Origin of the sequence: Corallococcus sp. AB032C, from assembly GCF_003668935.1 — a bacterium.
Taxonomy (GTDB): domain Bacteria; phylum Myxococcota; class Myxococcia; order Myxococcales; family Myxococcaceae; genus Corallococcus; species Corallococcus exiguus.
Window position 1 is genome coordinate 57,173 of record NZ_RAWP01000023.1, and the last position, 45,963, is coordinate 103,135.

The following is a 45,963-nucleotide window of genomic DNA, read 5'->3' on the forward strand; positions in this document are numbered from 1 at the left end:
CCGCGTCAGCGCCGCGCTCCTGCCCACCAGTCCGTCGATACGCTGTTCGTCATTCGGGGCCTCGGAGGCCTCGGCGAAGACAAACAGCGTGTCCCCCATTCGAAGGACATCCCCCCACGCGAGGGGGGCGCGTCCCGTGAGCTGTCGTCCATTGAGACGGGTTCCATTGTGGCTTCCCAGGTCTTCGACGAACCAGCTCCCCTCGACGCGTTCGATGCGCGCATGGCCACGGGAGAGCCGGGCGTCGTCCAGGGCGACCCGGGAGAAGAGTGGTGCGCCACGCCCCAGGAGCGTCGAGCCGTTTGCAAGCCCATGCCGCTCATCCCCGATGAACGCGTTCCGCGTATAGGCAAGGACGAGCGCCGCCGCTCCAGTTCCGCCTTCAGCAGAGGGCGCGCGCTCGGCGCTGAGGGTGTCGTCGGTCATCTTGGCCGCCACCCATCATATTGCAAGGAGAAGGAATCCGGGAAAACCTGCGCATGCTGTATTCTCCCGTCGGAAAAATCGGGTCCAGTACTACGCGTGCGTCAGCGAACGCGTCAGTGCATGCACGCGACTGAGAGGGAGCTGCCCATGTTGGGTTCATCTCGCTCCGTATTCTTTGGCGCCACTGCCGCGCGGACCGGACACTTCGAGGGAACGGGGCCGCTCGTGGTCAAGCGATCCCGCTGGACGGCCATCCGCTGGAGCGTCTCGTGCGGCTCCGAGGCGACCTCCTCGCCAAGGGTTGTCGACGACGACGTCTACGTGGGAACGCGGCGCGGTGGGGTGGTTGCCGTCGACGCGCGCACGGGAGCTGAGCGAAGGCCGGTGAAGGCCGGTGCGATGGCGGAGCGCCCGCGTTCGAAGGCAGCACGGTCTATGCCCTGTCCGGCCTGGGGAAGCGACTTCGCGCGCTCGACCTCGCCTGCGGCAAGGAGCGCGGGTCCCATGAGGCGGGCGCTCCCCACGGCGCGCCGCCCTCCTCATGGGACCCACTGGATTCCCGGGTGAGGGATTGACTCCCGGTGCCTGCGCTAGAGGCAGGTTTTGAGAGGGGATGACGTGTCAGCCATTCGTTTTGACGTGTCGGTTATTGCCAGAATGGCGTCGCCCCTGCGTATGACTACCGATGCAATCGCAGCAGGTAGTCTGATTGTGGCCAACCTGGAGTCTCGACAATCCGGTGCGGTACTGTTGTTGCCTTTCCGCCAGGAATCAGCGCCGCGGAGACATTGACTCGACTGAAGCACGCGAATGTCAGGGGGGTGGTTCATGTCAGGCGTGAAGGCGCAAACCACTCGGGAAGCGGTGCATGCCCCGTCCACATCGTCCGTGGGCCCTCGCTTCGATTCGCGGCAGGACCTGGAGTCCGAGCGGGCGAAGGTGCGGGACATCCTCGCCACCGGGCAGACCCTGGCGCCCGCCACGCGCCACTCGATGGAGTCCGCCTTCGGCACGGGCTTTGGCGACGTGCGCGTGCACACCTCACCCGAGGCGGGGGCCGCGGCGCGGGCGCTCGGTGCACGGGCCTTCGCGGTGGGGACGGACATCGTCTTCGGCGCGGGGAACTACCTCCCCGGTGTTCCTGCGGGAGAGCGCCTCATCGCGCATGAGCTGGCGCATGTGGTGCAGCAGCGCTCGGCCGGCGTGAGCGGGCTGGCGGCCTTTCCGGAGTCCGTGTCCACGCCCTCGCACCCGGCCGAGGTGGAGGCGGAGCGGGCCGCCTCGCTCGCGGTGCGCGGCATGCCGGTTCCCCGGCTCACGCCCAGCGCCGGCGCGGTGATGCGCGACGTGAGCATGAACCTGGACGCCGGGCCGGAAGCGGACGTCGTGCCCGTGCGTCCCACTGCGCGCACCAACAGGCAGATGGTGGCGGAGGGGCGGGAAGCCGTCTCCAATGCGCTGGACCCGACGCAGCGCCATCTGGTGGCGGACCTGACGCACCTCATCGTCTCCGGGCAGGACATCCTCTGGCTCGATGCGAACGGGAAGCGCAAGGGCACGTTCTCCATGCGACCGGACGCGGTCATCTGGGCGACGGGGTACTACCTGGCCATGGAGTCGGCGCTGGTGCGCCTGGTCGAGCAGAAGAACGAGCGTTGGTGGGCGCCCTGGTCCTTCGAGAAGGACGAGACGGCCTTCCTGACCCACTGGCTCCAACCGGCGGAGGCGAAGCGCTTCCAGGCGGAGGTCGCCTCGGTGGGGTCGTTGGTGGCGCTGGTGGGCATTCCCGAGACGAAGCCCGTGGACGACTCCGGCTCGGGTGATGTCGCGACCGCCGAGCGGCTCGTCGCGAAGGTGCGCGAGCGCATCGCCCGGAGCGTCGCCACGAAGGACGGGGACGAGGAGACCTCCACTCCTGGCGGAGAGGGGAAGGGCGTTCCGGATCGGTTGGTGGTGTGGTCCGACGAGCGTGGCCCCTTCGTCAACGTCTGGGCGGACGGGGTCTGCAAGGCCCTGCCCCTGTCGGACGGCGAGACGGAGGAAGCGCTCCAGTCGCGCGTGGAAGAGGCCACCGAGGAGCTGCGCGAGTCCCGCGACGCGGCCAACAGCACGCAGGTCGCGAAGGGGGCGAAGCAGACGGGATTCACGGGCAAGGACGGCCAGTTCGTGGGGGGCGCATTGCCCGCGGACGTGCCTCGGCTGGCGGGCGCCCGGAATGTCGCCAACACGCTGCCGTACCCCTCGAAGATCGTGAACTACGGCCAGGAGATCACCGTCACCGGCTCGAGCAGCCGCTTCGAGATGACGCTGGATTACGCGTCCGCGGGCTCGACGACCCTGGACCAGGTGGGCGCGCGGATGCAGCCCATCACGTACTTCTGGGACATCTTCGACGTCACGGACATGCAGCCCGAGAGCCGGGGCGACATGCGGAACGCGGCCCTGAGCTCCGACAACCAGCTCTCGCGCACGGACTCCATCGCTCGCGACTTCGGGCGGAAGATGGGGGACATCGCGGAGGACACGGCGGCGGACGTGGACGACGCCACGTCCGGTTCGGCGCTGTCCGTGGTGGCCACCTGGCCCGCGCGCAGCGCGTGGTTGGGGGTGGTGGGGCTGAGCAACGTGGTGCGCTTCGGGAAGGCGAGCATCAGCAGCTACATCGACCTGGTCACCACGCCTCGGAGCGAGCAGGGCGTGGGGTGGGACCGCGAGGGCGAGTTCCTCGTCCGCTGCGTCGCTTCGCCCCAGTTCGACGACGACTCGCCCGTCCGTCGTGCCTCCAGCGTGGCCGCGGTCGTCGTCAAGGTGATGGACGTGAACCGGCGCGCGACGCAGGTGAACGACCAGAACCTCAAGAAGCTCCGGCGACTGGAGGCGCTGCGCGACGAGGCCACGGGGGAGGAGCGCGACGGGCTCGACGCCCAGATTGTGGCCCTGCGACGGGTGGAGACCGCCAGCGTGGCGGAGCTGGGCGGCGATGCGCGCACGGCGATAGAGGAGCGCATCGCGGTGGCGAACCAGCTCGCCGCGGATCGCAAGGGGAGCGTCGCCAGGGACTCGCGGACACCGGCGTCGCGATTGCTGGATGCGCAGCTCGAGCTTCAGGGCATCCCGCTGGAGGAGTACCAGCAGCAGCTCGCCCAGCAGAAGGAGCAGTTGGGCCAGCGGCTCCAGCTCATTGGCAAGGTGGGCGCGCGCATCCCGGGGGCCAACTTCCGGCCGGCCGTGACGCTGGTCTCCGAGGAGAACGGTCAGGCCCACGAGCTCGTCATGATGCTGGGCGAGGCGGAGGGCTCGCGCGAGGGAGCGCGTCACTACCTGCTGGCGGACGTCACGGCGCCCTCTCCGAAGGACCGCTACGTCTTCGAGGGGCGCAGCGGTCAGGCGGGGACGAAGGGCCATGCGGAGGCGGTGCGCAAGGCGTTCGTCGACTTCCGGGAGAACAACGGCTACGGGCGCGGCACGCTGGCCCTCCGGTTGCCCAAGGCGCTGGAGGACGCGGCGGGCGGCCCCCTGGGGCTGGAGCCTCGCATGCGCAGCGCCCCGGGTACGCGCGGCCGGGTGATGCAGCGCCTGACGGACCTGGCCACCGTGGCGGAGATCGCGGGCCTGTTCCTCACCGGCCCCGCGGGCCTGGCGGTCGGACTGGCCGGCGGCGTGGCGGGGGCCATCGTCGCGGTGGACAGCCTGTCCCGGCGGCACTCGGCGGGCGCGCTCAAGTGGGACTTCCAGACCCTCATGGACGTCTCGGCCATCGTCGGCGGCGTGGCGGGGGTGGCGGCTCCCGCGCTGTCGGCACTGCGCAACGCGCCCCGCTGGGCGAAGCGCGTGGAGCGGCTGCAGGGACTCCTCCACATCTACGGCGTCACCCAGCTCGGCGCGACGGTCATCATCATTCCGTACCAACTCGAGATGGAGCTGGCGGAGCTGGAGAAGTTGCAGGGGCAGCTCAGTCCGGGCCAGCTGGCGGCGCGGCGGGCGGAGGCCATCCTCGGCGCGGTCCGTTCGGGGTTGATGACGGCGGGCTCGGCCGTGCAGATGCTCCACCCGCCCGACGCGGGCGGCTCGCCTCATCCTGCGGACTCCGAGGACGGTCTCTCCACGCGACCGGCGGAGGGGGAGCCTCGGGTCTCCACGCCGGACGAGGTCATGGAGCCGGTGTCACGTGAGGCCCGTGCTCCAGGCGACGAGGGGCCGCTGCCCGTGGATGCCGCGGGGCCGACGACGCGTCAGCCCGCGAAGAGCGAACGCGTCACGGCGCTGGAGCTCGAACTGGGCGACCTCCAGGGCAAGGTGGCCGTGGTGGAGGTGGGCCCCCCGGAGTTGAAGGGGCGCTCCACGCGGGTGCGCTACCGCAAGGGCCGGGTCCAGATCGAGGTGGGACCCGAGGCGGGGCCTCACCAGATCCGCACGCACGTGGAGACGGCGCGGCTCCTGCGCCGCTACGAGGGGCCCATCGGCCACATCCGTCGGCTGCTGAGCCGGCTCGTCCAGGCCCTCACGCGCATCCCCGGCTACGGCACGCTCGGCTTCGAGTCCCGGCTGGAGGTGCGCAAGCTGAACGGCATCATCAGCGAGCTGGAGTCCCTCCACGCGGGCATCGACGAGCGCATCCAGAGGGTCGGAGACAAGGAGGGCTCGGCGCTGGCCCGTGAGAAGGAGTCCGTCCAGCGGGACATCGCGGAGCTGGAGATCCAGCTCGAACACTACGAGCGACTCGTCGACTCCCTGGAGGCCGGGCGTGGCTATGTGGCCGCGGAGTATCAGGCGGCGACCGAGACCACGCTCTCCACGGTGAAGGCGGACCTGGGGACCCTCCGGACCGTGCTCGAGATAGATGGGAAGCTGTCAATCACCACGAGGATCATCGACCAGGCGGCGCTCCTCCAGCATCAGGGCCGGATGACGGGGGTCGAGGCCTGGGTCCAGGACGCCGCGAAACGCGGCACGACGCCCCGGTTGCTGGAGCATCGCCTGAGCGAACTCTCCGGGGCCGTGCTTCAGGCGTCCTCGTCGCCCGCGGATCTCGTGGCCCTGGTTCCGCCGGCCTCGGGTGGCACGGCACCGTTCACGACCGCCGTGACGTCTGGCGGCGGGAAGGCCCGCAGGCAGATAGGGGACCGCGAGAAGGCCGCTCGCCTGTGGTTCTCGGGAGACAAGGTTGCTGCGTTCGACCTCTGGGCGGATCTTCAGGTGAGCAGCGGCCGCGATCTCGAGAAGGCCCTGGACACCAGTGGTGGGAAGGGATTGAAGGAACCCTTCGTGAGGGCCGTCGTCGATTCCACGGCGAACACGGTGGTGGCCAAGTTGGATCAGGCCCACCGGCATGTCGCAAACCTGGTGGGAGATCCTCTCCGTCCCAACCTGCCGCATGAACGCACTGAGATGGGTGTCCGAATCATTTCGGGGACTGCGAAGGCCAGGATGGAAAAGCACGAGGTCCAGCAAGCCTCCGAACTCCAGACGCACTCCAAGGAGGCGGTCGTCCTCTTCGCCAGCGACGCCGCGGGGAATTCATTTCCGGGCATCGACGGCACCATCGCCTCACCGCCACGCCCCATACAGCTCAAGTATCTCAAGCCGACCTTCGAGGACTCCGCCTCGCGAGGCACGGCCATGGGCGCCCTGGAAAGGGCGCGCAACGCCGGAATCAACCATGTGGAGGTCTACATCAAGGCGGATGGCAAGAGCATGGAGGCCGTTCAGGCCGGCTGGGGCGGCCCCTTGAAGTCGGACACGAAGGACCCCCGGCTGGTGGGGGACGTCTTCGAGAATCAGATCATCAAGCTCATCGAGATCCATTGTTCCGATGGGGTAATGCAGGTCGAGTTCGTGAACGGCACGTACGTCTTCAAGGAGCAGTGATGGCGGGACTCTTCATCAAGGCTTTTGCGCCGGGCGTGGGGACCGAGGCCGCGGACCGGCTCGAGGAGGCACTGGCGAAGACTGGCAGGGCCATCCACTCGCGGCAGTGGGGCGGCGGGGCCAAGCTAGCCGCCGGGAGCGGCCCCAGACCGTTCTCCTGGCAGGTGGTCCGCGCCACCGCGGGAGGCGGCACGGTGTTGACCCTCCATGACGGACCCGCCGAGCGCTGGGACCTCGACTTCTTTCGGGCGCTGTCCTCGGTGGTGGATGGCGTGGTCGTGGGCATGGAGCTGTATGACCTCCTGTCTCGCCAGGGGCTCGCCAGCTTCTTCTCCGGGCGCACGATGGAGGTGGCCCTCGAAGAAGCCAGCAGCCCGCGCATCGCGCTGGGCGGTCCTTCGCTCCACCTGCTCCTCGGTGGCGCCTCCCTGGAGGACGTGTACGAGGAGCGCTTCGGTGCCCTCTGCTTATCCGTGCCCGCCCTCCTGCACGAGGGAGAAGTCCTTGAAGAGGGACACTGGGAGGTGGCGCCTCCCGCCACGGACTATGTGCGGGAGACCCTGCCACCCGAGAGCCTCCTGGTGTTGTCGAATGTCGAGGCGTCGGACTGGAGCGCCGTGGCCGGACGGCTCGCCCCGGGTGGACGGTGGCGCGCGGGACGGACACCGACCCTGAAGACTTCCTTCGTCGAGCTGCGTCACCCGGGCGTTTTCGACGAAGCTCGCATCATCGCCATCTCCGAGGCACTCGCATGTCCCGTCGCGGCCATCGAGCTGGTGTCGGGCGGTTCGCCCTTCCTGTGGGCCGAGGCGAACCAGGGGACCCTGGAGTCGGTGGGCCTGAGCATGACCGGCGTGGATTTCTTCAAGGCACTCACCCGCTCCGTCTTCTTCCTGGGAGAGGGGCCCGGGCTGGTGTTCGGTCGTGGCTCCGGCGGGTGGCACGCAATCACCGGATGAATCCAGGTGGATTCAAACCCTGGGTCCAGGTCGAAAGACAGACTCGATGGGGCTTGGAAAAAAATCGCCGCGATATTGCCAAGGCATAAAGGCCGTTACGTATAGTTGATGGTTTGGCGGGGGCAATGAGAGTCACATGTCAGTCCCCCCAGGTATAAGCCTCAACGACACACGGACCCGGCGCCAATCGCGCCGCTCGAATCGCGTCATGACCTGATGGGTCGGGCGTCTGATATTCATTTCAAGGAGAGGTGGCATGGCGACCTATCTGCATCCAGGTGTCTACCTGGAGGAGATTCCGAGCGGTGCAAAGCCTATCGAAGGAGTCGCCACGTCGCTGGCTGCCTTCGTGGGCGCGGCGACGCGGGGTCCTCTGGGCACGCCGGTGCTGGTGCACAGTCTGGAGGAGTACGAGCGCACCTTCGGGGCCATCAGCAGTGAGCAGGATGTGATGGGTTTCGCGGCGCTGGCCTACTACCAGAACGGCGGCAAGGACGCGTATATCGCCCGCGTGGCGGACCCCACGGGGGCCGTGGCGGCCACCGCGACGCTGAACAACGCGGATGTGTCGCCGGACCCGGTGCTGAAGTTGAGCGCCACCAGCCCCGGAGCCTGGGGCAATGGCCTCCACCATCGCGTGGTGCGCTCTGCTTCCACGGCGGCGCCGACCTTCACGCTCGAAGTGGGCCACATGGAGCTGGTGGACGGGCTGCAACGCTTCAAGGCGGACCTGTCCTTCCCGAACCTGTCCATGAACGAGCGCTCACCGAGCTACGCGCTGTCGGTGGTCAACGGCGACTCCTCGCCGGTGCGGCTCGAGTTCGCCAACGGCACCGTGAAGGACCTGGCCGACTTCGGCAAGCTGACGGGCGCGGCGCTCCACGCGACGGCGGTTCCCGCCAACTACTTCACCACCTTCGGCCTCCCGGAGGAGCTGTCGTTCAGCATCAACCTGGACGCGCTGGGCACGCGCAACTTCACGGTCCTGAAGACGCCCCTGGCGCTCGGCGGGACGGACGCGGCCGCGGACGCGGACAAGGTGGCCGCCGCCATCCAGCAGGCGGTGCGAGGCATCTCCGGCACGGACGCGCCCTTCAAGGACTTCACCTGCACCTACGAAACGGCCACGCGCCAGTTCGTGCTCTCGTCGCCGAAGTCGTCGTACGCCTCCGTGGAGGTCTACGACACGGGCTCGGGCCCCACGCTCGCCAAGGCGATGAAGCTGGACCCGGCCTCCAACCCCACCGCGGCACACGGCGCCGTGATGCTGACGCCCGCGTCGATGGAGGCCAGCTCGACGGCGAAGCTCGCGGGCGGAGCGGCCAACGCGCCCCGCCCGGAGGACTTCCAGGCCGTCTTCGGTGGCGCGCTGAGGAAGATCCGCGACATCACCACGGTGGTGCTGCCGGGCAACACGCTGCCGAGCACCGGCGCGGGCAACGGCGCCGTCGCCGCGGCGCTCGCGCACTGCGAGGAGATGCGCAACCGGGTGCTCATCGTCGACCCGGAGCCTGGCTTCGAGCTGACGTCGGCCTCGCGCGTGGACCAGCTCAAGCTGCCGACGTCCACCTATGCCGTCGCCTACTACCCCTGGGTGAAGGTGGCCAACCCCTTCTACAAGGCGGAGTCGCCGGGCACGAAGAGCCCCACGGTGAAGGTGGCGCCCTCGGCGTTCGCGGCGGGCATGTGGTCGCGCGTCGACGCGCGCCGGGGCGTGTGGAAGGCGCCCGCGGGTGTGGAGACGGGGCTGACGGGCGTGGCGGGCCTGGAGTTCGGTGTGGATGACGGCGTGCAGGACCAGCTCAACCCGCTGGGCGTCAACGCGCTGCGCGCGCTGCCGAACTTCGGCTCGGTCCTCTGGGGAGCGCGCACGCTGGCCACCAAGGTGGACCCGGAGTGGCGCTACGTGTCCGTGCGCCGCACGGCCATCCTCATCGAGCAGAGCGTCTACAACGGCATCCAGTGGGCGGTGTTCGAGCCCAATGACCACCGGTTGCACGCGGCGCTGCGCACCAACATCGGCTCGTTCATGGACGGCCTGTTCCGGGCCGGTGCCTTCCAGGGTGAGAAGGCCTCCGACGCGTACTTCGTCCGCTGCGGTCTGGGCGACACCATGACCCAGGGAGACATCGACAGGGGGCAGGTCATCGTCGTCGTCGGGTTCGCGCCGCTCAAGGCCGCCGAGTTCGTCATCGTCCGCATCCAGCAGAAGCTCCAGCAATAGGTCCACGACCGAGGTGATGAGACATGGCCGCACCAATGTTCACGGTGAACACGCACCGGCACGACCCGTACCGGACCTTCAAGTTCCAACTGCTCATCGACGGCCGTCCGGTGGCCGGGCTCAAGAAGATGGGCGCCCTGAAGAAGAAGACCGAGGCCATCAAGTGGCGCACGGGGGGGGACCCGTCGCACGAGCGCATCCTGCCGGGAGGCACCAGCTACGACCCCATCACCCTGGAGCAGGGGCTGACGCATGACCCCGTGTTCGAGGCCTGGGCCGCCCTGGTGAACAACGTCGAGGGTGACGCGGCGATGTCCTTGAAGAACTTCCGCAAGGACCTGGTGATCAACGTCCTCAACATGCAGGGGCAGGTGGCCATCTCCTACAAGATCCTCCGGGCCTGGGTGTCGGAGTACCAGGCGCTGCCGGACCTGGACTCGCAGGCGATGAACACGGTGGGCATCCAGACGCTCACGCTCCAGCACGAGGGCTGGCAGCGTGACACGAGCGTGCCCGAGCCCGCGGAGACCTGATGCTGCTGCCAGGTGGACTCCTCCGCGCCGGAGCGCTCCGGCGACAGTTCTCCTTCCGCGAACCGGACGGAGTCCTCGAACTGGAGCTCTCGGAGCTGGCGCGGGGGCGCGGGTCGCTGCCGCGCAAGGTCTCGCGGGTGTTGGCGGCGGCGCTGGAGCACGTGGGCGGTGCTCCGGTGGACGGGGTGCTCGCCGGTGAGCTGTGTGTCGCGGATCGCCAGTTCCTGATGCGAGGACTGGAGCGGCTGCTCGGCCTGGAGCGGTCGTGGCACACGGTGGTGTGCGGCGCGTGCGGCGAGCGGTTCGACTTCGAACTGCCGGTGTCGCGCTTGCCGGTGAAGCAGGCGGGGGAGGGCTTCCCCTTCGCGGAGGTGGAGACGGGGCAGGGGCGGGTCCGGGTCCGCGTGCCCGCGGGCGCGGATCAGGAGGCCGTCGTGGAGGAGGGGCGGATGGACGCGCACGCGTTGCTGGCGCGCTGCGCGGAGCCGTTGGACGCCTCCACGTGGGACGTGACGCGGCTGGATGCCGCGGACGTGCAGCGCATCGACGAGGCACTGGAGGCGGTGTCTCCAGCGGTGGTGACGCGGGTCCGGGCGCCCTGTGCCGCATGCGGGGATGTGCGGGAGGTGGAGGTGGATCCGTATGGGTGCCTGTCCATGGACCCGGAGGTGTTGCTGGAGGAGGTCCACACGCTGGCGTCGACGTACCACTGGAGCGAGCGGGACATCCTCGCGCTCCCGAGGCACCGGCGGCGGCGGTACCTGCGTCTCGTGGAACGGGGCGCGGGTGTGACGACGTGAAACGACTTTGGAGTCCGCGATGGGGTTTCTGGCTGACATCCTTGCCGATGCGCTCCCGCACCGGGTGCCCGAGGCACCGCTGGAAGAGTGGGAGGACACACCTGTGTCCGAGGTCGTCGGGGAAGCACCACCGGCGTGGGGCGGAGAGCCCGCCCCCCGGTCCGCGGACCATGACTGGGAGGCCAGGCCTGACTCCGGAAACGGAAGTCGAGGTCTGGGAAAGGTGGCTAGCGCAGTGGTCCCTCAGGGGCAGGGCGGCATCCTGGCAGGTGCCGTCCGAGTTCCAGTGGAGGCTGGTGGGGAACCGGACCGGGCGACCGGCGAGGACCCCGACAGCCTTGATGTTCTACCCGACCCGGTCCTGGTGAAGTCACGTGGGGCGGGTGGGTTCGAGGTGCCTGAAGTCGTGACCGGACTGACGTCGCTTCCTCGTGGAGCGGGGTTGGAAGAAGGCACGACCCAGGACACCGAGAGCTCCTCCGTTCCGCCTCTGGCTGCGACAGGCCTGCTCAGGAGAAAGCCACAGGGGTCCGCCACCCCTCCCGCCTTTGTGCCGTCCGTGCCTCCGCGTGTTCCGGAGGCTCGGGGGCCATCGATGCCCGCGTCCCAGGAGGCCGCGCCTGGCCGGTCCTCGGGGCCGGCGGCACCGGGGGCCTTCGTACTAGAAGCCCCAGCGCCGAAGGGACGGGCCGTGCCAGGGTCCGCTTCGTCCGGGTCCGCCGCGTCCGAGACTCCCTCTCGTGCCCCGCGCCCGGTGCCGGGCTCGCCCTCCGCCGAGCGGGAGGCGCGGGCGATTCCCCGGGACGTCGCGCGACAGGCTCCGCCGCCAGGGGAGGCCGCGCGAGGGGCCGCTCCGGCGTTGCCGCCAGGGGAAGCCACGCGAGGGGCTGCTCCGGCGTTGCCACCGCGGCGCGAGCTCCAGGAGCCCCGTGTGCACATCGGCGAGGTGCACGTGGTCATCACCGCGCCGGCGCCCGCGCCCGCGTCTTCCTCCGCGATTCCGGGCCAGGGCTCGGACTTGCTCAACCGTCACTACCTCCGGAACGCCTGAGATGGCCCTGCCTGAATCCTCGGTCTCCGTGGCCTGCCGCTCGCTGGCGGACTTCGTTCGCGAGAGCTTCCGCCTGCAGGGGCAGACGGTCCGCGTGCCCATTGGCACGCCCGCCGCCGCCGCGCCCGCCACGGGTGACACGGACCACCGGGTCAACCTGTTCTTCCACCGCTTCGAGCCACCGCCCATGGGCGCGGACGTGCTGCCCGGTCAGTCCTGGTTCCTGCGCGTGCACTGCCTGGTGACGGCGTTCGCCGCCGCCGAGGACACGGTGAGCGCGGGGGAGAACGACCTGCGCCTGCTGGGCGAGGTCATCCGCTTCTTCCACGAGAAGCCCGTCATGGACGCGCTGGACGCCTCCGGCGAGGTGGTCCGCTTGCAGCTCATCTTCCAGCCGCTGAGCCTGGATGACATCAACCGCCTCTGGTCCACGCAGAAGGACGTCGTCTACCGGCCGTCCGTGGCCTACGAGGTGGCGCTCGTGCCGGTGGTGCCGCGCACGCGCACGCGCGAGGCGCCTCGCGTGGTGTCCGTGGGGGCCCACGTACAGCCGCAGACGCAACGCGGGCCGGTGCCGGCGGTGCCAGCCTGGACGCCGCCCCTGGCGCGGTTGAGGGTGGACCCGCGGTTGGAGGACTGGGCGCCGCAGGTTGGCTTCGTGCGCGCGGGGACCTGCACGCAGAGCCTGGTGTTCGAGGTGGGCAGTCCGGAGCTGGCGGGCTTCACGCCAGAGGTCGTGGTGGCCGGAGCGGCCGGGGCGAGCGTGCACTTCCGGTGGGACGTCTGGGATCAGACCCTGGGGTGGCGCACGGTGGACACGGCGGTCGACATGACGCCGGCCGTGCTGGAGGTGGATCCGGAGCAGCCGCCCGCCGAGTCGCGTGTGCCGGTGCCGCTGCCCTTCTCGGACCATGCGGGACAGGCCGTGCTCTATGCCGTGCGCCGCTACCGGCGCGCCGCGGACGGGCCGGAGGGCGTGGAGCTCGAGGTGCGGGGCAACCCCGTCTTCGTCACCTTGCATGGAGGTGGCGCATGAGCACGGAACCCCTGCGGGCGGAGGTGGAGCGGGTGGAGTTGCTGGGGCAGTGCCTGTCGCGGCTGCGGCAGGGCGCGTCGTTGGAGGATGCGGTGCTGGAGCGGCTGCGCGAGGCCCAGGCGCGGGTTCGGGGGGCCCGGGAGGATGGCTCGGCGTGGCGCCTGCTCCGCGCGAGCCAGCTCGCTCCCGTCGAGTACGACGTGCTGGCCTGCGCGGTGGCGCCCGAGATGGAGCCTCGCGTCGGCTGGCTCTTCCAGCAGCTCCAGCCCGGTGCGGCGCAGCCGGTGTACCCCACGGCGGCGCTCATCCAGGAGCTGCTCGCCTTGCAGCCCGCGGACGGCGCGAGGCTGTCGTCGGTGCTGTCCGAGGACGCGCCCCTGCGGCGCCTGGGATTGCTGGATCGTGATGACGGAGGCCCCTACTCGCCCATCCGGCCGAGCCGTGGTCTCACGCCGCGCCTGCTCGGAGCCCCGGAGCCGCCCCTGTCGCTCCCGGGCGCGTTGCGGGTGCCGGGCACGGCGCGCTGGGAGGAGCTGGTGCTGCCGGAGGCGAAGCTGGCGCTCCTGCGGGAGTTCCTGTTGTGGCTCCAGCATCGCGAGACAGTGGTGGAGCAATGGGGCGGCCGCGCGATGGGAGGCCCCGTGGCGTTGTTCTCCGGCCCGTCCGGGACGGGGAAGACGTTCGCCGCCTCGGTGCTCGCCACGACGATGGGCTGGGAGCTGCACCGCGTGGACCTGGGCGCGCTCGTCAGCAAGTACATCGGCGAGACGGAGAAGAACGTCAGCAAGCTCTTCGACGCGGCCCACGGGCGCGACGTCATCCTCCTCTTCGACGAGGCGGACAGCCTCTTCGGCCGCCGTGGCGAGGTGCGCGAGGCCCGCGACCGGTACGCCAACCAGGAGGTGAGCCACCTGCTGGCGCGAATCGAGCAACACACGGGGCCGTGCATCCTCACCACCAACCTCAAGGGCAACCTGGACCCGGCGTTCGCCCGCCGCTTCCAGGTGGTGGTGGAGTTCCCCCGGCCGGACGCCCGCGCGCAGGCGAGGTTGTGGCGGGGGCTGCTGCCGCCGCGCGCGCCGCTGTCGCCGGAGGTGGACCCGGAGGTGCTGGGCGCGGCGGTGAGCCTGTCCGGTGGCGGCATCCGCAACGCCGCGCTGCACGCGGCCTATCTCGCCGCGGGCGCGGGGACCCCCATCGGCATGCGGGAGCTCGCGCTCGCGGTGTGGCGCGAGCTGGGCAAGGAGGGGCGCGACGTGTCCGCGTCGGAGCTGGGGCCCTTGCGCAAGCACCTGCCCAAGGAGCTGGCGCCATGCTGACCATCGACGCGTTGCACCTGCGGCTGCCAGCGGGCTTCGAGCGCCGCGCGGACACGCTCGTCCGGCTCGTCGCGCGCGAGCTGTCTCGCGTGCACGTGGTGAGTGAGGGGACGCACCACGTGCCTTCCGCGCACCTGTCGCTGCACGTGGACCTGTCGCTGCCGGATGGGGAGGTGGCCTCGCGCATCGCCCACGCGCTCGTCTCCCATGTCAGGGGCGCGGTGGATGCTGGCCGGGTCGAAGAGGAAGGAGGCCGTGGATGGTGAGGGTGAGCCGGGGCGCGCTGGTGGAGTACGGCCTGTCCGTGCCTCCCCTGGCGCTGGTGTTCGACTTCAATCCGCGCACGCTCTCGCGCACGCGCACGCTCACCTTGCGCACGCCGGGGACGCCAGGGCTGCGCGGGGCCTACGATTTCGCGCTGCCCACGGAGACGCCCCGCGTGGCACAGGGCGTGTCGGTCGAGCCGGAGTCGTTCACGCTGGAGATCCTCCTGGACGCCACCGACCGCATGCACGAAGGCGACGCGGTGGCCGCCACGCTGGGCATCCAGCCGGAGCTGGACACGCTGCGCACGCTGGTCGAGCCGAAGTCGCAGGGGCCGGGAGGGCTCCAGCTGCTGGCCAGCCTGGGGCTCGGGTCGGAGCGGGCCTTCCAGCGCGAGCAGTTCGCGTCGGTGCTGCTGTTCGTCTGGGGCGGCCAGGTGCTGCCCGTGTTCCTGACGTCCGTCCGGGTGGAGGAGACGGACTTCCTGCCATCGCTGGTGGCCTACCGGGCGACGGTGTCGCTCACGTTGCAGGTCATCGAGGGCAACAACCCGTTCTACCTGCGGGAGAAGGCCCGTCAGCTCGTGGGCGCGGCGGTCAACAGCGGCCGGCTCACCGCGGACCTGCTCAAGGGGGTGCTGTGATGTTCCCGCGTGACTCGCGGTATGCGAAGGCCCGTGCCTTCGACGAGGACCCGGTGTTGGGGGAGGTGTTCCGCGGCGTGAGGCCTCGCGCCATCGGCCCGGCCACCGGCGTGTTGGAGCACGTGGTCCGCTCCGGTGAGCGCCTGGATCTGCTGGCGCGCCACTACTACAACGACGCGAGGCTGTGGTGGCGCATCCTGGACGCCAACCCGGGCTTCCTCTTCGGCGGCGACCTGACGCTCGACAGCTTCGTGGGCCAGGTCATCCTCATCCCCCGGGCCACGGAATAGCGCCATGCTGGCCGACCTGTTCAGCGAGCGCTTCCGGGAACCCGTCGAGTGCGCCATCGAGGTGCGAGGCCGTCCCATCACCTCGCTCTATCCGTTCCTCCGCGAAGCCAGGGTGGAGGTGAGCCGCGACCGGGTCGGCGTGGCGACGCTCGTCTTCGACACGCGCCGCGATGAGAGCGGGCGCTGGACGGTGCAGGACGCGGAGGTCCTGGCCCCCTGGGAGCCCATCCTCATCGAGGCCCGCTTCGGTCAGCACACCGAGGAGGTGCTGCGGGGCTTCGTGCGCGAGGTGCGCGCGGACTACCCCGAGGACATGGGCACCGCCCGCGTCACGGTGTCCTGCCAGGACGAATCGCTGGCGATGGACCGCGAGCACGTGCGACGCGTGTGGGGCGCGGAGGTCCCGACGTCGGACGGCGTGCTGCTGGCGGAGATCGCCGCGCGCCACGGTCTGGCGGTGGACCCCACCAGCGGCGCCGGCCTGAGCGGATTGGTGGTGCCGCAGGACTCCACCGACATCCGGTTCCTGCGTGCCCGGGCCGAGGCCAACGGGTACGAGCTGCTCATCAGAGGGGGCGTCATCTACTTCGGCCCCATGCGGCTGGACGCCGAGCCCCAACCGACCATCCGCGTCTACGCGGGCCTGGACACGCACTGTCGCGCGTTGAGCGTCACCACGGACGGGCACCGCCCGAACACGGTGGCGGTGGACCTGGCCCCCTTGTCGGGCGCGGAGCCACGCCGGCAGGAGGTGACGCCGGATCTCCCGCTGCTCGGGACCCAGCAGGCGCACGGTGGACATGAGGGGCGCGACTTCACGTGGCTGCTCACCCGCGAGGGGGCCGTGGACGAGGAGGAGCTGCTCGCCCGGGCCCGGCGCAAGGTGAACGACTTCTCCCTGCGCGTGCGCGCGGAAGGGGAGCTGGACGGCACGGCCTACGGTCATGTCCTCAAGGTGGGCCAGCCCGTGGGCGTGGACGGCGTCGGTGAGTGGCTGGGCGGCATCTACTACGTGGACGCCGTCACGCATGTCTTCTCACACGACGGTTACCGGCAGGGGCTGCGCCTCTTGCGCAATGCCTATGGGGACAACCTCGGGGGCGGGGCGCTCAACGTGCTGGGAGGACTCCTGTGACGCCAGAGCTGCTCACGGAGCTCGTCCGGCAGACGCGCGACAAGTACTTCGGCAAGTACCGGGGCTTCGTCGCGGACAACCAGGACCCGGAAGGATTGGGGCGCCTCAAGCTGCGGGTGCCGTCGGTGCTGGGCTCCGAGTCCTCGCCCTGGGCGCTGCCCTGCGTGCCCTTCGGTGGCGCCGCGGGACATGGCTGGTTCGCCATTCCGGAGGTGGATGCCCAGGTGTGGGTGGAGTTCGAGGAGGGGGACCTGCGCAGGCCCATCTGGACGGGGACGTTCTGGCAGAAGAAGGAGGACGTGCCGGAGGACGCGGCGAAGACGCCCCCCACCACGCGCCTGCTCCGCACTCCCGCGGGCCACGTGTTGCGGTTCGACGACGCGAAGGACGAGGAGGCGGTGCTGCTCCACCACCCGAAGGGGGCGCAGCTGAGCATCGACCCGAAGGGGACGGTGGCGCTGACGGACGCCAAGGGCGCCACGGTGGTGCTGGACGCGGAGGGCGAGGAGCTGCGCGTCGAGGACAGCCACGGCAACTCGCTCGTCCTGTCCTCCAGCGGCGTGCGGGTGGAGGACTCGCACGGCAACACCATCGAGACCGCGTCCTCGGGGGTGAAGGTGAAGGGTCAGCAGGTGGTGGTGGAGGGGACGCAGGTGCTGCTGGGCGGCAGTGGCGGGGAGCCCGTCATCAAGGGGCAGAGCTTCCTCACCCTGTTCGCCACGCACGTGCACACCTCGTCGGCGCCGGGGGGGCCCACGTCGCCGCCCATCCCCCAGGGCGAGATGAGCACGCTGTCGACGTCGGTGATGACGAAGTGAGGGAAAGGGACGAGGGATGAGCGAGCCATTCGATCAGCGTCAGCGCCTGGGGGACCCACCGTGCCTGGCCTTCCCGTTCCGCGTGGAGGCGCAGGGGCCGGCCATCAGCCGGCGCGGCCAGCACGTGCGGGAGCAGATCGAGCAGGTCCTCTTCACCACGCCCGGGGAGCGGGTGTTCCGCCCGGACTTCGGGGGTGGGGCGAAGATGCTGGTGTTCGAACCCAACGGCACGCCGCTGTGGGACGTGACGCGGCGGCGCATGCAGGCGGCGCTGGCGGACGCGCTGCGCGGAGAGGTGGACCCGGGCAGCCTGGAGCTGGAGGTGACGGGCGAGGAAGAGAAGCTCCAGCTCGTCGTGCGCTACCGCCTCACCACGCTGGGTGTTCCCCAGCAGCAGCTCTTCGCGGTGGGAGGCGTCGGTGGCTGACACGCCCGTCCCTGAAATCCTCTTCGAGCCCGGGCTGCCGGGGTGTGGCCGCCGCGTGGTGCGGGGACTGCCCCGGCCGCTCCCCGACGTGGGCAACGACTTCGACTGGCAGGTGCGCGACTTCGACGGCTTCCGCCGCTTCATGATGGAGGAGCTGGCGGCGCGCATCCCGGAGCGCCAGCGCTGGACGGCGGCGGACATCGAGGTCGTCCTGGTGGAGGTGCTGTCGGCGGTGCTCGACCAGCTGTCGGACATGGCGGACCGGGTCGCCGCCGAGTCCTTCCTGGAGACCGCGCGCCGGCCGGAGTCCGTGCGGCGGCTGTCGCGGCTCATCGGCTACGACGCGGAGCGCATGGCCTTCGCCGCGGGAGACATCCGCACCAACCCGGCGGCGGATGAAGAGGCGGCGAGGGCGGAGCTGGAGCAGGCCTGGGCGGCGAACCCCTTCCTGATGGAGGCGGCGCGGCGCGCGGGGCCTCGCGAGCTGCACGTCCAGCGGCGCATGGTGACGGTGGAGGACTACGGCGGGATGTTGGAGGAGCACCCGCTGGTCCGCCACGCGCAGGCCTCGCTGGAGTGGGGCGGCTCGTGGACCGTCGTGCGGGTGGCCATCATCGGGGGGAATGACCGGGTGCTGGATGCCGTGGAGGGCACGAGCGCGGCGGCCACCACGCCCGCGGACCTGCGCAAGCGCGTGGAGCGCTTCCACATCGAGCGGGGGCTGGATGCGCCGCACTGGCCGGACACCTCCCTGCGCACGTTGCTGGGCGGCTACGTGGAGACGTACCGGATGATTGGCCAGGAGGTGCAGCTCCAGGACGCGGTGCCGGTGGGCATCCAGCTGGCGTTCACCGTCCAGGTGGGGCCGGACTACTTCCAGTCCGAGGTCCGCGCCGCGGTGGAGCAGGCCCTCGGGCGCGGCCCGGGAGGGTTCTTCGCGCCGGGCCGGCTGCGCTTCGGCGAGGACGTCAACGCCAGCGACCTCATCCAGACGCTCACCGCGCTGGAGGGCGTGGAGACGGTGCAGTTGGATCAGCTCAAGCGTTTCGGCGCGCGCTACCTGGACCAGGTCGCCACCGGCCGCATCCTGCTCCAAGGCATCGAGCTGGCCACGTGTGACAACGACCCGGCCCATCCGGAGCGGGGCTCCTACACGTTGAACCTGCGGGGCGGGAGGCGAGGGTGAGCAAGTCATCGGACATCACCCGGTGGAACCGGGCGGGGTTGCGGCGCATCCGCTACGTGGACGCCAACGCGGCCACGCTGCTCGAGGAGCTCCGTGCGCGATTGGACGAGCGCTTCAACCGGCCGGAGGAGTCGGTCCGCTGGCCCGGGATGCAGGCTCCGGTTTCGGAGAGCGAGTCCGAGCGGCAGGCGCGGCTGCTGGCCCAGTACGAGGCCCCGCGTGCCTCCGTGCCGGATTGGGGTTGGGAGCTCGCCCGCGCGCTGGCGCGTGCGACGCACGTCCTCACCGAGCACGTGGATGCCTATGCCAACGAGGGCTACCTGGGGACGGCGACCCAGTGGGAGAGCCTGCGCCGGCTGGTGGAGATGATTGACTACCACCCGTCGCCTCCCGCGTCGGCCTTCGCGCCGCTGGTGGTGCACGCGAAGGCGGGGACGCGGGGGCGGCTGGGGCGCGGCTTCGCGGTGCGGCACTCGCCGCCGGACGGGGGCGCGCCTGTCACGTTCGAGTCGCTCGACGACCTGGACGTGGACGCGGAGCTCAACCTGCTCCGGCCCGCGGGGCATGGGGTGAGTCCGGACGCGCTGGGACACTCCACGAAGAAGCTGGTGTTGGAGGGGAGCCTCTCCGGCATCAACGCGGGGGAGCCCGTCGTCATCGAGAGCGAGGTGGATGGGCGGTGCGTGGCCTTCGTGGTGGACAGCGTCCTCCAGGAGGCGGGGACCACGACCCTGCGGGTGACCCCCACGCTCCCGAGCAACGTCTTCACCCTCGGGCGCACGCGCGTGCATGTCCGCCCCAAGGAGCGGTTGCCGGTCCAGGGGCCGCTGCGGACGGGCGGCGCGGTGGGGTTGACGCTGCGGCTGGCGGTGGAGCCGAGGGGCCTGCTCGCGGGGGACATCGTCACCGTGTCGGACGGGCAGCGGCGCTACTACCGGCGCGTCACCTCCGTGGACGGGAAGAAGGTGGGGTTGGACCGGAGCGTCGGCGAGCTGGCCCTGTCGCAGGCGGCGCTGGCGCGGCCGGTGGTGGTGCCGGTGGCGCGGCAGATGGGGAAGCGGATCATCTCCTCGAGTGAGCCGCCCACGGTGGAGTATTTCGTCCAGGTCCCCGGTGCCTGGCAGCGCTTGAACGGGGAGACGCTGGGGGACCCGCGCGCCTTCGAGGACCCGGTGCGGGAGTACGAGGTGCACGTGGTCTCCGCCGCCGAGGTCCCGGTGGAGACCTCCGAGGAGGCGAATCGAGGCTACACCCTGCTCAAGCTCACCCAGCGGCGCGCTGAGGGAGAGACGGAGGAGTCGCTGCTCAACCCGCAGTCCTTCCTGGCGCCGCCGCCCGCATCCGCGGGGGGCTGGGAGGTGGACACCTTCCTGATGGCGGACGACTCGGCGTCGTTGCTGCCGGGGACTTTGTGGGCGGACAAGCCCAAGGGGCTTGGGGCGGGGGACTTCGCGGTGGTGGTGACGGGCGTGCAGGCCTCGTGGGGGCGGCTGGCCTCGGTGGCGAACAACGCCGAGCTGGGGCGCACGGAGCTTGTCCCCGTGGACGGCTGGCAGGGCCGGGGCGGGGGAGAGTTTCCCCGAGCGGAGACGCGCGTGTACGGCCGCTTCCAGGAGGTGGCGCGGCTGGTGGGTTGGGAGGAGAACGCCACGCCGCTGTCCGGCACGCAGGTGCCGCTGGACGCGGTGCCGCGGGGCCTGACGTTCGGCCGCGCCGTGGTGGTGCGGCAGGAGGGCGGCACGGCGCCGCCGCTGCTCACTCGCGTGCAGGGCACCGGCGAGGGCTTCGTCGCGCTGGTGGATCCGCTGCCTCCCGGCAGCACGGTGGACAACCTCATCCTCCACGCGAACGTCGTCCTGGTGGGGCACGGAGAGCGCAAGCCCGAGGAGGTGCTGGGCAGCGGAGACGCCACCCAGACCGGGCAGGCGTTCGTGCTGAAAGAGCGCGGCCTCTCGTTCGTCGCGGACTCCACGCGCGCGTCGGGCGTGCGCGCGGACCTGGAGGTGAAGGTGGCGGGCCGCCGCTGGCAGGCGGTGGAGAGCCTGCGCGAGTCGGGCCCCACGGACCCGCACTACACGGTGCGCCTGGTTCGCGACGGGGAGCTGGCGGTCGTCTTCGGTGATGGGCGCAACGGCCGGCGACTGCCGACGGGCGCGAACAACGTGCGGGTGGGCTTCCGCGCGGGCTCGGGGCTGCGAGGCAACCTGCCCGCGGGCAGCCTCGCGAAGCCGAGCCGGCCTCATGCGCTGGTGGAGGCGGTGGAGCAGCCGCTGCCCGCTTCGGGGGGCAACGACATGGAGGACGTGGAGGCGCTGCGCCGCACCGCGCCCGCCACGGTGCTGACGCTGGAGCGCGCGGTGTCGACGGAGGACTTCGCCAGCCTCGCCATGGGGCACAGCAGCGTCTGGCAGGCGCGCGCGCTGCTCAAGCGCAACCCCGGCTCCCGCATGGAGCTGGTGGAGGTGGTGGTGGTGCCCGCGGACGGTGGAGAGCTGGGGCCCCTGAAGCAGTCCCTGGCGGACTTCCTGCGCGCCCACGCGCTGCCGGGCGTGGAGGTGTCTCTCTCCCGCTACCTCAGCGAGCCGGTGACGCTCGACGTGGAGGTGGAGGTGGACACGCGGGCCTTCAACCCGGACGCGGTGGTGCAGGCGGTGCGGGCGGCGCTGCTGGACGCGCTGTCGCTGCGGCACCGGGGGCTGGGACAGGCGCTGTACCTCAGTGACGTCTACAAGGTGGTGGAGGCCGTGACGGGTGTGGAGAGTTCCATCTGTGTGATGGCCGGTGTGCCGGGGCTGCAGCGCAAGGACGCGCCGTCCGGCGCGCACGTCGTCTACCTGGCGCCGGAGGGGCAGGACCTGTCCGTGCGCTTCAAGGAGTACTCACTGTGAGCTCGGGAAGCGGGGGGACGGGGAGCGGGCTCGGCGCGCAGCTCTACGGGCTGCTGCCGGAGGTGTACCGCACGCGCGACAACGGCGACCTGCGCGACTACCTGGGGTCTTGTGGCGAGGTGCTGGACCTGGTCCGCGGGGTGATGGCCCAGCGGTTGGCGGATGCGTTCCCCGACCATCCGGACGCCCAGGGCTGGACGCTGCCGTACCTGGCGGAGCTCCTGGACGTGAAGCTGCTGTCGCCCGCGGAGCCGGAGCAGCGGCGTGAGCTGTCCCAGGCCGTGTCGCTGCGCCAGCGCAAGGGCACGCCCGGGTCGGTGGCCCAGGTCGCCCAGGATGTCGGCCAGTACGCGTGGGACACGGAGGACCCGCGGAACGAGCCCTCCGAGCCTGTCTACCTCCAGGAGGGGTGGAGGCGGGTGGCGGTGACGCCGCGCGTGGGACAGCCGTTGCTGCCGCCGGAGTCGCTCGGGGCCCTGCCACTTCCGGCGGGGGCGCCAGCGCGACGGCACCCGGCGCTGCCCGCGGCGACGGTGGACCTGCGGTACCTGTCCCGCAAGGTGGCGCTGCCGCCGCGTGGGGATGGTTCGTCGCGGCCGCCGTTGCAGGAGAACGTGCACGGCATCCCCGCGGCGCCCGGCCACTTCGACGACGTCTCCCGGCGGACGCCGGACCTGCGCCGGCCCTCCGCGCGGCAGGGACAGGTCCACCCCAAGCGCGTCGCGGTCTTCACGCTGCCCAGGGTGGGGTTCTTCCCTCCGGGCTGGGAGCTCGGAGACACGCGTCCGCTGCCCGTGCCCCCGGAGTCGTCGCGCGTGCTGCCCCGACGCCGTCAGGGGCCCCTGACGCCCGAGCCGGAGTCGGGCGACTACGTCCTCGAGAACCTCGTCCTCCCCGAGGGAGAGGACGTCATCGTCGGCAATCGGCCGCTGGTGATGCGCAACTGCGTCGTCCAGGGCAACGTGTACATCGACGTTCCCGATACCGCGCACGTCATCGAGGACTGCATCGTCACGGGGATGGTGACGAAGAACCTGGGGAACGAGCTCGTCGTCCGCCGCTCCGCCATCGGCCACCTCCAACTGGAGGCGGGCACGCTGGACGTGGTCGGCGCGACGGTGGAGGACAGCCTCCTGGGTTCACTCGAGAGCACGGCGTTGATCACGTTGCTGAGCGTGACGGTGCTCGGCTCGATGGACGTGGCGCGGTGCTTCGCCAACGACTCGCTCTTCGCGGGCTCCGTCACTCCCCACCCTGGGGTGGGCAACTGCTTCCGCTACTGCCGGCTGCCAGAGGCCGCGCTGGGGGCGTACACCGTGGAGGGGCAGCCCGCGGAGGCGTACGCGTGTACGAGCGAGGTGCCCCGTTTCCGCGCCACCGTCTTCGGAGCACCCGGCGCTGGCGTGCTCGCGAGCGACAGCGGCGCGAGGCTGCTTGATGGCGCGGAGGATGGCGGGGAGCTGGGGGCCTACCGCCACCGTCGCTATTCGTTGCGCGACGAGGCGGTGCTCGCCCGGCTCCGTGAATCCCTGCCCGCGGGCATGAGCGCCATCCTGGTTCCCGACGAACGGCTGGGCCTGGCCCTGCCCGTCGTCACGCCTCCTTCCACCTGATTCCCGCTTCGACTCCAGCGGAGTTCCTCATCATGAAGACCCAGATTTCACGCGACTCCCACGACTCCTCCAAGGGCTACTCCGGCGTCTACCAGCAGCAGGGGCGGATGCTCACCGACGCGGACTGGAACGAGTTGGTGTCCATCATCAACGACCGCGTCACCAGCGCGCTGCGGGACGTGGTGGGCAGCGGCGGCCCCGCCACCGGCAAGCTGCTCATCTCCAACACGCTGCAGATGACGCCCGGCAGCGTCTACGCGGACGGGCTGATGGCCTCGCTGCCCGGCACGACGCCCTTCACCTACGCCACCCAGCCGGACTTCCCGTTGGCTCCGGGGGCGCCCGCGGTGGGCGAGAGCCTCTACGCGGACGTCTGGGAGCGGCCGGTGTTGTTCCTGGAGGACCCGAACCTCCAGGACCCGGGGCTGCACGGCGCGGACACGAGCACGCGCACGCAGGTGATGCTGCAGATCAAGCGCTGCCCCGCGGGCCAGCAACCCACGGACCCGCTCGTCAACCCGGGGCGGGGCAACGCGCCGCTCACCCTGTCCCAGCGCGTGGGGGGCACGGGGCCCGCCGCCCAGTTCACGGGCAACTACCTCTTCCGGCTGGAGGTGCATGACGTGAAGGGCTCGCCCACGGCCCCCAGCGAGCTCACGTTGAAGTGGTCGAGCGAGAACGCGGCCGAGGCCTACGCGAACGGGCCTCGCGTGCCCCAGGACTACCAGGGCAACGACTGGCTCTACGAGTTCTACAACGCCGCGACGGAGCTCCACCTGGGCGTGCACCTCGGCACGCCGCCGGCGGGGTTCCCCGCGCGCGGCCGGTTGGAGGCGGGCTACCCGGTCTCCGTGCCCGACGCGGCCACGTACCCGTTCGTCCGCAGGTGGGACGGCTGGTGCACGCTGACGCGCAACACCACGACGGGAGTCTGGACCTTCGTCAGCGGAGGGAGGGATCGCGGCGCGCTGCTGTCCACGGCCAATGCGCAGGGCGTGCATGGCCATGTGCGCATCGAGAGCGGCGTGCTGCACCTGGAGCTCCAGGACCTGGCGCTCGCGCTCACCCTGACGGGAGGGGGCACCACCAGCCGAGCCTTCGTCGCCGGGGACTACTGGCTGGCGCCCGTGCGCGAACAGGATGCCGCGGGGGACCAGGTCCTGAGCGGCGCGCAGCCCGTGGGGCTCCTCCATCGCTACGTGAAGCTGGGCGTCGTCGCGTCGGGCTCCTTCACGCCGGAGCGGACGCTGGGGTTCCCCTCGTTGACACGGCTGATGTCGCCGTCCGTGGGGGACTCGGGGGCGAACTACGTGGGCACGGAGGCGCACGCGGACGTGACGGGCACCACGGTGCAATCACAGCTCAGCTCGCTCATCCCCGTGTTGAACAAGGCGAACTCCGCGTCGAATGGTTCGGGCCTGATTGGCAGCGCGGCCATCACCGGCACGCCGAAGAACCTGACGGCGGGCACGGTCCGGAGCCAGCTCACCCAGCTCGTCACCCACGTCAACACCCACGTGGCGTCGACCTCCACGGACCACGACGCGCGCTACTACCCGCGAGCGGACGCGAACGCGACGTTCGCTTCCACGAGCCACCACCACGATGCGCGGTACCCCTCGATTCTCTACCAGTGGGCGTTCACCCTGAACCACGGCGGGTCATGGACGATGGTGCTGCCCCTCTTCACCCAGCCGCCGCTCGTCGCGATGGGACTGAAGGTCCTGGTCCCTCAGGGAGACGAGGATGACCACTACTTCGTCTTCAACGGGCCGATCCACTCGCAAATCAGGGTGGAGCTCTACTACGCGACGAGCAGCTCCCAGCAGCTCATCGTGTGGAACACCTCCAACGAGAACGTCGACGTGCGGCTTCGCCTGTTCGACGTGCGGTAGGTCCCGGGGTCAGCCCTGGGTGCGCAGCAACGACTCCAGCTCCGGGCATGAGAGCCCGGAGTGCGAGGACAGGGCCTCCAGGAGGGCCGTGCGCGCCGGGCCCTCCTGCAGCCGGAGGAAGATGGGGGAGAGCTCTTCGATGGCCTTCTTCCGCTCGGAGGCGGAGGCGCCGCGCCCCTGGGGCAGGGCGGTGGAGAGGAGGTAGTCGGTGAGGGGGAGCGCCTCGGAGAGCAGGCGGCGCATGGCCCCGGCTCCGGCGCGGAGGATGAACTCGTCCGGGTCCTCCTTGCCAGGGAGCTGCACCACGCGAGTCCTCGGGCCGTAGAGCAGCAACAGGTCGCTGTTCTGCTGGATGCCTCGCCAGCCTCCGAGGTCTGGATCCAACATGACCACCAGCTCGCGGGCCCCCGCGGCGAGCAGCAAGTCGATCCGGGCCGTGCTCAGGGTGGTGGCGATGAGGCCGACGCTGTGGGGGAAGCCGGCCTGGTGCAGCAGCATGCAGTCGAAGCCTCCCTCGACGACGATGGCGGAGCCCTCGCCGCGGATGGCGTCGCGGGCGTGGGTCAGCCCGAAGAGCGTCGTGTCGCGGATGAAGATGGAGGAGTTCCGGGTGTCCAGGTACTTGAGTCGTTGATGGGGAGGGAGGTCCCGTCCGATGAATGAGAGGGGTTGTCCTTCCGGGGAGCAGAACGGGAGCATGACGCGCCGCTTGAAGTGGTCCGTGTAGTGGTCGCCCTCCCTCGGATGGCGCAACACGCCCGCACGGTCACCTGCGTCGAGGAGGCCCTCGCGTGCGAGTGTCTCCGCCAGCGCCGTCCCCGATGCAGAGGCGTAGCCGAGACCGAAGGCCCGGGCACTCTCCAGCGCGACTCCGCGCGAGGCGATGTAATCCCTTGCGGCCTGTCCCTCCTCAGGGTCCCAGAGACGCGATTGGAAATGGGTTGCCGCGAGGGTGACACACCGATGGAGTTCCTCTTGTTCCAGTCGAGCCGCCTGCTGGAAAGCGTTCTCCTCGCCGCGCGTCTCGGTCTGGCTCATGGATGACAGGATAGCGCGGGAATGGCGCTCACGCCCTCACCCGGTGGACGTACGCCCCGCTGGCAATGACAGCCGTGGAGCCTCACCAGGTCCTCGCAGATACGAGGCATCCAGCTGATCCAGACGAGGGCAGCCCAACAGCGTCAAGGTGCGATCAATCTCCTTGCGGAAGAGCTCCAGCGCGAGTTCCACGCCGGCCTGGCCATCGGCGGCCAACCCATACAGGTAGGGCCGGCCAATCATGCAGGCTCGCGCGCCCAAGGCGATTGCCTTCACCACATCCGAGCCACGGCGAACGCCGCCGTCCAGGATGACCTCCGCGCGCCCACCCACGGCGTCGACGATCTCGGGCAACACGTCGAGAGCGGCAGGCAGGCCATCCAGCTGCCTCCCACCGTGGTTGGAGACGACGAGGGCCTGGACTCCGCGCTCCACGGCGCGCCGGGCATCCTCGGCGCAACTGAGACCCTTGAGCACCAGCGGACCGGGCCACAGCTCCCGAAGCCACTCCAGATCCGCCCAGGTGATGGAGGCATCGAACTGGCGCGAGGTATAGGCAGCCACGGAGACCGCATCCCGGCGCGTCAGTGCCTTGCTGTCCTCGAAGTTTCCGAAGGTGGCCCGGGGCGAGCGGGTCATCCGCAGCACCCAACCCAGGTGCAACAGGAGGTCAAAGGCATTGGCCACCGTGAGGCGCGGCGGCACCGTGAAGCCATTGCGCACGTCACGCTCGCGATTCCCCATGTCCGGGACATCCACCGTCACGCAAAGCGCCGTGTAGCCCGCGGCCTTCGCCCGTTCCACGAGCGAACGCGTGATGCCACGATCCTTCCAGATGTAGAGCTGAAACCACCCCGGTGCCGGAACCGCCGCGGCGACCTCTTCAATGGTGCACACCGACATGGTGCTCAGCGTGAAGAGGGCCCCCTTCTTCACGGCAGCCCGAGCCGCGAGGCGCTCCCCGCCCGGCGCGAGCAGGCCCGCGAGGCCCACCGGCCCGAGGATCAACGGGAGCTCCAGCCGCTGCCCCAGCAGCGTCGTTGACAGGTCCCGCGTGCTGACGTCCACCAGCGAGCGAGCCCGGAACGCATGGCGGCCAAAGGCTTCCCGGTTGGCGCGCACCGTGAACTCGTCGTCCGCGCCTCCCTCCACGAAATCGAAGAGGAAGCGTGGAATCCGGCGCCGCGCCCGCTGACGCAGATCCTCGATATTGGCTGTCTTGGGCATGTCCGTCTTCAGCCTCGTTAGGAGGGCTGGAGTTCAAGTCAACCATTCGTAATCCCCCAAAATCGCATTCCCCGCAAGGGCCTACCTTTCGTGGGTCGGGGTCGTTTATCGTCTCGCGGAGGCACGGGTGGTTTGCGTGCCCTGCTCCTGTCCGGGTCGCTCTCGCCATGCTCCTGCAAAACGCGCTTCACGCTTCGTTGACGGATCCGAGTCTGGAGGTCATGAACTTCCTGAACGAGATCGCGATCCGCTTTCCAGAGGCGATCTCGTTCGCCCCGGGGAGGCCGAACGAGCAGTTCTATGAAGCCGAAAAGCTCACCGTGTATCTCGACGCGTACCGCCGCTATCTGCGCGAGGAACGCGGGCTGACCGAGGCGCAGGTCAAGACGCAATTGTTTCAATACGGTCGGACCAATGGTCACATCCACGATCTGATCGCGCGGATGCTGGAGAAGGACGAGGGAATCCGGGCCGCGAAGGAGTCCATCGTCGTCACGGTCGGGTGCCAGGAGGGGATGTTCATCTCCTTGCGCGCGCTGTTTTCAGCGCCCACCGATGTCTTGCTGGTGGGAATGCCTTGTTACATCGGCATCACCGGCGCGGCCAAGCTCCTGGGAATCGAGATCGTCCCCGTGACGGAGCGCGAGGACGGGTTGGATCTGCGGGAGCTTGAAGACACGCTGAGCAGGCTCAAGGCGGAAGGCAAACAGCCCCGAGCGCTCTACCTCGTCGCGGACTTCGCCAATCCCTCTGGGAAGAGCCTCCCGGTGCCGGCACGCAAGCGTCTGCTGGAAATCGCCAGGGGCGCGGGGTTTCTCATCATCGAGGACAACCCCTACGGCTTCTTCTTCCGGGAGGGCCCCCGGAAGCCCACCCTCAAATCCATGGATGAGCACCAGCAGGTCATCTACCTGGGCTCGTTCTCGAAGTCCGCCTTCCCTGGCGTGCGGGTGGGCTACGCGGTGGCGGACCAGCGCGTCCTGGGCACCACGGGGAAGCAGCACCTGTTGGCGGACGAGTTCTCGAAGATCAAGAGCATGCTGACCGTGAATACGCCCGCCATCAGCCAGGCCATCATCGGCGGGATGCTGGTGATGAATGAGGGGGGACTCCTTGACGCGAACCGCGAGGCGATTCGCTTCTACAAGGAGAACATGGACGCCACCCTCGCGGCGCTGGAGCGTCACTTCCCGAGGAGCGAGGCCTGGGCGCGCGGCGTGACGTGGAACGTTCCCGAGGGCGGCTTCTTCCTGGTGATGAAGCTTCCCATCGAGGCCGACGAAGCCCTGCTCGAGCAGTCCGCGAAGCACCACCAGGTCATCTGGACGCCCATGCGGTATTTCTACCTGGGCTCGGGAGGAGAGACCGAGCTGCGGCTCTCCTGCAGCTATCTCACTCCCGCCGAGATTGAAGAGGGAATCACTCGCCTGGCCAGGCTGATCCGTTCGGCGCTGGAGCAGCAGCCCGCCCGGGCGCTCTCCGTGGGGTGAGGTTGTAGCGGGCTCAGGCGGCCGCGAACTGCCGCTCCACCAGGCGGCGGTACAGGCCTTCCTGCTCCATGAGGGAGGCATGGCTGCCGCTCTGGACCACCTGCCCGCCTTCCAGCACCAGCACGCGGTCCGCGCCGAGCACCGTGGACAGGCGGTGGGCGATGATGAGCGTGGTGCGCCCGCGCATCAGCCGCTCCAGGGCGTCCTTCACCAGGTGCTCGCTCTCCGCGTCGAGCGCGCTGGTGGCCTCGTCCAGGACGAGCAGGCGCGGGTCCTTGAGGATGGCGCGGGCAATGGCCACGCGCTGCTTCTGGCCGCCGGAGAGCTGCACGCCGCGCTCGCCCACGGAGGTGCGGTAGCCGTCCGGGAAGCGGCAGATGAAGTCGTGCGCGTTGGCGGCGCGGGCGGCGGCCTCCACCTCGGCCTCCGTGGCGTCCAGCCGCCCGTAGCGGATGTTGTCGAAGATGGAGCCGGAGAAGAGCATGGGCTCCTGCGCCACCACGCCAATCTGCTGACGCAGCCACTCCGGGTCCACCGTGCGCAGGTCCCGCCCGTCCAGGAGGAGACTCCCGCCCTGCGGGTCATACATGCGCGCCAGCAGCCCGGCGATGGTGGACTTGCCCGCGCCCGACGGGCCGACGATGGCCACCACCTCGCCGGGCTGGATGGCCAGGTTGAGGTCCTTCAGCACGGGCGCGTCTGGCCGCGTCGGGTAGGCGAAGCGCACGGCCTGGAACTCGACATGGCCCTGGAGGGGGTCGATGCGCTCTCCGCCGGAGATGGGCATGCCGGGCTTGCGATCCAGCATGTCGAAGACGCGCTCGGCGGAGCCGGAGGCCCGCATGAAGTCCGCCCACAGGTCCGTCAGCCCGCTCACCGACATGGAGACCAGCGTGGTGTAGACGAGGAAGGAGGTGAGGCTTCCAATCGACAGGTCGCCCCTCAGCATCAGCCGGCTGCCGTACCACAGCACGAGGGACCCGGCGATGAAGCCACCGAAGGTGCTGCCGCCGATGAAGAAGGCGGACAACTGGGTGCGCCGGCGGGCCAGCGCGAGCGCCTTCGCCAGGGCGACGCGGTAGCGGCCCCCCTCGTGGCGCTCGGCCGCGAAGGAGCGCACGGTGCGGATGCCGACGAAGATCTCCTCGGCCACCGCGTTGGACGCGGCGTGCTCGTCGTTCACGCGCCGGGAGGTCAACCGCATGCGCCGGCCATACACCATGGCCACCACCACCACCGGAGGCACCACGGTGAGCATCAGGAGCGTGAGCGTGGGCGAGGTGTAGAAGAGCAGCGCCACGCCGCCCAGCACCTGCGCCCCGCTGCGCAGCGCCATGGCGATGTTGCCGCTCACCGACTGCTGGAGCACCGCCGTGTCGGCGCCCAGCCGGGTGACCAGCTCGCCCGTCTTGCTGTTGTCGAAGAAGGCCACCTCCTGGGACACGAGGTGGGAGAAGAGCCGCTCGCGCAGCGCCTGCACGACGTTTTCGCCCGCGCTGGTGAAGAAGTAGTAGCGCAGCGCGTTCGCCACGGCCGTGACCGCGAAGATGACCGTCATCCAGAGCGTGGCCCGGTCGATGAGGGCCTGGTCCCGGGCGCCGAGCGCCTCGTCGATGATGAGGCGGATGGCCTGCGGGAAGAGCAGGGACAGCCCGCTGCCGATGAACAGGAAGAAGACGCCCGCGGAGAGCCTGCGCGCCTCGGGACGGGCAAGGCTCAGGATGCGGCGCGGAGTGACGGAGGACGCGGCAGGGGGCATGGGGCGGTCGGACGAGGAGGCGCGGTGGGCGTTTCCGGCCGGGTGACGGAGTCACCGGAAACGGTGGGGGCGGGGGACGCGGGCGGCGTCAGGCCGCCTGGGCCTGCCTGCGGCCACGGGTTTCGAGCGCGAGCCGCTCAAGGGTGTCGATGGCCACGCTGTCCTTGCGCATGGCCTTCAGCTCCTCGGAGAGCTTCTGGACGCGCGCGTGGAGCACCTGGTCCTTCAGCAGGGCCTGGACGCGCTCGCGGATGGCCTCCGGCGTGGCCTCGCGCAGCGACAACTGGTAGGCGAGTCCCTGCTTCTCCAGCAGCTCCGCGTTGAGCGGCTGGTCGGCGAACAGGGGGATGATGAGCATGGGCACGCCGTGCCGCAGGGCCCGGCCCACCGCGCCCCAGCCCCCGTGCGTCACCAGCGCCGCGACGTGGGGGAAGACCTGCTCGTGGGGCAAGAAGGCCTCGGTGCGGATGTGGGGGCCCAGGTTGTCGGGCACGTCGCGGGCGCCGGCCGTGGTGGCCAGGACCGGCATCCCCGTGGGGTCCAGGGCCTTCAGCACCCGGCGCATCAGCCCTCCGTCCTGGCCCACGCTGGTGGTGCTGACCAGCACGGTGCCGGGCGCGATGGGGCCGAACGTCGCGGAGTTCTCCGCGGTCGCCCCGTCGAAGGCGATGGTGCCCGCGTAGAGCTGCTCGCCCCGCCGGGGGATTCCCGTCAGGAGGTTCTCCGACACCATGGCGAGGTGGAGCTCGCTGGAGCCCATGGTCTGGAACAGCTCGGCGTGCTTCGCGGCGCGCGGCGGCAGGCCGAGCTTCGCCCGCGTGCGCCGCAGGGGCAGGAACGCGTCCACCAGGGCGTGCGTCAGCCGGGGCATGCGCCGCGCGAGCCGGCCCGGTGGCGAGGCGCGCAGCAGCACCGGCAGCCCGTCCGCATCGATGACGCTCCCCAGGTTGCCGGTGCTGATGGCGGGAATGCCCAGCCGCTCCGCCGCGTACCCCGCGCCGAAGGCGAAGTAGTCGTACACCACGCAGTCCACCTGCTCACGGCGCAGCAGGGGCTCCAGCTCGTTGCAGTAGTCCTCCGCGCTGCCCAGCACCGCGCGGCGGTAGCACACGTACCAGTAGGCCCTGCGCAGCAGCAGCGAGATGCGCATCCAGCCGGGAAGCGTCTCGCGGGCGGCCTCCAGCCGGTCCAGGAGGCCCCGGTAGTCGCGGGCCGGGACCAGCTCCGCTCCCGAGGCCTCCACCTCGGCGGGGACGGCCGCCTCGGTGAACACGAGCACCCGGTGCCCGCGAGCGACCAGGCTCTGGGCCAGGTCGAGCACGCGCGTCAGGTGGCCCTTCATCTGGCCCTTGCCGCCCGGCGTGACCATGAGGAAGGTGGCCCGGTCACCCTGCCGCGCGGGAGTCGTGGGGGTCTGCATGGGGGACCTCGGGGGAGGCGCCACGGCCCGGGTCACCCCGGGCGGGGCCGTGTTAGCGGAGGAAGTACTCGGCCTGACCGTAGGGCATGCCCGCCGGAATGCCCTTCTCCGCGCAGTACGCGAGCAGCTTCCGGGACTCGACGAGCTGCGGGGAGTTCTCGTGGTAGCCCATCACCATGACGTGTCCCAGCCACGGCTCGCGGCCCATGGCGTAGATGTGGACCTGCCCGGGCTTGAGCCGCTGGACGATTTCAATGGCGCGCACGGCGTTGGAGCCGTTGAGCCTGCGCGACTGGTCCATCTTGCGCTGCATCGGCGCGGGCAGCAGCGGGCCGTACATCCAGCTCAGGGGCCCGCCCTCGGATTCCATGCCCAGCCACATCATGTCGATGTGGCCCACCTCGCGGTGGATGTGCTCGTACAGGTGGGGCTCCAGCGCGTTGGAGTCCGCCGCCATCAGCAGGGACTTGCCCTCCAGCTTGACGAGGTGGGCCAGCTTGGCCTGGATGTCCAGGTCGCCGTGCTCGCCGATGAATGGCAGCCCGATGAGCTCGCCGCCGGGGAGCGGCAGGGACTCCAGCTCCGCCAGCGCCACCACGTTCTGGAAGCCCGCCTGCTTGAGCATCAGCTTGAGCGACGGGTCCGCCAGGCTGCCACCGCCGGCGGCCGGCACGACGAGGGTGCCGATGCGGTGCCGCAGCTGCAGCAGCGGCTCGAACATCAGGTGGTCCGCGTGGCCGTGGGTGATGAGGACGTAGTCGATCTTCTCCGGCAGGTCCGCGAAGGTGTAGCGCGGCAGGTCCGTGGGGAAGTCGTAGCTGACGACCGGGTCCGTGAGGATGCTGACGTGGCGTGACTCGATGAGCGCGCACGCGTGGCCGAAGTAGCGCACGCGCACCCCGTCCCCATCGTACCGGGGCGCCGGACGCGGGGGCTCTTCCGTGAAGAAGGCGGCGAAGGTGTCCGCGTCCTTCTCCGCGATGCCCAGCGCCTCGCGCACGGGCGCCACCGGCGCCGGGGTGCGGCTCATGGCGAAGAGCCGGTCAAGGGCCTCGTGCCGGTAGGGCACCTTCACCTGGAGGCTGCCGTCCGCGGTGTCCAGGCGCGGCGTGCTGAAGACGTACGGGCGCGCGTCCCCGTGGATGAGCCGCATGGACAGGCTCTGCGAGGACTCGCGGTGGAAGGGGCTGCGGTAGAGCAGCGCCTCGAAGAAGCGCGGCGAGGCCCGGTTGTTCAGGTCGTACGTCAGCTCCACGTAGCCGCGCAGCAGGTCCGGCACGCGCGGGTACAGGTCCTCCAGCGAATATCCCTCCGCGGTGGCCAGCAGCTTGTCCAGCTCCAGCATGGCCTTCGCGTACTGGAGCGACAGCGCCTCGTCCTTCAGCGTGCGCTCCAGCAGCGCCTTCACGTCGCCCACCCGGTCCACGCCGAGGTTGAGGTAGGGGCCGCCGCGCAGCGCCGGGCTCTTCAGCGCCGCCACGTGGATGGCCGGGTTGGCCACGAAGGACTCCATGATCTTCACATGGAGGTTCGCCACGAACAGCGGCGCCGTCATGGGCGAGGCCAGGAACCACCACGCGTACCACTGGTTGTAGAGCGGCTCGGTGACGACGTTTTGTTTCAGGAACAATGCGGGCTGAGACATCCTTCAATCCTTGGTGGCGCACGCCCTCGTGAGCGCGCACGGTCCGGCGGCTCCCTCGGGTCACGACCTGGGTCAGCTGCGGGTCACTGCGTGCGCTGGGGCAGTTTGCCACAATCAGTGAAATTGTATAGGTGTCAGCCCAGCCATAATTGCATTCCGTGCATTATAGGCTCTCTGTAAAAACTGCGGTGCAACCGGGAAATATACATTTCAGAGGATAGGTATGGGTGCAGGGCTTACCCCTCGTGGCGGCACGTTGGTGGAGTTGTTGTTGGGGCGGGCGGAGACGAAGCCGGACGAGCGCCTCTACACCTTCCTGGAAGAAGACGGCCCGGACGCGGAGCTGACGTATCGCGGGCTGGATGCGCGGGCGCGGCGTATCGCGGTGGCGCTCCAGGAGTCCACGCCCGCCGGTGAGCGCGCGGTGCTGCTGTATCCGCCGGGGCTGGAGTACGTGGCGGGCTTCTTCGGATGTCTGTACGCGGGGGTGGTGGCGGTGCCGGCCTACCCCCCGGATCCGATGCGGCTGGAGCGGACGCTGCCGCGGCTGAGGGCCATCATCCAGGACGCGCAGGCGACGGTGGTGCTCACCACGTCCTTCGTGCTGTCGATGAAGGAGGCCCTCTTCGAGTTCGCGCCGGACCTGGCGGCGCTGCGCTGGGTGGCCACGGACGAACTGCCGGAAGGCGGGGAGGCAGGTTGGCGGGGCACGGAGGCGGATCCGGAGTCGCTGGCGTTCCTCCAGTACACCTCTGGCTCCACGGGCACGCCGCGCGGGGTGATGCTGAGCCACGGCAATCTGTTGCACAACCTGAGGCTCATCTCCGGGGCCTTCCAGGTGCGCGCCGACAGCGCGGGCGTCATCTGGCTGCCGCCGTACCACGACATGGGGCTCATCGGAGGCATCCTCCAGCCGCTGTACGCCGGCTTCGCGTGCACGCTGATGTCGCCGATGACGTTCCTCAAGAACCCCTTCCGGTGGCTGGAGGCGCTGTCGCGCACCCGGGGCACCATCAGCGGAGGGCCCAACTTCGCCTTCGACCTGTGCGTGCGCAAGGTGTCGGAGGAGCAGCGGCGCCAGCTGGACCTGAGTCGTTGGGAGGTGGCGTTCTGCGGCGCGGAGCCCATCCGTGCGGAGGCGTTGGATCGCTTCGCGGAGGCGTTCGGGCCGAGCGGCTTCCGCCGGGAGGCGTTCTACACGTGCTACGGGCTGGCGGAAGGGACACTCATCGCCTCCGGCGCGACGAAGGGCCACGTGCCGGTGCTGCGCACGCTGGACCGCAAGGCGCTGGAGCTGGGCCGGGCCGAGTCCCCGTCCGCGAGCACGGAGGCGCGCACGCTGGTGGGCTGCGGCAAGTCCCTGGAGGATCAGGAGCTGCGGGTGGTGCACCCGGAGCTGCGCGAGCCGTGTCCCCCGGGCGTGGTGGGGGAGGTCTGGGTGTCGGGACAGAGCGTCGCGCGCGGGTACTGGCGGCGGCCCGAGGAGTCCGAGGCGTCCTTCCAGGGTCGGCTGGCGGACGGGCGTGGTCCCTTCCTGCGCACCGGTGACCTGGGCTTCCTCGACGCGGACGGTGAGCTCTTCGTCACCGGCCGCATGAAGGACCTCATCATCCTGCGCGGGCGCAATCACTACCCGCAGGACCTGGAGCTGACCGCGGAGTCGAGCCACCCGGCGCTGCGGCCCGGCTGTGGCGCGGCCTTCGCCGTGGAGGTGGGCGGCCAGGAGCGGCTCGTCCTGGTCCAGGAGGTGGACCTGCGCCGCTACGCGAACCTGCGCCAGCAGTTCGAGGCGGGCGAGGTCGCCCTGGGCGCCATCCGCCAGCGGCTGGCCGAGGGGCACGAGGTGCGGCCCCACGCGGTGGTGCTCATCGAGCCGGGCAGCCTGTCGAAGACGTCCAGCGGCAAGGTGCAGCGCCGCGCCACCCGCGCGGCCTATCTGGAGGGCTCGCTGCGCGTCGTGCTGGCCTGGGAGGAGGAGGGTCCTCCGGAGGGTGGTCCTGCCGGTGGCGGTGGTTCCGGGGGGCCGTCGAGTGGGTCTTCGTCCGGGCCGTCCTCGCCACCGTCCTCCGGGCCGGGCGGAGGGACGGCGCGCGCCGAGGGCGGGGCCGGCGCTCCGAGCCGGCTGGAGGCGGTGGAGGCGTGGCTGGTCTCGAGGCTGGCGGCGCGGCTGCAGCTGCGCCCCGAGTCGCTCCGGCTCGACGAGCCCATCACCCGCCACGGGTTGGACTCGCTGGCCGCCGTCGAGCTCGCGAACGACGTGGAGACCGGCCTGGGCGTGGCGCTGCCCATGGAGGTGCTCCTGCAGGGCCCCAGCCTGTCCGAGCTGGCCCGCCGCATCTGCGCGAAGCAGGAGGGGGCCCACCGGGGCGCGCCCACCCGGACGTCGAGCGAGGACGCGGTGCCGCTGTCCTTCGCGCAGCAGCGCCTGTGGTTCCTCCACCAGTTGGAGCCGGGCAGCCCGCTGCACCACATCCCCGCGGCCGTGCGCCTCACCGGCGAGCTGGACGTGGCGGCCCTGTCGGGGGCCCTCGGTGCGCTGGTGCGGCGTCACGAGGCCCTGCGCACCACGGTGGATGAGCGGGACGGCGTGCCCGTGCAGCGAGTCCTCGCCCACCTGGACGTGACGCCGCGGGTGGAGGACCTGACGGACGTGCCCGCGGCCCGGCGCGAGGCGGAGATGCACCGGCGCCTGCGGGAGGAGGCGTGCCGCCCTTTTGATCTGACGCACGGCCCGCTGCTGCGCGCGCTCCTGTTGCGCACCGGGGAGCGGGAGCACGTGCTGCTGCTGGTGGTGCACCACCTCGTGGCCGACGGCTGGTCCCTGGGCGTGCTCGTGCGCGAGGTGGGCGCGCTCTACGCCGCGCTTCGCGAGGGCCGGGACGCGGCACTGCCGGCGCTCCCCGTGCGGTACGTGGACTACACGGCCTGGCAGCGGGAGTGGCTGAAGGGCGACGTGCTGGAGTCCCAGCTCGCGTGGTGGCGCCAGCGGCTCGCGGGCGCGCCGCCGGTGCTGGAGATGCTGGGGGACTCGCCTCGGCCGCCCGTGCAGTCCTACCGGGGCGCGAAGCGGCCCGTGCGCCTGTCCGCGGAGCTCACCCGGGCCGTGCGCGAGTTGGCCGTGCGGGAGGGTGTGACGCCCTTCATGGTGTTGCTGGCCGCCTTCCAGGCGGTGTTGCACCGGTACTCCGGCCAGGAGGACGTGTGCGTGGGCACGCCGGTGGCGGGCCGGACGCACGCGGAGCTGGAGGGGATGGTGGGCGTGTGCATCAACACGCTCGTGCTGCGCACGCGGGTGGAGGGACAGCGGTCCTTCCGGGAGCTGCTGGCGCGCGTGCGCGAGGTGACCCTGGGCGCCTATGCCCACCAGGACGTGCCCTTCGAGCTGCTGGTGCAGGCCCTGCAACCAGCGCGCTCGCGCAGCCACGCGCCGCTCTTCCAGGCCATGCTCATCCTGCAGCCTGCCTCGGCGGTGTCGCCCGCGCTGCCCGGCGTGGAGGCGCGCCTGGAGGACGTGGACACCGGCACGGCGCAGTACGACCTGACGCTGTCGCTGCACCAGGTCCAGGGCGCGCTGGAAGGGACGCTCGAGTACAGCACCGACCTCTTCCAGGCCTCCACCGCCGCGCGGCTGGTGTCGAACCTGGAGACGCTGCTGACGGGCGCCGTGGCGGAGCCCTCGCGGGCGGTTTCCCAGCTGCCGTTGCTGTCGGAGGACGAGCGGCGGCGGGTGTTGGGGGAGTGGAACGCCACGCGCCGGCCCTACGAGGATGCGGGGCTCGCGGCGCTGCTGGAGGCGCAGGCGGCGCGCACGCCGGACGCGGTGGCGCTGGTATGTGGCACGGAGCGCCTCACGTACCGCGCGCTGCACCGCCGGGCGAACGCGCTGGCGTCGCGGCTGCGCGCGGAGGGCGTGGGGCCCGAGGTCGTGGTGGGCCTGTGCGTGCGCCGCTCGGTGGAGCTGGTGGTGGGGATGCTGGGCATCCTCAAGGCGGGAGGCGCGTACCTGCCGCTGGACCCCAACTACCCGGTGGAGCGGCTGGCGTACATGTTGGAGGACTCGGGGGCACGCCTGCTGCTGACGCAGGCGTCGCTGGCTGGGACGCTGGGCGCGGACGGTGTGCGCCCGGTCCTGGTGGACGCGCCGGAGGCGCTCGGCGAGGCGTCCGAGCACGGGCCCGGCGACGGCGCGGGTCCGGAGCACCTGGCGTACGTGCTGTACACGTCGGGCAGCACGGGGCGCCCCAAGGGCGTGCAGGTGGTGCAGCGCAACGTGGCCAACTTCTTCGCCGGCATGGACGAGCGCGTGCCGGTGGGGCCTCGGCCGGTGTGGCTGGCCGTCACCAGCATCTCCTTCGACATCTCCGTGCTGGAGTTGCTGTGGACGCTGGCGCGCGGGTTCCAGGTGGTGGTGCACGGGGACGAGGTGGGCGCGGCCTCGGTGCTGGCGGAGGTGCGCCAGCACGCGGTGACGCACCTGCAGGGCACGCCGTCGCTGGCGCGGGCGCTGCTGCTGGAGCCCGGAGCCGAGGACGTGCTGGGCACGCTGCGCTGCCTGCTGGTGGGCGGTGAAGCCCTTCCTCCGGCGCTGGCGGCATCGCTGGCGAGGCGGCTGCCCCGGCGGCTGCTCAACATGTATGGCCCGACGGAGACCACCGTCTGGTCCTCCACGCACACGGTGGGGGCGGCGGAGTCGCCGGTGCCGATTGGCCGGCCCCTGGCCAACACGGAGCTGTACGTGCTGGACGCGCACCTGCGCCCGGTACCGGGAGGCGTGGCGGGAGAGCTGTACATCGGCGGCGAGGGCGTGGTGCGCGGCTACCGCGGCCGCCCGGAGCTGACGGCGGAGCGCTTCATTCCGGATCCGTTCAGCGAGAGGCCGGGGGCGCGGCTGTACCGGACGGGAGACCTGGCGCGGTGGAAGGCGGACGGGACGCTGGAGTTCCTCGGCCGCGTGGACTTCCAGGTGAAGGTGCGCGGCTTCCGCATCGAATTGGGCGAGGTGGAGGCCGTCCTCGCGCGGCACCCTGGTGTCCAGGCCGCGGTGGTGTCCGCCCGCGAGGAGGCGCCCGGGGACCGGAGGCTGGTGGCGTATGCCGTGCCCCGCCCGGGACACACGCTGGACGTCGGCTCGCTGCGCGAGCACCTGCGGCGCGGGCTGCCGGAGTACATGGTGCCCTCGGCCTTCGTGGTGCTTGCTGCGCTGCCGCTGACGCCCAACGGCAAGGTGGACCGCAAGGCGCTGCCCGCGCCGGAGGGCCGGGGGCTGGAGCCGCGCCGCGAGGCCTTCGTCGCGCCGCGCACGCCCACCGAGGAGCGGGTGGCGGGACTCTGGGCGCGCCTGCTGCAGGTGGAGCGGGTGGGCCTCCACGATGACTTCTTCGAGCTGGGCGGGCACTCGCTGCTGGCGGCCCGGCTGGTGGCCGCGGTGCGCGCGTCGTTCGGCGTGGAGGTGCCGCTGCGGGACGTGTTCTCGGCCCCGACGGTGGCCGGCCTGGCGGAGCGCCTCCAGGCCGCGGCGGGAGGCGGGCAGGCCTCGGCGCTGCCCCCGGTGCGGCCCGTGGCTCGCGGCGAGACGGCACCGCTGTCGTTCGCGCAGCAGCGGCTGTGGTTCCTGGACCAGATGGAGCCGGGCAACCCGGCGTACAACGTCCCCGGCGCCGTGTGGCTCGACGGCGCCCTCGACGTGGCCGCCCTCGAGGAGGCGCTCCGCGAGGTGCTCCGGCGTCACGAGGCCCTTCGGACGCGCTTCAGTGAGCAGGAGGGAGGACCCGTCCAGGTCATCTCGCCCGTGCCGGACGGCCCGCTGTTGGAGGTGGTGGAGGTCCAGGGCGGGGATGCGGCCGCGCGCGAGGACGAGGCCCTCTGGCGCTCCCGTGAGGAGGCCCGCCGTCCGTTCGAGCTCACGCGCGGGCCGTTGATGCGCGCCACGCTGCTGCGGCTCGGGGTGCATGAGCACGTGCTGCTGCTGACGCTCCACCACATCATCTCGGATGGCTGGTCGCTGCGGGTGCTGGTGCGCGAGGCGGTGCAGGCCTATGGGGCCCTCGTCGAGGGACGCGCCCCCGTGCTGCCACTGCTCCCGGTGCAGTACGCGGACCATGCGCTGTGGCAGCGGGAGTGGCTCCGGGGCGAGGTGCTGGACGCGCAGGTGGCATGGTGGCGCGAGCAGCTGGAGGGGGCGCCTCCCGTGCTGGACCTTCCCACCGACAGGCCCCGCACGGCGGTGCAGGGCTTCCGCGGCGCGCTGCTGCCAGTCCAGTTGCCCCGGGAACTCTCCGGCGCGCTGAAGTCGCTGGCCCGTGCGGAGGGCGTCACGCCCTTCATGGTGCTGCTGGCGGGGTTCCAGGTGCTGCTGTCGCGGTACTCGGGACAGCAGGACGTGAGCGTGGGCACGCCGGTGGCAGGGCGCCACGGCGCGGAGGTGGAGGAGCTGATCGGCGTGTTCATCAACACGCTGGTGCTGCGCACGAAGCTGGAGGCCGAGGCGTCCTTCCGGACATTGCTGGGACAGGTGCGCGAGACAACCCTGGGCGCGTTCGCGCACCAGCAGGTGCCCTTCGAGCGGCTGGTGCAGGCGCTCCAGCCCGAGCGGCGGCTGGGGTACTCGCCGCTGTTCCAGGTGATGCTCATCCTCCAGCAGGATCTGCAGGCCGAGCTGAACCTGCCAGGGCTGAGTGCGCGCCTGCGCGACGTGGATGTCGGCACCTCCCGCTTCGACTTCACGCTCTCCCTCGCGGACACGGCGGAGGGATTCCAGGGGACGCTGGAATACAGCACGGACCTGTTCGAGGCGGCGACGGTGCAGCGGATGCTGGGGCACCTGCGCGTGCTGCTGGAGGCGGCGGTCGCGGCGCCGGAGCGCAAGCTGTCCGAGGTGACGCTGCTGACGGATGCGGAGCGTCAGCAGGTGGTGAAGGGGTGGAACGCGACGGAGCAGGAGTACGCGCGCGAGAGCAGCATCGCGGAAGAGTTCGAGCGTCAGGTGGAGCAGAGGCCGGACGCGGTGGCGGTGGAGTGCGGGGAGGAGAAGCTGAGTTACCGGCAGCTCGATGAGCGAGCCAACCAGCTGGCGCACTTGCTGAGGAGCAAAGGGGTCGGAGCCGAGGAGCGGGTGGGGTTGTGCCTGGAGCGCTCGGTGGAGCTGGTGGTGGCGCTGGTGGGCATCGCGAAGTCCGGAGGCGCGTACGTGCCGCTGGAGGCGGACTACCCCCAGGCGCGGCTGGAGCAGATGGTGGGCGAGGTGAAGCCGCGGGTGGTGGTGACGCGGCGGGCGCTGGCGGAGAAGCTGCCGGTGCAGGGCGTGGAGTGCGTACTGCTGGAGGAAGTGCAGGCGCAACTGGCCCAGCAGCCGAAGCACGCGCCGAAGAGTGGAGTGGGTGGACGCAACCTGGCGTACATCGACTTCACGTCGGGAAGCACGGGCAAGCCCAAGGGCGTGTGCACCGAGCAGCGGGGCGTGCTGCGCACGGTGAAGGGGACGAAGTACGCGCAGCTGGGGCCTGAAGAGACGCTGCTGCTGATTGCACCGGTGTCGTTTGACGCTTCGACGCTGGAGGTATGGGGCAGCCTGCTGAATGGGGCGCGGCTGGTGGTGTACCCGCCGGGCCCGGTGGGAGACGTGGAGGAGCTGAAGCGGGTGGTGAAGGGGAAGGGCGTCACGACGCTGCACCTGACGGCGGGACTCTTCGCGCAGGTGGTGGACGCGGACGTGGAGGTGCTGCGGGGCCTCAAGCAGTTGCTGACGGGCGGAGACGTGGTGTCGGCGCCGCATGTGCGCCGGGTGGTGGAAGAGCTGAAGGTGCCGGTGACGGCGTGCTACGGCCCGACGGAGAACACGCTCTTCACCAGCTGCCACCGGATGACGGAAGGCAGCCAGGTGGGCGAGGTGGTGGCCATTGGCCAGCCGATTGGGAACACGCGCGTGTACGTGCTGGACGCGGCGCTGAATCCTGTACCGGTGGGTGTGGCCGGAGAGTTGTACGCGGCCGGCGAGGGCGTGGCGCGAGGCTACCTGGGAAGCGCGGAGCTGACGGCGGAGCGCTTCATGCCGGACCTGCACGGAGGCCTGGCCGGAGAGCGGATGTACCGGACGGGAGACCTGGCGCGGTGGCGCGCGGACGGGACGCTGGAGTTCCTGGGCCGTGCGGACACGCAGGTGAAGGTGCGGGGCTTCCGCATCGAGTTGGGCGAAGTGGAGGGAGCGCTGCGAGCGCACCCGGCGGTGAAGGAAGCGGTGGTGGTGGCCAAGGGCCAGGGCGCGGGTGACAAGCGCCTTGTCGCCTACGTCGTCGGTCATGGCACCGAGCTTCTGGATGTAGGGGAGCTGCGCCGCGCGCTCCAGAGCCGGGTGCCGGAGTACATGGTCCCCGCGATCTTCGTGCCCCTGGAGGCGCTGCCGCTGACGTCGAACGGCAAGGTGGATCGCAAGGCCCTGCCCGAGCCGGAAGGCATTCGTCCGGAGCTGGCGCGTCAGTACGTGGCGCCTCGCACGGAGGTGGAGAAGACGCTGGTGGAGGTCTGGGCCCAGGTGCTGGGGCTGGATCGCGTGGGCGTGCAGGACAACTTCTTCGAACTGGGCGGTGACTCCATCCTGAGCCTGCAGGTGGTGTCCCGCGCGAAGAGGGCGGGCCTGGAGGTGACGCCGAAGCAGCTCTTCCAGAAGCAGACGGTGGAGTCGCTGGCGCAGGTGGTGAAGGCCGCGCAGGTGGTGGCCGCGCAGGGCCCGGTGGAAGGCCCGGTGGAGCTGACGCCTGTGCAGCAGGCGTTCTTCGAGCAGGAGCGGAGTCAGCCGCACCACTTCAACCAGTCGCTGTTGCTGGAGGTCTCGCGCGCGCTGGACGCGGCGGTGCTGGAGAAGGCGCTGGGCGAGGTGGTGAAGCACCACGACGCGCTGCGGATGCGCTTCGAGCGGGTGGACGGGGAGTGGAAGCAGCGCAACGCGAGCGTGGAAGAAGCCGGCGCGCTGAAGCTGGAGCAGATGGACCTGCGCGGTGCGCAGGACATCGCCACCGAGCTGGAGCAGGTGGCGACGCGGGTGCAGGGCAGCCTGGACCTGGAGAAGGGCCCGCTGGTGAAGGCGGTGCTCTTCGAACTGGGAGAGAAGGGCCGGCGGCTGCTGGTGGTGGTGCACCACCTGGTGGTGGATGGGGTGTCGTGGCGGGTGGTGGTGGAGGACGTGGAGCGGGCGTGCGAGCAGGTGGCGAGGGGCGAGGCGGTGGAGCTTGGGCCGAAGAGCGCCTCGTACCAGCAGTGGGCGCAGAGGCTGAAGGAGTACGCGGGGCAGGTGGAAGGCGAAGTGGCGTACTGGGAAGCCCAGGGCGCCGAGCAGGTGCCGTCGCTGCCGGTGGACGAGGCGGGAGGCCGCAATGAGACGGGCCTGGAGGGAGAGGTCCGTCTGGAGTTGAGCCGTGAGGAGACGGCGGCGCTGCTGCGCGAGGTGCCCGGGGCGTACCGGGCGCGGGTGGATGAGGTGCTGCTGGCGGGCCTGGCGGCGGCGCTGAAGAAGTGGAGAGGGCTGGAGCGGGTGAGGGTGGAGCTGGAAGGCCACGGGCGCGAGGAGGAGGTGGGGCTGGAGGTGTCGCGTACGGTGGGTTGGTTCACCAGTGTGTACCCGGTGGTGGTGGAGGCGCCGAAGGCGGAGGGCGCGGGCGCGTGGGTGAGGGCGGTGAAGGAGTCGGTGCGGCGGGTGCCCGGCAAGGGGCTGGGCTTCGGGCTGCTGAAGTACCTGGGCGCGGAAGAGTCGCGGCGCAAGCTGGCGGCGCTGCCGAAGGCGGAAGTCGTCTTCAACTACCTGGGGCAAGTGGACGCGACGGCGGCGCAGTCGAAGTACTTCGCGCCGGCGAAGGAGAAGGCGGGCGAGGCGCAGGCGAAGGGCGAGAAGCGCGCGCAGGTGCTGGGCGTCAACGGACTGGTGGTGGGCGGCCGCTTGGAAGTGGCCATCGACTACGGCCGGGAGCTGCACCGGCGCGAGAGCGTGGAGGAGCTGGCGCGGCACTACGCCCAGGAGTTGCGTCAGCTGCTGCGGCAGCGGACGGAGTCCGAAGCGGGGCTGTGGACGGCGGTGGACTTCCCGCTGGTGAAGGCCAGCGCACAGCAGTTGGAGAAGGTGCTGGGCCGTGGCGAGGGCGTGGAGGACGTCTATCCGCTCTCCCCGTTGCAGCAGGGTCTGCTCTTCCACTCGCTGCTGGAGGCGGGCAGTGGTGTCTACGTCGAGCAGCTCACCTGGGAGGTGCGCGGCGGACTCGACGTCTCGGCGTTCAGGAAGGCGTGGGAGACGGTGGTGGAGCGGCTGGCCGTCCTGCGCACGCGCTTCCTCTGGGAAGGGATCGAGGAGCCGCTGCAGGTGGTGCAGCGCACGGTGCAGCTGCCGTGGGAAGAGCGTGACTGGAGCAGCCTCGGGCGCGAACAGCAGCGGAGCGCGCTGGACGAGTACCTGAAGGCGGACAGCCGCCAGGGTTTCGAGCTGGGCCAGGCGCCGCTGATGCGCATGGCGGTGATGCGGCTGGGCGAAGACGGCTGGCGCTTCGTCTGGAGCCACCACCACCTATTGCTGGACGGCTGGAGCCTTGGCCTGGTGCTGGAGGAGCTGTTCGCCACCTACGAGTCGCTGGTGACGGGCGCGCAGGCGCGAGGCAGCGCTCGCTCCGCCTACCGCGAGTACATCGCGTGGCTCGGGAAGCAGGACACGAAGACGGCGGAGGCGTACTGGCGTGAGGCGCTGAAGGGCGTGAGCGCGTCGACGCGATTGCCGCTGGAGGCGCGTGGCTCGAAGAGCATCAAGGGCCAGCAGGAACTGCATGTGCAGCTGACGGAGGAGGAGACGTCGGCGGTGCAGGGCTTCGCGCAGCGGCAGCAGGTGACGGTGAACACGCTGGCGCAGGGCGCATGGGCGCTGGTGCTGGGACGCCACGCGGGCGAAGGCGAAGTCGTCTTCGGCGCCACGGTGGCGGGCCGTCCGACCGAGCTGGACGGCGTCGAAGGCATGGTCGGCCTCTTCATCAACACGCTCCCGGTCCGGGTGAAGCTGCCAGGGGACGAGGTGGTGGCGGAGTGGCTGAAGGGGCTCCAGAAGCAGCAGGCCGAGCAGCGGCAGTTCGAGCACAGCGCGCTGGTGCAGGTGCAGGGCTGGACCGACGTGCCGCGCAGGCAGCCGCTCTTCGAGAGCCTGCTCGTCTTCGAGAACTACCCCATCGATGACTCCCTCAAGCGCAGGACGGCCCAACTGGACGTCCGGGACGTGTGGCTCGGGGAGCGGACGAACTATCCCCTCACGCTGTCGGTGATCCCAGGTCCCCAGCTGCGATTGAGGCTGGCCTACGAAACCTCCCGCTTCGAGACGCGCGGGATGGATGCGCTGCTGAATCAGTGGAAGGTGGCGCTGCTGGAGCTGGTGGCGAGCGCCAGCAAGCGGTTGGAAGCGGTGACGCTGCTGACGGATGCGGAGCGTCAGCAGGTGCTGAAGGGGTGGAACGCGACGGAGCAGGAGTACGCGCGCGAAAGCAGCATCGCGGAGGAGTTCTCGCGTCAGGTGGCGCAGCGGCCGGACGCGGTGGCGGTGGAGTGCGGAGAAGAGAAGCTGACGTACCGGCAGCTGGATGAGCGAGCCAACCAGCTGGCGCACTTGCTGAGAAGCAAGGGAGTTGGAGCCGAGGAGCGGGTGGGGTTGTGCCTGGAGCGCTCGGTGGAGTTGGTGGTGGCGCTGGTGGGCATCGCGAAGTCCGGAGGCGCGTACGTGCCGCTGGAGGCGGACTACCCCCAGGCGCGCCTGGAGCAGATGGTGGGCGAGGTGAAGCCGCGGGTGGTGGTGACGCGGCGAGCGCTGGCGGAGAAGCTGCCGGTGCAGGGCGTGGAGTGCGTACTGCTGGAGGAAGTGCAGGCGCAACTGGCCCAGCAGCCGAAGCACGCGCCGAGGAGTGGAGTGGGCGGGCGCAACCTGGCGTACATTGACTTCACCTCGGGAAGCACGGGCAAGCCGAAGGGCGTGTGCACGGAGCAGCGGGGCGTGCTGCG

At 70.6% G+C, this 45,963-nt stretch carries 26 protein-coding genes (1 of these 26 running past the window's edge); 20 read left to right on the top strand and 6 right to left on the bottom strand.

What is annotated here, in order from left to right:
* Window positions 1–426, bottom strand: the start of a protein-coding gene (locus D7X99_RS13075; RefSeq protein WP_211486152.1) for a sigma 54-interacting transcriptional regulator. 960 nt of this gene lie to the left of the window's left edge; only the first 426 of its 1,386 coding nucleotides appear in the window; its start codon is at window positions 424–426; the stop codon falls past the left edge of the window.
* A 147-nt stretch (window positions 427–573) separates the two neighbouring features.
* Between D7X99_RS13075 and D7X99_RS13080 the strand changes: the two genes are divergently transcribed.
* From D7X99_RS13080 to D7X99_RS13165, 18 genes are all read left to right on the top strand, one after another.
* Complete coding sequence (locus D7X99_RS13080; protein WP_233605108.1) at window positions 574–993, top strand: PQQ-binding-like beta-propeller repeat protein; 420 nt, start codon at window positions 574–576, stop codon at window positions 991–993.
* 261 nt (window positions 994–1,254) lie between these two features.
* A complete protein-coding gene (locus D7X99_RS13085) occupies window positions 1,255–6,294 on the top strand; it encodes a DUF4157 domain-containing protein (RefSeq protein WP_158627002.1) in 5,040 nt (1,679 codons plus the stop codon).
* Entirely contained in the window at window positions 6,294–7,253 is a 960-nt protein-coding gene (locus D7X99_RS13090) for a hypothetical protein (protein WP_121778091.1), read from the top strand. The genes D7X99_RS13085 and D7X99_RS13090 overlap by 1 nt, the downstream gene beginning before the upstream one ends.
* A gap of 256 nt (window positions 7,254–7,509) precedes the next feature.
* A complete protein-coding gene (locus tag D7X99_RS13095) occupies window positions 7,510–9,477 on the top strand; it encodes a phage tail sheath C-terminal domain-containing protein (RefSeq protein ID WP_121778092.1) in 1,968 nt (655 codons plus the stop codon).
* Window positions 9,478–9,500: 23 nt separating this feature from the next.
* Complete coding sequence (locus D7X99_RS13100) at window positions 9,501–10,010, top strand: phage tail protein (RefSeq protein ID WP_121754454.1); 510 nt, start codon at window positions 9,501–9,503, stop codon at window positions 10,008–10,010.
* Window positions 10,010–10,810 (top strand): hypothetical protein, encoded by an 801-nt coding sequence (locus D7X99_RS13105; RefSeq protein ID WP_121778093.1) that lies wholly within the window; start codon window positions 10,010–10,012, stop codon window positions 10,808–10,810. The genes D7X99_RS13100 and D7X99_RS13105 overlap by 1 nt, the downstream gene beginning before the upstream one ends.
* Before the next feature lie 1,052 nt (window positions 10,811–11,862).
* Window positions 11,863–12,897 carry a DUF4255 domain-containing protein gene (locus D7X99_RS13110; RefSeq protein WP_121778094.1) on the top strand — a complete coding sequence of 345 codons (1,035 nt, stop codon included), beginning with the start codon at window positions 11,863–11,865 and terminating at the stop codon, window positions 12,895–12,897.
* Window positions 12,894–14,216: an ATP-binding protein gene (locus D7X99_RS13115; RefSeq protein WP_121778095.1), complete on the top strand. Its 1,323-nt coding sequence runs from the start codon at window positions 12,894–12,896 to the stop codon at window positions 14,214–14,216. Before D7X99_RS13110 ends, D7X99_RS13115 begins: the two co-directional genes overlap by 4 nt.
* Window positions 14,210–14,482 carry a hypothetical protein gene (locus D7X99_RS13120; protein WP_121778096.1) on the top strand — a complete coding sequence of 91 codons (273 nt, stop codon included), beginning with the start codon at window positions 14,210–14,212 and terminating at the stop codon, window positions 14,480–14,482. The genes D7X99_RS13115 and D7X99_RS13120 overlap by 7 nt, the downstream gene beginning before the upstream one ends.
* Window positions 14,476–15,123 carry a hypothetical protein gene (locus D7X99_RS13125; RefSeq protein ID WP_121778097.1) on the top strand — a complete coding sequence of 216 codons (648 nt, stop codon included), beginning with the start codon at window positions 14,476–14,478 and terminating at the stop codon, window positions 15,121–15,123. Before D7X99_RS13120 ends, D7X99_RS13125 begins: the two co-directional genes overlap by 7 nt.
* Window positions 15,123–15,413: a LysM peptidoglycan-binding domain-containing protein gene (locus tag D7X99_RS13130; protein ID WP_120616579.1), complete on the top strand. Its 291-nt coding sequence runs from the start codon at window positions 15,123–15,125 to the stop codon at window positions 15,411–15,413. Before D7X99_RS13125 ends, D7X99_RS13130 begins: the two co-directional genes overlap by 1 nt.
* A 4-nt stretch (window positions 15,414–15,417) precedes the next feature.
* On the top strand, window positions 15,418–16,548 hold the full coding sequence (locus tag D7X99_RS13135) for a phage late control D family protein (RefSeq protein ID WP_121778098.1): 1,131 nt from the start codon (window positions 15,418–15,420) through the stop codon (window positions 16,546–16,548).
* Window positions 16,545–17,366, top strand: a complete 822-nt coding sequence (locus D7X99_RS13140) for a phage baseplate assembly protein V (protein WP_121778099.1) — start codon at window positions 16,545–16,547, stop codon at window positions 17,364–17,366. The genes D7X99_RS13135 and D7X99_RS13140 overlap by 4 nt, the downstream gene beginning before the upstream one ends.
* 16 nt (window positions 17,367–17,382) lie before the next feature.
* Window positions 17,383–17,793, top strand: coding sequence for a GPW/gp25 family protein (locus D7X99_RS13145; RefSeq protein WP_121778100.1), 411 nt, complete (start codon window positions 17,383–17,385; stop codon window positions 17,791–17,793).
* Complete coding sequence (locus D7X99_RS13150) at window positions 17,786–18,979, top strand: hypothetical protein (RefSeq protein WP_121778101.1); 1,194 nt, start codon at window positions 17,786–17,788, stop codon at window positions 18,977–18,979. The genes D7X99_RS13145 and D7X99_RS13150 overlap by 8 nt, the downstream gene beginning before the upstream one ends.
* On the top strand, window positions 18,976–21,867 hold the full coding sequence (locus D7X99_RS13155) for a baseplate J/gp47 family protein (RefSeq protein WP_121778102.1): 2,892 nt from the start codon (window positions 18,976–18,978) through the stop codon (window positions 21,865–21,867). Before D7X99_RS13150 ends, D7X99_RS13155 begins: the two co-directional genes overlap by 4 nt.
* The gene (locus tag D7X99_RS13160; protein WP_121778103.1) at window positions 21,864–23,480 is read left to right on the top strand and encodes a phage tail protein; all 1,617 of its coding nucleotides are present in this window, start codon (window positions 21,864–21,866) and stop codon (window positions 23,478–23,480) included. The genes D7X99_RS13155 and D7X99_RS13160 overlap by 4 nt, the downstream gene beginning before the upstream one ends.
* Before the next feature lie 32 nt (window positions 23,481–23,512).
* On the top strand, window positions 23,513–25,375 hold the full coding sequence (locus D7X99_RS13165; RefSeq protein WP_121778104.1) for a DUF6519 domain-containing protein: 1,863 nt from the start codon (window positions 23,513–23,515) through the stop codon (window positions 25,373–25,375).
* A gap of 9 nt (window positions 25,376–25,384) precedes the next feature.
* Here D7X99_RS13165 and D7X99_RS13170 read toward each other — a convergent pair whose 3' ends face one another.
* Window positions 25,385–26,413, bottom strand: a complete 1,029-nt coding sequence (locus tag D7X99_RS13170; RefSeq protein WP_121778105.1) for a toprim domain-containing protein — start codon at window positions 26,411–26,413, stop codon at window positions 25,385–25,387.
* A 36-nt stretch (window positions 26,414–26,449) separates the two neighbouring features.
* Entirely contained in the window at window positions 26,450–27,640 is a 1,191-nt protein-coding gene (locus tag D7X99_RS13175; protein WP_121778106.1) for an alpha-hydroxy acid oxidase, read from the bottom strand.
* A gap of 221 nt (window positions 27,641–27,861) precedes the next feature.
* Between D7X99_RS13175 and D7X99_RS13180 the strand changes: the two genes are divergently transcribed.
* Entirely contained in the window at window positions 27,862–29,130 is a 1,269-nt protein-coding gene (locus D7X99_RS13180; protein WP_199756339.1) for a PLP-dependent aminotransferase family protein, read from the top strand.
* A gap of 13 nt (window positions 29,131–29,143) precedes the next feature.
* Here the strand turns inward: D7X99_RS13180 and D7X99_RS13185 are convergent, their stop codons facing one another.
* From D7X99_RS13185 to D7X99_RS13195, 3 genes are all read right to left on the bottom strand, one after another.
* On the bottom strand, window positions 29,144–30,889 hold the full coding sequence (locus D7X99_RS13185) for an ABC transporter ATP-binding protein (protein ID WP_121778108.1): 1,746 nt from the start codon (window positions 30,887–30,889) through the stop codon (window positions 29,144–29,146).
* Between the two features lie 88 nt (window positions 30,890–30,977).
* Window positions 30,978–32,309: a glycosyltransferase gene (locus D7X99_RS13190; protein WP_121778109.1), complete on the bottom strand. Its 1,332-nt coding sequence runs from the start codon at window positions 32,307–32,309 to the stop codon at window positions 30,978–30,980.
* A 52-nt stretch (window positions 32,310–32,361) separates the two neighbouring features.
* Window positions 32,362–33,954: an MBL fold metallo-hydrolase gene (locus tag D7X99_RS13195; RefSeq protein ID WP_121778110.1), complete on the bottom strand. Its 1,593-nt coding sequence runs from the start codon at window positions 33,952–33,954 to the stop codon at window positions 32,362–32,364.
* A gap of 223 nt (window positions 33,955–34,177) precedes the next feature.
* Between D7X99_RS13195 and D7X99_RS13200 the strand changes: the two genes are divergently transcribed.
* Window positions 34,178–45,963: non-ribosomal peptide synthetase (locus D7X99_RS13200; RefSeq protein ID WP_147476144.1), on the top strand; the 11,786-nt coding region annotated here is incomplete at its 3' end.

Coding starts and splice junctions, on each gene's coding strand:
- D7X99_RS13080 (WP_233605108.1), top strand. CDS start 574: ATGTTGGGTTCATCTCGCTCCGTATTCTTTGGCGCCACTGCCGCGCGG.
- D7X99_RS13085 (WP_158627002.1), top strand. CDS start 1,255: ATGTCAGGCGTGAAGGCGCAAACCACTCGGGAAGCGGTGCATGCCCCG.
- D7X99_RS13090 (WP_121778091.1), top strand. CDS start 6,294: ATGGCGGGACTCTTCATCAAGGCTTTTGCGCCGGGCGTGGGGACCGAG.
- D7X99_RS13095 (WP_121778092.1), top strand. CDS start 7,510: ATGGCGACCTATCTGCATCCAGGTGTCTACCTGGAGGAGATTCCGAGC.
- D7X99_RS13100 (WP_121754454.1), top strand. CDS start 9,501: ATGGCCGCACCAATGTTCACGGTGAACACGCACCGGCACGACCCGTAC.
- D7X99_RS13105 (WP_121778093.1), top strand. CDS start 10,010: ATGCTGCTGCCAGGTGGACTCCTCCGCGCCGGAGCGCTCCGGCGACAG.
- D7X99_RS13110 (WP_121778094.1), top strand. CDS start 11,863: ATGGCCCTGCCTGAATCCTCGGTCTCCGTGGCCTGCCGCTCGCTGGCG.
- D7X99_RS13115 (WP_121778095.1), top strand. CDS start 12,894: ATGAGCACGGAACCCCTGCGGGCGGAGGTGGAGCGGGTGGAGTTGCTG.
- D7X99_RS13120 (WP_121778096.1), top strand. CDS start 14,210: ATGCTGACCATCGACGCGTTGCACCTGCGGCTGCCAGCGGGCTTCGAG.
- D7X99_RS13125 (WP_121778097.1), top strand. CDS start 14,476: ATGGTGAGGGTGAGCCGGGGCGCGCTGGTGGAGTACGGCCTGTCCGTG.
- D7X99_RS13130 (WP_120616579.1), top strand. CDS start 15,123: ATGTTCCCGCGTGACTCGCGGTATGCGAAGGCCCGTGCCTTCGACGAG.
- D7X99_RS13135 (WP_121778098.1), top strand. CDS start 15,418: ATGCTGGCCGACCTGTTCAGCGAGCGCTTCCGGGAACCCGTCGAGTGC.
- D7X99_RS13145 (WP_121778100.1), top strand. CDS start 17,383: ATGAGCGAGCCATTCGATCAGCGTCAGCGCCTGGGGGACCCACCGTGC.
- D7X99_RS13165 (WP_121778104.1), top strand. CDS start 23,513: ATGAAGACCCAGATTTCACGCGACTCCCACGACTCCTCCAAGGGCTAC.
- D7X99_RS13170 (WP_121778105.1), bottom strand. CDS start 26,413: ATGAGCCAGACCGAGACGCGCGGCGAGGAGAACGCTTTCCAGCAGGCG.
- D7X99_RS13175 (WP_121778106.1), bottom strand. CDS start 27,640: ATGCCCAAGACAGCCAATATCGAGGATCTGCGTCAGCGGGCGCGGCGC.
- D7X99_RS13180 (WP_199756339.1), top strand. CDS start 27,862: ATGAACTTCCTGAACGAGATCGCGATCCGCTTTCCAGAGGCGATCTCG.
- D7X99_RS13185 (WP_121778108.1), bottom strand. CDS start 30,889: ATGCCCCCTGCCGCGTCCTCCGTCACTCCGCGCCGCATCCTGAGCCTT.
- D7X99_RS13190 (WP_121778109.1), bottom strand. CDS start 32,309: ATGCAGACCCCCACGACTCCCGCGCGGCAGGGTGACCGGGCCACCTTC.
- D7X99_RS13195 (WP_121778110.1), bottom strand. CDS start 33,954: ATGTCTCAGCCCGCATTGTTCCTGAAACAAAACGTCGTCACCGAGCCG.